This is a genomic window from Flavobacterium potami (assembly GCF_020026915.1).
GTDB lineage: Bacteria > Bacteroidota > Bacteroidia > Flavobacteriales > Flavobacteriaceae > Flavobacterium > Flavobacterium potami.
Map to the genome: position 1 here is coordinate 403,700 of NZ_JAINUY010000004.1, position 57,671 is coordinate 461,370.

55 protein-coding genes, 3 tRNA genes and 1 pseudogene (2 of these 59 running past the window's edge) are annotated in these 57,671 nt (G+C 32.9%); 41 read left to right on the plus strand and 18 right to left on the minus strand.

The features are described from left to right. From K6T82_RS14040 to K6T82_RS14060, 5 genes are all read left to right on the plus strand, one after another. Positions 1-803, plus strand: the 3' portion of a protein-coding gene (locus K6T82_RS14040; RefSeq protein WP_223706750.1) for a ribulokinase. Its footprint begins 889 nt before the window's first position; the window shows 803 of its 1,692 coding nt (coding positions 890-1,692); its start codon lies beyond the left edge, outside the window; the stop codon is at positions 801-803. Next, entirely contained in the window at positions 787-1,488 is a 702-nt protein-coding gene (locus K6T82_RS14045) for an L-ribulose-5-phosphate 4-epimerase (RefSeq protein ID WP_184158607.1), read from the plus strand. The genes K6T82_RS14040 and K6T82_RS14045 overlap by 17 nt, the downstream gene beginning before the upstream one ends. A gap of 149 nt (positions 1,489-1,637) precedes the next feature. Continuing rightward, positions 1,638-3,146, plus strand: coding sequence for an L-arabinose isomerase (araA, locus tag K6T82_RS14050; RefSeq protein ID WP_223706752.1), 1,509 nt, complete (start codon positions 1,638-1,640; stop codon positions 3,144-3,146). Between the two features lie 140 nt (positions 3,147-3,286). Then, positions 3,287-4,471 (plus strand): aldose epimerase family protein, encoded by a 1,185-nt coding sequence (locus tag K6T82_RS14055; RefSeq protein WP_223706754.1) that lies wholly within the window; start codon positions 3,287-3,289, stop codon positions 4,469-4,471. Positions 4,472-4,674: 203 nt separating this feature from the next. Further along, positions 4,675-5,136, plus strand: a complete 462-nt coding sequence (locus K6T82_RS14060; protein ID WP_223706755.1) for an OsmC family protein — start codon at positions 4,675-4,677, stop codon at positions 5,134-5,136. 37 nt (positions 5,137-5,173) lie between these two features. On the opposite strand, the gene K6T82_RS14065 is transcribed toward K6T82_RS14060, so the two are convergent. After that, a tRNA-Leu gene (locus K6T82_RS14065) sits at positions 5,174-5,253 on the minus strand. A gap of 288 nt (positions 5,254-5,541) precedes the next feature. On the opposite strand from K6T82_RS14065, the gene K6T82_RS14070 reads away from it, so the two are divergent. From K6T82_RS14070 to K6T82_RS14085, 4 genes are all read left to right on the plus strand, one after another. Next, a complete protein-coding gene (locus K6T82_RS14070) occupies positions 5,542-6,483 on the plus strand; it encodes a ribose-phosphate pyrophosphokinase (RefSeq protein ID WP_223706757.1) in 942 nt (313 codons plus the stop codon). A 122-nt stretch (positions 6,484-6,605) separates the two neighbouring features. After that, the gene (locus K6T82_RS14075) at positions 6,606-7,217 is read left to right on the plus strand and encodes a 50S ribosomal protein L25/general stress protein Ctc (RefSeq protein WP_223706759.1); all 612 of its coding nucleotides are present in this window, start codon (positions 6,606-6,608) and stop codon (positions 7,215-7,217) included. A gap of 285 nt (positions 7,218-7,502) precedes the next feature. After that, positions 7,503-8,132 carry an aminoacyl-tRNA hydrolase gene (gene pth, locus K6T82_RS14080; RefSeq protein WP_223706761.1) on the plus strand — a complete coding sequence of 210 codons (630 nt, stop codon included), beginning with the start codon at positions 7,503-7,505 and terminating at the stop codon, positions 8,130-8,132. 139 nt (positions 8,133-8,271) lie between these two features. Continuing rightward, positions 8,272-8,883 carry a superoxide dismutase gene (locus K6T82_RS14085; RefSeq protein WP_223706763.1) on the plus strand — a complete coding sequence of 204 codons (612 nt, stop codon included), beginning with the start codon at positions 8,272-8,274 and terminating at the stop codon, positions 8,881-8,883. A 1,317-nt stretch (positions 8,884-10,200) separates the two neighbouring features. Here the strand turns inward: K6T82_RS14085 and K6T82_RS14090 are convergent. From K6T82_RS14090 to K6T82_RS14105, 4 genes are all read right to left on the minus strand, one after another. Continuing rightward, positions 10,201-12,099, minus strand: coding sequence for an amidophosphoribosyltransferase (locus K6T82_RS14090; protein WP_223706765.1), 1,899 nt, complete (start codon positions 12,097-12,099; stop codon positions 10,201-10,203). A gap of 82 nt (positions 12,100-12,181) precedes the next feature. Next, a complete protein-coding gene (locus K6T82_RS14095; protein WP_223706767.1) occupies positions 12,182-13,105 on the minus strand; it encodes a PfkB family carbohydrate kinase in 924 nt (307 codons plus the stop codon). A 205-nt stretch (positions 13,106-13,310) separates the two neighbouring features. After that, positions 13,311-13,715: a hypothetical protein gene (locus K6T82_RS14100; RefSeq protein ID WP_223706770.1), complete on the minus strand. Its 405-nt coding sequence runs from the start codon at positions 13,713-13,715 to the stop codon at positions 13,311-13,313. Then, positions 13,699-14,286, minus strand: coding sequence for an RNA polymerase sigma factor (locus K6T82_RS14105; protein ID WP_223706774.1), 588 nt, complete (start codon positions 14,284-14,286; stop codon positions 13,699-13,701). The genes K6T82_RS14100 and K6T82_RS14105 overlap by 17 nt, the downstream gene beginning before the upstream one ends. Before the next feature lie 359 nt (positions 14,287-14,645). Between K6T82_RS14105 and K6T82_RS14110 the strand changes: the two genes are divergently transcribed. Next, positions 14,646-14,993, plus strand: coding sequence for a DUF6249 domain-containing protein (locus K6T82_RS14110; RefSeq protein WP_223706776.1), 348 nt, complete (start codon positions 14,646-14,648; stop codon positions 14,991-14,993). Positions 14,994-15,045: 52 nt separating this feature from the next. Here the strand turns inward: K6T82_RS14110 and rnhA are convergent, their stop codons facing one another. After that, positions 15,046-15,522: a ribonuclease HI gene (gene rnhA / locus K6T82_RS14115; RefSeq protein ID WP_223706781.1), complete on the minus strand. Its 477-nt coding sequence runs from the start codon at positions 15,520-15,522 to the stop codon at positions 15,046-15,048. Between the two features lie 96 nt (positions 15,523-15,618). After that, the gene (purN, locus tag K6T82_RS14120) at positions 15,619-16,182 is read right to left on the minus strand and encodes a phosphoribosylglycinamide formyltransferase (RefSeq protein ID WP_223706783.1); all 564 of its coding nucleotides are present in this window, start codon (positions 16,180-16,182) and stop codon (positions 15,619-15,621) included. A 175-nt stretch (positions 16,183-16,357) separates the two neighbouring features. Here purN and K6T82_RS14125 point away from each other — a divergent pair, with 175 nt between their 5' ends. The 14 genes from K6T82_RS14125 to K6T82_RS14190 all read left to right on the plus strand — a co-directional run bounded on the left by K6T82_RS14125 (position 16,358) and on the right by K6T82_RS14190 (position 33,911). Further along, complete coding sequence (locus K6T82_RS14125; protein WP_007137004.1) at positions 16,358-16,594, plus strand: acyl carrier protein; 237 nt, start codon at positions 16,358-16,360, stop codon at positions 16,592-16,594. Between the two features lie 238 nt (positions 16,595-16,832). Continuing rightward, on the plus strand, positions 16,833-18,086 hold the full coding sequence (fabF, locus tag K6T82_RS14130; protein ID WP_223706785.1) for a beta-ketoacyl-ACP synthase II: 1,254 nt from the start codon (positions 16,833-16,835) through the stop codon (positions 18,084-18,086). A gap of 9 nt (positions 18,087-18,095) precedes the next feature. Next, complete coding sequence (gene rnc / locus K6T82_RS14135; RefSeq protein ID WP_223706788.1) at positions 18,096-18,836, plus strand: ribonuclease III; 741 nt, start codon at positions 18,096-18,098, stop codon at positions 18,834-18,836. Positions 18,837-18,961: 125 nt separating this feature from the next. Beyond that, entirely contained in the window at positions 18,962-19,450 is a 489-nt protein-coding gene (locus K6T82_RS14140; protein ID WP_223706790.1) for an IPExxxVDY family protein, read from the plus strand. 5 nt (positions 19,451-19,455) lie between these two features. Next, positions 19,456-20,892, plus strand: coding sequence for a pyruvate kinase (gene pyk / locus K6T82_RS14145; RefSeq protein WP_223706792.1), 1,437 nt, complete (start codon positions 19,456-19,458; stop codon positions 20,890-20,892). A 598-nt stretch (positions 20,893-21,490) separates the two neighbouring features. Beyond that, on the plus strand, positions 21,491-23,173 hold the full coding sequence (locus K6T82_RS14150) for an arylsulfatase (protein ID WP_223706793.1): 1,683 nt from the start codon (positions 21,491-21,493) through the stop codon (positions 23,171-23,173). A gap of 151 nt (positions 23,174-23,324) precedes the next feature. Then, positions 23,325-23,801 carry a hypothetical protein gene (locus K6T82_RS14155; RefSeq protein WP_223706794.1) on the plus strand — a complete coding sequence of 159 codons (477 nt, stop codon included), beginning with the start codon at positions 23,325-23,327 and terminating at the stop codon, positions 23,799-23,801. A gap of 345 nt (positions 23,802-24,146) precedes the next feature. After that, entirely contained in the window at positions 24,147-25,547 is a 1,401-nt protein-coding gene (locus tag K6T82_RS14160; protein ID WP_223706795.1) for a DUF2252 domain-containing protein, read from the plus strand. 344 nt (positions 25,548-25,891) lie between these two features. Further along, positions 25,892-26,470: a DUF4136 domain-containing protein gene (locus K6T82_RS14165; protein ID WP_223706796.1), complete on the plus strand. Its 579-nt coding sequence runs from the start codon at positions 25,892-25,894 to the stop codon at positions 26,468-26,470. Between the two features lie 124 nt (positions 26,471-26,594). Further along, the gene (locus K6T82_RS14170; RefSeq protein ID WP_223706797.1) at positions 26,595-27,767 is read left to right on the plus strand and encodes a helix-turn-helix domain-containing protein; all 1,173 of its coding nucleotides are present in this window, start codon (positions 26,595-26,597) and stop codon (positions 27,765-27,767) included. A gap of 72 nt (positions 27,768-27,839) precedes the next feature. After that, entirely contained in the window at positions 27,840-28,805 is a 966-nt protein-coding gene (locus K6T82_RS14175) for a SphA family protein (protein WP_223706798.1), read from the plus strand. Between the two features lie 66 nt (positions 28,806-28,871). Then, on the plus strand, positions 28,872-30,032 hold the full coding sequence (locus K6T82_RS14180; RefSeq protein WP_223706800.1) for a BamA/TamA family outer membrane protein: 1,161 nt from the start codon (positions 28,872-28,874) through the stop codon (positions 30,030-30,032). Positions 30,033-30,241: 209 nt separating this feature from the next. After that, positions 30,242-31,438 (plus strand): C1 family peptidase, encoded by a 1,197-nt coding sequence (locus K6T82_RS14185; protein ID WP_223706802.1) that lies wholly within the window; start codon positions 30,242-30,244, stop codon positions 31,436-31,438. Positions 31,439-31,559: 121 nt separating this feature from the next. Then, entirely contained in the window at positions 31,560-33,911 is a 2,352-nt protein-coding gene (locus K6T82_RS14190; protein WP_223706804.1) for a hypothetical protein, read from the plus strand. A 75-nt stretch (positions 33,912-33,986) separates the two neighbouring features. Here K6T82_RS14190 and K6T82_RS14195 read toward each other — a convergent pair. Then, positions 33,987-34,070: pseudogene (locus tag K6T82_RS14195) on the minus strand (transcriptional regulator); the annotation flags it as partial. A gap of 217 nt (positions 34,071-34,287) precedes the next feature. Between K6T82_RS14195 and K6T82_RS14200 the strand changes: the two are divergent. Beyond that, on the plus strand, positions 34,288-34,959 hold the full coding sequence (locus tag K6T82_RS14200; RefSeq protein WP_223706807.1) for a hypothetical protein: 672 nt from the start codon (positions 34,288-34,290) through the stop codon (positions 34,957-34,959). Positions 34,960-35,231: 272 nt separating this feature from the next. On the opposite strand, the gene K6T82_RS14205 is transcribed toward K6T82_RS14200, so the two are convergent. The 3 genes from K6T82_RS14205 to rseP form a co-directional block, all read right to left on the minus strand. Continuing rightward, a tRNA-Asn gene (locus K6T82_RS14205) sits at positions 35,232-35,305 on the minus strand. Positions 35,306-35,343: 38 nt separating this feature from the next. Continuing rightward, positions 35,344-35,417: transfer RNA gene (locus K6T82_RS14210), tRNA-Asn, on the minus strand. An 83-nt stretch (positions 35,418-35,500) separates the two neighbouring features. Next, the gene (gene rseP, locus K6T82_RS14215; protein WP_223706809.1) at positions 35,501-36,844 is read right to left on the minus strand and encodes an RIP metalloprotease RseP; all 1,344 of its coding nucleotides are present in this window, start codon (positions 36,842-36,844) and stop codon (positions 35,501-35,503) included. 197 nt (positions 36,845-37,041) lie between these two features. On the opposite strand from rseP, the gene K6T82_RS14220 reads away from it, so the two are divergent. The 12 genes from K6T82_RS14220 (at position 37,042) to K6T82_RS14275 (ending at position 48,993) form a co-directional block, all read left to right on the plus strand. Beyond that, positions 37,042-37,950, plus strand: a complete 909-nt coding sequence (locus tag K6T82_RS14220) for a hypothetical protein (protein ID WP_223706811.1) — start codon at positions 37,042-37,044, stop codon at positions 37,948-37,950. Further along, positions 37,937-38,569, plus strand: a complete 633-nt coding sequence (locus tag K6T82_RS14225; RefSeq protein ID WP_223706814.1) for an ATP-binding cassette domain-containing protein — start codon at positions 37,937-37,939, stop codon at positions 38,567-38,569. The genes K6T82_RS14220 and K6T82_RS14225 overlap by 14 nt, the downstream gene beginning before the upstream one ends. A gap of 139 nt (positions 38,570-38,708) precedes the next feature. Next, positions 38,709-39,779 (plus strand): NADPH dehydrogenase NamA, encoded by a 1,071-nt coding sequence (gene namA / locus K6T82_RS14230; RefSeq protein WP_223706816.1) that lies wholly within the window; start codon positions 38,709-38,711, stop codon positions 39,777-39,779. Between the two features lie 124 nt (positions 39,780-39,903). Then, the gene (locus K6T82_RS14235; protein WP_223706820.1) at positions 39,904-40,944 is read left to right on the plus strand and encodes a Gfo/Idh/MocA family oxidoreductase; all 1,041 of its coding nucleotides are present in this window, start codon (positions 39,904-39,906) and stop codon (positions 40,942-40,944) included. 205 nt (positions 40,945-41,149) lie between these two features. Continuing rightward, on the plus strand, positions 41,150-42,370 hold the full coding sequence (locus K6T82_RS14240; RefSeq protein ID WP_223706823.1) for an MFS transporter: 1,221 nt from the start codon (positions 41,150-41,152) through the stop codon (positions 42,368-42,370). A gap of 204 nt (positions 42,371-42,574) precedes the next feature. Then, entirely contained in the window at positions 42,575-43,216 is a 642-nt protein-coding gene (locus K6T82_RS14245) for a carboxypeptidase-like regulatory domain-containing protein (protein WP_223706825.1), read from the plus strand. 241 nt (positions 43,217-43,457) lie between these two features. Then, entirely contained in the window at positions 43,458-44,618 is a 1,161-nt protein-coding gene (locus tag K6T82_RS14250) for an IS3 family transposase (protein WP_223706827.1), read from the plus strand. A 133-nt stretch (positions 44,619-44,751) separates the two neighbouring features. Continuing rightward, positions 44,752-45,336, plus strand: a complete 585-nt coding sequence (locus K6T82_RS14255) for an IS3 family transposase (protein WP_223706829.1) — start codon at positions 44,752-44,754, stop codon at positions 45,334-45,336. 623 nt (positions 45,337-45,959) lie between these two features. Further along, positions 45,960-46,820, plus strand: a complete 861-nt coding sequence (locus K6T82_RS14260) for a hypothetical protein (RefSeq protein ID WP_223706831.1) — start codon at positions 45,960-45,962, stop codon at positions 46,818-46,820. A 167-nt stretch (positions 46,821-46,987) separates the two neighbouring features. Next, positions 46,988-48,220, plus strand: a complete 1,233-nt coding sequence (hflX, locus tag K6T82_RS14265) for a GTPase HflX (RefSeq protein ID WP_223706835.1) — start codon at positions 46,988-46,990, stop codon at positions 48,218-48,220. A 115-nt stretch (positions 48,221-48,335) separates the two neighbouring features. Next, positions 48,336-48,851 carry an ATPase gene (locus K6T82_RS14270; RefSeq protein WP_223706837.1) on the plus strand — a complete coding sequence of 172 codons (516 nt, stop codon included), beginning with the start codon at positions 48,336-48,338 and terminating at the stop codon, positions 48,849-48,851. Beyond that, positions 48,838-48,993 carry a hypothetical protein gene (locus K6T82_RS14275; protein ID WP_223706839.1) on the plus strand — a complete coding sequence of 52 codons (156 nt, stop codon included), beginning with the start codon at positions 48,838-48,840 and terminating at the stop codon, positions 48,991-48,993. The genes K6T82_RS14270 and K6T82_RS14275 overlap by 14 nt, the downstream gene beginning before the upstream one ends. Positions 48,994-49,169: 176 nt before the next feature. Here K6T82_RS14275 and K6T82_RS14280 read toward each other — a convergent pair whose 3' ends face one another. The 6 genes from K6T82_RS14280 to K6T82_RS14305 form a co-directional block, all read right to left on the minus strand. Beyond that, positions 49,170-50,120 carry a DUF3078 domain-containing protein gene (locus K6T82_RS14280; RefSeq protein ID WP_223706841.1) on the minus strand — a complete coding sequence of 317 codons (951 nt, stop codon included), beginning with the start codon at positions 50,118-50,120 and terminating at the stop codon, positions 49,170-49,172. A 77-nt stretch (positions 50,121-50,197) separates the two neighbouring features. Continuing rightward, positions 50,198-50,707: a DUF2480 family protein gene (locus K6T82_RS14285; RefSeq protein WP_223706844.1), complete on the minus strand. Its 510-nt coding sequence runs from the start codon at positions 50,705-50,707 to the stop codon at positions 50,198-50,200. An 81-nt stretch (positions 50,708-50,788) separates the two neighbouring features. Further along, entirely contained in the window at positions 50,789-51,112 is a 324-nt protein-coding gene (locus K6T82_RS14290) for an SUF system Fe-S cluster assembly protein (protein ID WP_012023258.1), read from the minus strand. Positions 51,113-51,241: 129 nt separating this feature from the next. Continuing rightward, entirely contained in the window at positions 51,242-51,667 is a 426-nt protein-coding gene (locus K6T82_RS14295) for a SufE family protein (protein WP_223706846.1), read from the minus strand. 2 nt (positions 51,668-51,669) lie between these two features. After that, positions 51,670-52,023 (minus strand): hypothetical protein, encoded by a 354-nt coding sequence (locus K6T82_RS14300; RefSeq protein ID WP_223706849.1) that lies wholly within the window; start codon positions 52,021-52,023, stop codon positions 51,670-51,672. Between the two features lie 87 nt (positions 52,024-52,110). Continuing rightward, positions 52,111-53,325, minus strand: coding sequence for an aminotransferase class V-fold PLP-dependent enzyme (locus K6T82_RS14305; protein ID WP_223706851.1), 1,215 nt, complete (start codon positions 53,323-53,325; stop codon positions 52,111-52,113). Between the two features lie 219 nt (positions 53,326-53,544). Here K6T82_RS14305 and K6T82_RS14310 point away from each other — a divergent pair, with 219 nt between their 5' ends. Genes K6T82_RS14310 through K6T82_RS14325 form a run of 4 tightly spaced genes read left to right on the plus strand, consistent with a single transcriptional unit; the run spans position 53,545 to position 57,366 of the window. Continuing rightward, positions 53,545-54,894: a serine hydrolase domain-containing protein gene (locus K6T82_RS14310; RefSeq protein ID WP_223706854.1), complete on the plus strand. Its 1,350-nt coding sequence runs from the start codon at positions 53,545-53,547 to the stop codon at positions 54,892-54,894. Between the two features lie 46 nt (positions 54,895-54,940). Next, positions 54,941-55,741 carry a serine/threonine-protein kinase gene (locus tag K6T82_RS14315; protein ID WP_223706857.1) on the plus strand — a complete coding sequence of 267 codons (801 nt, stop codon included), beginning with the start codon at positions 54,941-54,943 and terminating at the stop codon, positions 55,739-55,741. Beyond that, a complete protein-coding gene (locus K6T82_RS14320; protein WP_223706859.1) occupies positions 55,742-56,902 on the plus strand; it encodes a hypothetical protein in 1,161 nt (386 codons plus the stop codon). A 5-nt stretch (positions 56,903-56,907) separates the two neighbouring features. Then, positions 56,908-57,366 (plus strand): hypothetical protein, encoded by a 459-nt coding sequence (locus K6T82_RS14325; RefSeq protein ID WP_223706861.1) that lies wholly within the window; start codon positions 56,908-56,910, stop codon positions 57,364-57,366. Positions 57,367-57,438: 72 nt separating this feature from the next. On the opposite strand, the gene sufD is transcribed toward K6T82_RS14325, so the two are convergent. Continuing rightward, on the minus strand, positions 57,439-57,671 hold the final stretch of the coding sequence (gene sufD / locus K6T82_RS14330; protein ID WP_223706863.1) for a Fe-S cluster assembly protein SufD. The gene runs 1,084 nt beyond the window's last position; the window shows 233 of its 1,317 coding nt (coding positions 1,085-1,317); the start codon falls outside the window, past its right edge; the stop codon is at positions 57,439-57,441.

Sequence of the window (57,671 nt, forward strand, 5' to 3'; positions counted from 1 at the left end):
GTGATATTCTGGTTGGTTCTTATGATGAGGTTGGTACAAAAACCGTTCGCGGAATCTGCGGTCAAGTTGACGGATCTGTAATTCCAGGATTTATCGGTCTGGAAGCAGGACAATCGGCTTTTGGTGATTTATTGGCTTGGTACAAAGAATTATTAATGTGGCCGACAGAACATTTATTAGCTTCTTCATCAACTTTAAATGATGCTCAAAAAGAACAATTAAGAGAAGAATTCAGCGATAAATTAATTGTTGAATTAACGAAAGAAGCAGAGAAAATTCCAGTTTCTGAAAGTCTTCCAATTGCTTTAGATTGGATTAATGGTAGAAGAACTCCAGATGCAAATCAGGAAGTGAAAAGTGCGATTTCAAATTTATCATTAGGAACAAAAGCACCACATATTTTCAAAGCTTTGGTAAACGCAATTTGTTTTGGAGCGAAGAAAATTGTAGATCGTTTTGAAGAAGAAGGTGTAAAAATCGACAGCGTTATCGGAATTGGTGGTGTTGCTCGTAAATCGCCTTTCATTATGCAGACTTTGGCTAACGTTTTAAACAAGCCAATTAAAGTTGCAGCTTCAGATCAAACTCCTGCTTTAGGTGCGGCAATTTATGCAGCGGTTGCAGCCGGAATTTATCCAAACGTAATCGAAGCAAGCCAAAAAATCGGAAGTGATTTTGACGGAGAATATTTCCCTCAATTAGATAAAGTAGCAGCTTATAACAAGTTGCTGATTGCATACGAACAATTAAGTGCTTTTGCAGATCCAACTATTAAAATTTCTCAAAATGAGTTCTCTTTATAAAGATTTAAAACAAGAATGTTACGAAGCCAATATGCAGTTGAATGCATTGAATTTGGTTGTCTATACTTTCGGAAACGTAAGCGCCGTGGACAGAAAAAATGGTGTTTTTGCTATTAAACCAAGCGGGGTTCCTTACGAAGATTTAAAGCCTGAAGATATCGTTATTGTCGATTTTGACAACAATGTTATCGAAGGAAATTTGCGTCCGTCTTCAGACACAAAAACACATGCTTATTTGTACAAACACTGGCCAAATATTGGCGGAGTGGCGCATACCCACGCAACATATTCTGTGGCTTGGGCACAATCGCAGCAAGATATTCCGATTTTCGGAACAACACACGCCGATCACTTAACAGCTGATATTCCGTGTGCGCCGCCAATGGCAGATCATCTAATTGAAGGAAACTATGAACACAATACCGGAATTCAGATTTTGGATTGCTTCAAAGAAAAAAATCTTTCTTATGAAGAAGTAGAAATGATTTTAATTGGAAATCACGGTCCTTTTGCATGGGGAAAAAATGCTGCAAAAGCGGTTTACAACAGTAAAGTTTTAGAAGTTGTGGCAGAAATGGCATACTTGACTTTACAAATAAATCCAAACGCACCAAGATTAAAAGATTCATTAATAAAGAAACATTACAACCGTAAACACGGAAAAGATTCATACTACGGACAGTAGTTTAGTTTCAAGTTTTCTTTGTTTCAAGTTTCAAGTTGTTGGAACGTGAAACCTGGAACGTGAAACAAACAAAAATAATAACATAACAATTCAAGTTTATAGATTCCAGCAACCTGAAACCTGAAACTTGAAACAAAATAAACAAAAAAATGATAGACATTTCTCAAAAAGAAGTATGGTTTGTAGTAGGAAGCCAAGAATTATACGGTGAAGAAACACTTAGAAAAGTAGCAGAACATTCTCAGATAATGGCAAAAGGATTAGACGCTTCATCTTCAATTCCAGTAAAAGTGGTTTATAAAGATGTAGTAAAATCTCCATCGCAAATTTTAGATGTATGTTTGGCTGCGAATTCTGAGAAAAACTGTATTGGAATTATCGCTTGGATGCATACTTTTTCTCCAGCAAAAATGTGGATTGGCGGATTAAGTATCCTTAAAAAACCATTATGTCATTTACATACACAATACAACGCTGAAATTCCGTGGGGAAGCATCGATATGGATTTCATGAACTTGAACCAATCGGCGCACGGAGATCGTGAATTTGGTTTCATGATGTCTAGATTACGTAAAAAACGTAAAGTTGTAGTTGGACACTGGGAAGACCAAAGAGTTCAAAAACAATTAGGAATCTGGTCAAGAGTTGTACTTGGATGGGACGAACTTCAAAACTTAAAAGTAGCTCGTATTGGAGACAATATGCGTGAAGTTGCCGTTACAGAAGGTGATAAAGTTGAGGCTCAAATTCGTTTCGGAATGTCAGTAAACGGATACGATTCTTCAGACGTTACCAAACATATCGAGAAAGTAACAGACAAACAATTAGCTGATTTATTAGCAGTTTATGAGTCTTCTTATACCTTAACTGATTCTTTAAAAGAAGGCGGAACGCAAAGAAGTTCATTAGTCGAAGCAGCAAAAATCGAATTAGGATTAAGAGCTTTCCTTGAAGAAGGAGGATTTGGCGCTTTTACAGATACATTTGAAAACCTTGGAGTTTGGAAACAATTACCAGGAATCGCAACACAAAGATTAATGGCCGATGGTTATGGTTTTGGTGGAGAAGGAGATTGGAAAACCGCTGCAATGGTAAGGGCATTAAAAGTAATGTGTGTTGGTTTGGAAGGTGGAACTTCTTTCATGGAAGATTACACGTACCACTTTACACCACAAAAATCTTATGTTTTAGGATCTCACATGTTAGAAATCTGCCCATCTATCGCTGACGGAAAACCTTCTTGCGAAGTGCATCCATTAGGAATTGGCGGAAAAGAAGATCCAGCTCGTTTGGTGTTCAATTCTCCTGCAGGTGACGCAATCAATGTTTCTTTGGTGGATATGGGAACTCGTTTCCGTTTGATCGTGAATGAAGTTGAAGCAGTAAAACCAATGGCAGAATTACCAAAACTTCCAGTTGCGAGAGTTCTTTGGGATTGTAAACCAAATTTGGAAGTGGCAGCAACAGCTTGGATTTTAGCTGGTGGAGCACACCACACGGTTTACAGCCAATCAATCACAACAGAATATATGGAAGATTTCGCAGATATCGCAGGAATCGAATTATTGGTTATTGATGAGAAAACAACGGTAAGAGAGTTTAAAGATAAAATCAATGCTAACGAAGCATACTTCCACCTATTCCAACACGGACTATAAGGCAGTAAAATGTAATTTGTTAGATGTGAAATGTGAAAAAAAATAAAAAGGTGATTTTTACATTTATAAAATGATTAAATTTCACATCTGACATTTTATATCTAACATCTAACTTTTTACAAACCAAAAAAATATCATTTATGAATGTATTAAAACGCTCTCTTTTCATACTAAGTATGCTTGGTCTTGCTATAGTTTCAGTTCAATGTAAAGGCGATAAAAAAACCGATACAGAAAAAGTTGCAACTGATGAAAAAGCTTTAGTTACAATTGGCAAATCGGAATACGGAACTACTGCGAAAGGTGAAAAAGTAGAAAGCTACAAACTGAAAAACCAAAATGGGATGGAAGTAGACATCATCACTTTTGGAGGAAGAATTACAGATTTAAAAGTGCCTAATAAAGCGGGTGTTTCCGAAAATGTAGTAATCGGATTCAGTAATTTGGCGCAATACGAAAAAGAAAATCCATTTTTTGGAGCTTTAATCGGAAGATACGGAAACCGAATTGCAAAAGGTAAATTTTCGCTTGACGAAAAAGAATATCAATTAGCAATTAACAACGCACCAAATGCTTTACATGGAGGTCCACAAGGATATTTCAACGTAGTTTGGAAAGCCGATGAGGTAAAATCTGGCGAAACAGCTTCTTTAAAATTATCTTATTTAAGTAAAGATATGGAAGAAGGTTATCCAGGAAACTTAAAGGTTATTGTAACCTATACATTGACAAATGACAATCAGTTGGAAGTGCTTTACGAAGCAACTACAGACAAAAAAACGGTTGTTAACTTGACACAGCATTCATACTTCAATTTATCTGGTGATTTTACAAAAACAATCCTAGATCACGAATTGACTTTAAATGCAGATAAATTAGTTCCAGTTGATGCGACTTTAATTCCGACAGGAAAATTAGATGATGTTGCTGGTACTCCTTTCGATTTCAGAACGCCAAAATTAATTGGAAAAGATATCGCTGCTAAAAACGAACAGTTAGAAAGAGGAAAAGGTTACGACCACTGTTGGGTATTGAACAATGCTGAAAAAGGAAAAACAATTATTGCAAAAGTATACCACGCAGCAAGCGGAAGAGTTATGGAAATGACAACAGACGAACCTGGAATTCAGTTCTACTCTGGAAATTTCCTTGACGGAACATTGCCAATGCCAAACGGAGGAACTTACGCGCACAGAACGGGATTATGCCTAGAAACAGAACATTATCCAGATTCTCCAAACCAGAAAAATTTCCCAACAACGGTTTTAAACCCAGGTGAAAATTATAAAACTAAAACTACCTTCAAATTCTCGGTGAAGAAATAGTTTTAGAATCTGTTAATTAGTTTAGTAATTCTTTAAAAACCTCGGAAGTTATGGCTTTCGAGGTTTTTTGTTTTAAGCATTTAAATCAAAAATTGTTTTAATCTTGCAAAGTCACGAAGGCGCCAAGAAAATAAAAACTTTGCGTCTCTGCGACTTTGCGAGATTAATTTATTCCAAGAATAGAAAAACCTTAACTTAGCGAAATGAAACACTTATTCAAAACACAGCTAAACTGGACTTCAAAAAATATAGTAGATTCTTCTAAAAGATTCTACAGCAAAACCCATCAAATAGATATTGAAGGAAAGCCAATTTTAGATATTTCAGCTGCAAAAGCTTTCAAAGGCGATCCAGAATTATACAACCCAGAAGATTTATTGTTAAGCAGTTTAGTTTCCTGCCATATGATGTCATACTTATATGTCTGTTCTCAAAACGGAATAGAAGTTTTAAGTTATTCAGATAATGCAGAAGCGACCTTAGAAGTAAATCCAGATGGAAGCGGACGTTTTACAGAAGTTCGATTAAATCCAAAAGTTACAATTGTAAATTCAGATAAAGTCGATTTGGCTTTAGAACTGCATCAAAAAGCAAATCAATTGTGTTTTATTGCTAATTCATGCAATTTTCCGGTTGTGCATAATGCGAGTTGTGAGGTAGCATAAAAAGAAAAAACCTCTTCCGTTAAGAAGAGGTTTTAAGTACCCGGAGCCGGAGTCGAACCGGCACGGTTTCCCACAGGTGTTTGAGACCAGCGCGTCTACCAATTCCGCCATCCGGGCTTAGCAGACGAAAAAATAATCAAAAGCGATTGTTTTAACGCAATAGAATGAAGTCATAAATGGCGTCATTCCTTTAACACGGTGCAAATGTAAAAAATAAATTTAAACCAACTACTAAAAATACTTAAATTTTTGCTTTCAGTGTCCAATAATTTTTATAAATTTGCACCTCGTTAAAACGAAGCACACACAACTAACTACACCCGAGGCATTTATAAGGTTTTTTCTTTGTCCGAAATGATAATGTTAAAATTGAACTAAACGCAACGGAGCAAAAACAACAATATAATGTCGCACCTAGAACCAGAAGCTAAAATTTTTGCTTGTTCACAAAGTGTTTATCTTGCAGAAAAAATTGCAAAAGAGTACGGAATTCCGTTAGGAAAAGTAACGATGTCAACGTATAGCGATGGAGAATTTCAGCCATCTTACGAAGAGTCAATTAGAGGTTTACGAGTATTCATCGTATGTTCAACTTTTCCAAGTGCAGATAATCTGATGGAATTGTTGTTGATGATTGATGCAGCAAAACGTGCATCAGCAAGACACATTACAGCTGTTATGCCTTATTTTGGTTGGGCAAGACAAGATAGAAAAGACAAACCAAGAGTTCCGATTGGAGCAAAGTTAGTAGCAAACCTATTAACAGCTGCAGGAGCAACAAGAATCATGACAATGGATTTGCACGCAGATCAGATTCAAGGATTCTTTGAAAAACCAGTAGATCATTTATTTGCATCTACTATCTTTTTACCATACGTAGAAAGTTTAAAATTAGAAAATCTGACAATTGCATCTCCAGATATGGGAGGTTCAAAAAGAGCATATGCTTACTCTAAGTTTTTAGAATCAGATGTAGTAATCTGTTATAAACAAAGAAAAGCAGCCAACGTTATCGATACTATGGAGCTAATTGGTGAAGTAAAAGGACGTAACGTAATCTTAGTAGACGACATGATCGATACAGGGGGAACTTTAGCGAAAGCGGCAGACCTAATGATCGAAAAAGGAGCGCTAAGCGTAAGAGCAATTTGTACACACGCTATTTTATCTGGCGGTGCGTATGAAAAAATTGAGAACTCGAAACTAACAGAATTAATCGTAACCGATTCTATTCCGTTAAAGAGAGAATCAAACAAAATAAAAGTGGTAAGCTGTGCACCTCTGTTTGCTGAGGTTATGCAGATGGTTCATCACAACAATTCCATCAGTGGAAAATTCATAATGTAGAAAGCAATACGCTTTAGGCTTTAAGCCATAAGCCTGTTTCTCATTAAGTAAAAGCCTAAAGCATATTGCTTAAAGCTTACAGCAAAATAGAATATTTATATTAATAACTATATTTTTTTACAATGAAATCGATTACAATTAAAGGATCAGAAAGAGAAAGCGTGGGCAAAGTGTCAACTAAAGCCTTACGTAATGCTGGAGCGGTTCCTTGCGTGTTATACGGAGGAAATCAAGCAGTACACTTCTCAGCAGACGCTGCAGCGTTCAAAAACTTGGTTTACACTCCAAATGCACACACAGTTGTGATTGAGCTTGGAAAAGGAAAATCATTCAATGCAATTTTGCAAGATATCCAAGTTCACCCAGTATCTGACAAAATTTTACACATTGACTTCTTCCAATTATTTGATGATAAAGAAATCACAATGGAAGTTCCTGTGAAAATCGTTGGTACATCTAAAGGTGTTCTTGCAGGAGGTGTTTTACGTTTGAACCAACGTAAATTAAAAGTTAAAGCTTTACCAGGAAACCTTCCTGATTTTGTTGAAGCTGACATTACTCCACTTGAAATGGGTAACAAATTATATGTTACTAAAGTTGGTGCTCCAGAATACAAAATTATGCACCCAGACAACACAGTTGTTGCTCAAGTAAGAATCTCTCGTGCTGCTATGAAAGCTGCTCAAGAAGCTGCAAAAGCTGCAAAAGCTCCTGCAAAAGGAAAGAAAAAATAATTTTTTTCAACTCTATACAAAAAGCCTCAATCTTACGATTGGGGCTTTTTTTTTAAGATTCTAAGTTTCTAAGTTGCTGAGTTTCTGAGATATTTTTATTTGGCAGGCAAGCTATGTCTAAATCCAGCTTTGCGAACTTTCAGTCTAAAGGATTTCTCCAATTAGAAATAAAAACTTTGTGTTCTCTGCGTAAACCTTTGCGAACTTTGCGGTTAAATAGTAACCAGCAGGAAATTATCTAATTGACACATTTTCTAATTCCCTAATTAACCTTACTTTTGCCAAATGATAAAATGGATAACAAAACTGTTTTCATCAACACAAAAAGAAGAGAACGCAGAAGACATTATGAAAAAATACTTAATCGTAGGTTTAGGAAATATCGGAGCCGAATATGTAAACACAAGACATAACATTGGGTTTAAAATACTCGATTTTTTAGCCAAAAAAGAAAGTCTTTCATTCGAAACGGTAAAACTAGGATCAATGGCAGAATATAAATTTAAAGGAAGAACTTTTTTTCTTTTAAAGCCAAATACTTATATGAATCTTAGTGGTAAAGCAGTAAAATATTGGATGGATAAAGAAAACATTCCGTTAGAGAATATTTTAGTTATTACTGACGATTTAAATCTTTCATTTGGAACTATTAGAATCAAGCCAAAAGGTAGTGATGGAGGACATAACGGACTTAAGAATATTAATTTGGTTTTAAATACGCAAAATTATACCCGTTATAGATTTGGTATCAGTGATCAGTTCAAAAAAGGACAACAGGTAGATTACGTTTTAGGAGAATGGAATGCTGAAGAAGAGGCAAAACTACCAGAACGTTTTGAGATCTCGGCAGAAATAATTAGAACTTTTGGAACTGCTGGTTTAGAAAATACAATGACGACTTTTAATGGAAAATAAAGATTTTCAGTTATTTATGTAATAAAAACGTAAATTATCAGTTAATTAAATTCAATTATAACGAAATAGTATTTTCAATTCCAAAGTTAAATGTCTAAATTTGGAATAAATTATTATAAACCATAAAAATCCTAATACCATGGCTTTTGAATTACCACAATTACCTTATGCATACGATGCATTAGAACCACATATTGATGCGCGTACAATGGAAATCCACCATACAAAGCATCACAATGCATACACTACAAATCTTAACGCAGCAATCGCTGGAACAGATTTAGAAGGAAAAACTATCGAAAATATCTTAATCAACTTAGATAAATCAAACGCAGCAGTTCGTAACAATGGTGGAGGTTTCTACAACCACAATTTATTCTGGACTGTAATGTCTCCAAACGGAGGAGGTTTGCCAACAGGTGAATTATTAGCTGCAATTGAGGCTTCTTTTGGATCATTTGAAGAGTTTAAAGCAAAATTTGCTAAAGCTGGTGCTACACAATTCGGTTCTGGATGGGCTTGGTTAACAGTTCAAAAAGGAGGAAAATTAGAAGTTGTAGGTACTCCAAATCAAGATAATCCATTAATGCCAGAAGTTGCTGGTAACGGTGGAACTCCAATCTTAGGAATGGATGTTTGGGAGCACGCTTACTACTTAAACTACCAAAACAGAAGACCAGATTATATTGAAGCTTTCTTCAGTGTAATTAACTGGACAGAAGTTGCAAGAAGATTTGCTTTAGACAAATAAGAAAATAGAGTAAAGAACATAGAAAAAAGACGAGTACCGAAAGGTGTTCGTCTTTTTTTTTATTTTATTTTTAGAATTTGTCTATTTTCTTTCGTCTATTTTCTTTGCTCTAAAAAAGAGAAAATAAAAAAGGTGGTACCTCTACCACCTTTTTTGCCCCAAATCTACCATAAACTTAACCTACTAATGTTATGGTTTAGTAAAAGTAATGCAGGATGTTTTGAGATGAAAATAATTCAGATGAAAAGTAAGTATATCCGATGAGAAGATTATAATTTATTGTCTTGTCCTTTTAAAGGAAAAAATGTTAAGGAAATGCTTTACAACGTGCAGAATCGAGATTGTCAAATAAGAAAAATAGAGAATAGAAAATAGAGGAAAGAGGAGTTAGGAAGATACAGGTGTTTTTTTTGTTTTTGGAGTTTATCTATTTTCTTTGATCTATATTCTTTCTTCTAAAAAAAGAAAATAAAAAAGGTGGAACTTCTTCCACCTTTTTTGCCCCAAATCTACCATAAACTTAACCTACTAATGTTATGGTTTAGTAAAAGTAATGCAGGATGTTTCGAGATAAAAATAATTCAGATGAAAAGCCAGTATATCCGATAAGAGGATTATAATTTAATGTCTTGTCCTTTTAAAGGAAAAAATGTTAAGGAAATGCTTTACAGGGGGTTGAGTCGAGATTATGAAATAAGAAAATAGAGAATAGAGAATAGAGAAAAGAGGAGTTAGAGAGATGCAAGTGTTTTTTGTTTTTAGAATTTGTCTATTTTCTTTCGTCTATATTCTTTGCTCTAAAAAAAAGAAAATAAAAAAGGTGGAACTTCTTCCACCTTTTTTGCCCCAAATCTACCATAAACTTAACCTACTAATGTTATGGTTTAGTAAAAGTAATGCAGGATATTTTGAGATAAAAATAATTCAGATGAAAAGTACGGATATCCGATAAGAGGATTATAATTTGCTGCCTTGTCCTTTTAAAGGAAAAAATGTTCAGGAAATGCTTTTACAGCGTGTAGAATAGAGGTTGTCAAAAAAAAGGAAAAAGAAAAAAAGAGGAGTTAGAAAGAGGAAAGTATTTTTTGTTTTGGAATTTGTCTATTTTCTTTCGTCTATATTCTTTGTTCTAAAAAAGTAGAAAATAAAAAAGGTGGAATTTCTTCCACCCTTTTTGCCCCAAATCTACCATAAACTTAACCTACTAATGTTATGGTATTTCAAAAGTATCATAGCTTTTCAATTTCACCAAAGAAATAGGATGAACGGCAAAAAAAACCGATGAAATGCACAAATTAACCTTTTATTAATACTTTTTTAATAAGCTCTAGCATCTTTTCCTTCGTAAAAATTCATAAAGGCACGATTTACGACACGATTTCCACCTGGAGTAGGGTAGTCTCCAGTGAAGTACCAATCGCCTAAATTTTTAGGGCAGGCAACGTGTAGGTCATCTACAGTTTGGAAGATGATTTTTACTTCAGCTTTGATTTCTGGTGAGCTTAACATTTCTGCTATTTTATCTGAAATTTCGTCTTGAGTAAACTGGCTGTAAATTTCTGTTACATAATTTACAACATCTTTATCAGCGAAATTTTCCTGTGCTTTACATTTAGCATAAACTTCGTCTACAATATGGTATAGATTTCTTTCTTTTAATAACTCAAGTGCAGCTCTAAAAGCAACTAAACCTTCTAATTTTGCCATATCAATTCCGTAACAATCAGGATAACGAATTTGTGGTGCTGATGAAACAATTACAATACGTTTTGGATTTAGACGATCCATCATTTTAATGATACTCATTTTCAATGTTGTACCACGTACGATACTATCATCAATAATGACCAAATTATCCTCTGGTTTAATTACGCCATAGGTAACATCATATACGTGAGCCACTAAATCATCACGGCTGCTGTCTTCTGTGATAAAAGTTCTAAGTTTAGCATCTTTAATGGCTACTTTTTCTGTGCGTATTTTTACAGCTAAAAGTTCCTGAAGCGTTTCAGCAGTTAATGTATTTCTGTTTTCTAAAATATAATTGTTTTTTCTCTGATTTAAGAAATCCTGAGCGGCTTCAACTAAACCATAAAATGAAGTTTCAGCTGTATTTGGGATATAAGAGAAAACAGTATTATCGGTATCGCTGTCAATAGCTTTAAGAACAGCAGGTAAAATTAATTTTCCTAAATCTTTACGCTCTTGATAGATTTCAGCGTCACTTCCTCTTGAGAAATAAATTCTTTCGAATGAACACGCTTTTTTAATAGTTGGTTCTAAGATCTGTTTCATAGAAACATTTCCATTCTTCTTGATAATCAAAGCATTTCCTGGATCAATTTCTTGAACGCTTTCAAAAGGAACATTGAATACAGTTTGAATAACTGGTCTTTCAGAAGCTACAACTACAACTTCATCATCTTGATAAAAGTAAGCTGGACGAATTCCGGCAGGGTCTCTAAAAACAAAAGCATCTCCATGACCTAATAATCCGGCCATTGCGTAACCGCCATCTAGGTTTTTAGCAGAACGAGCTAAGATTTTAGCAATATCCAAACGTTCTGCAATTACTGGAGAAGCATCTCTTTTTGAGTAACCTTCAGCTTTACAATCTTGGTATAATTGCATTACTTCTTTGTCTAAGAAGTGACCAATTTTTTCCATTACGGTAACAGTATCAGCCATTTCTTTTGGATGCTGACCTAACTCAACCAGATTTTCGAAAAGTTCCTTAACATTGGTCATGTTAAAGTTTCCTGCCAAAATAAGGTTACGATGCATCCAGTTACTTTGACGTAAAAATGGGTGAACGCTTTCGATGCTGTTTTTTCCGAAAGTTCCGTAACGAACGTGACCTAAAAATAATTCGCCAACATACGGAATCTCAGATTTTATTTTCTGAATATCGTCGCCAATTTCTGGATTAGCTTTTAATTCTTCGCTGATTCTCTCATTGATTTGTTTAAAAACGTCTTGTATTGGCTGTGAATGATTCGAACGAACTCTGCTGATGTATCGTTGTCCAGGTTCAACATCTAATTTTATGCTTGCAAAACCAGCTCCGTCTTGTCCACGGTTGTGCTGTTTTTCCATCATTAGATACATTTTCTGAATTCCGTAAAATGCAGTTCCGTATTTTTCTTTATAATATTCAAGCGGTTTAAGTAGTCTAACTAAAGCTATCCCACATTCGTGTTTTAAAGCGTCGCTCATTGTTTTTGTTTTTTGTGTGTGTTGTGTAAGTTGTGTGTATTAACGTAATAAAAAAGCCCCGTTTTATCGAGGCTTTTGCGCATTATATTTCTATGTCAAACTGAGTTAACGACTTAAATTGCTGTAATCGAATCGCTACTTCGGCTTTGCTTAATGTTTCCATTCTTTCTGTTCCAAATTTTTCTACGCAGAACGAAGCTAAATTTGAACCGTAAATAATTGCATTTTTCATGTTGCCAAACGAAATGTTTTCGCTTTGCGCAATAAATCCAGAGAAACCACCCGCAAAAGTGTCTCCCGCTCCAGTTGGATCAAAAACATCTTCTAATGGTAAAGCTGGTGCAAAGAATACTTCTCTATTGTGGAATAAAAGTGCTCCGTGTTCTCCTTTTTTGATCACCACATATTTTGGTCCCATGTCTTGGATTTTCGCAGCCGCTTTTACTAATGAATATTCACCTGATAATTGTCTTGCTTCTTCATCATTGATTGTAATAACATCTACACGTTTAATAACGTCTAATAATTCAGGAAGAGCGCAGTCCATCCAAAAGTTCATTGTATCTAAAACAACTAATTTTGGTTTTTTTTCTAATTGATCTAAAACACTGCTTTGTACTAGTGGGTGTAAGTTTCCTAACATTACCACATCAGCATCTTTGTAGTTTTGAGGAACTTTTGGCTGAAAATCTGCCAATACGTTCAATTCAGTAACTAAAGTGTCTCTAGAATTTAAGTCGTTGTGGTATAAACCGCTCCAGAAAAAGGTTTTTCCGCCTTTTACAATTTCGATACCAGAGATATCGATATTTTTTGAAGTCAATAAATCTAAATGTTCTTGAGGAAAATCGTCTCCAACTACAGAAACAATAGCCGATTGCAAGTTAAAAAATGACGCTGATAATCCGATGTAGGTTGCAGCACCACCTAATATTTTATCTGTTTTTCCGAAAGGAGTTTCAATCGCGTCGAAAGCAACTGTTCCAACAATCAATAGTTTATTCATTTTATGAATTTCGAATTAGGGTGCAAAGATACTTCATAAGTTACAATCTTGCAATGGTTTAGGTTCTCAAATTTTTTTTAAAAAAATGACAACGTTTTCGAAGTAAAATTCCTGTAAATGAATTGATTAAAATCGATTTGTTTGAAAGCTTAAAATATGTTTTTGGATTTAAAATGCAAATTTTTTGAAAAGAAATGCGATTATTTTACAACTGATACTTCTTATCAAAATAATTCTTCAAAACGCCAATCTGAATCAAAATCATAATCGGCAAAATTAAAATTGCGTACAAAATATTTTTAGAAAAATGAATTCCTGAGAAAGTTGCCGTCATTTTATCTGAATATATTTTTCCAATTTCATCAATTTTAAGATCATTATCTGAAACTGAAAAAAGAGAAACATAAATTACCAATAATGCCACAGCAATTCCGATAGAAATCCAGATCGATTTAGAAATCAAAGGTTTGTAAGCCTTTAGTTTTTTCTCTTCTAAAACCTGAATATTCGCCATAATTTTTGAAGTGAAATCTATTGATGGTGACTGCAGTTTTTCTTCAGCCATCATTTTCTCAATAAGTTGTTCTATATTTTTATCGCTCTCTGTCATAACATTCTATTATTTCTGGTTCTAACTGCTTTCTCAAAATTACGGCTAATTTCTGTCGGCTCCTAAATAATTTTACTTTGGCATTGTTGGCCGATATATTCATGATTTTTCCAATTTCTTCTAAATTCTGATCATCAAAATAAAATAAGGTTAAAAGGAAATTTTCATCGCTTGGTAATAAATTCAAACATTTCTGAATAGTCTGTTTTCGTTCTTTTTCTTCTAAAGCACTCAATGCATTGTCCATTGTTTTAATTAAATGAGAAGAAAACTCATCAATCGAAATATTTAAATCTTCTTTTTTACTTTTCTTTAAACGATCCAAACATGTATTATAAGCAATTTTATAAATCCATGTTGAAAATTTAGATTCTCCTTTAAATTTAGTCAGCGAATTGTAAATCTTTATAAAGGTGTCTTGCGCAACTTCTTCTGCTTCTTCTCGGTTTTTAACCATTTTTAGAGCCAAAGTAAAAATCATATCCTTATAACGATCCACAAGAACGGCAAACGCATTGGTCTCGCCTTGTAGAATTTTATCGATATAATGTTGATCGTTTATTGCACTCATATTATATAGGACGACAAGTTGTTTGTTTAGGTTACAATGATTTTTAAAAAAATTAGAAAATTAGAAAATTAGAAAATACTAACTTTAAAATTCCTTTATGATTCAAATCCAATTTTCTCCCTTCGATCGAAATAATATATGGTAAAGAAATGGGATTCAACTTTGAAAAAGTTTTAAACTTTATCAAAGCTAGCGAGTATGTAAAAAAATATTGTCAAAATTAATTGATTATCAGTGGTTTTATGATCGTCTAATTGGCAAATTTTCTAATTTTCTAATTTTTTTCACCATAGCCTGTAACCTCAATTTAAAAACCGTCGTCATATGGGGTATATCAATCAATTAAAAACGTAAATATCATGGATGACAAAATTTTAATTCCAATTAGCTTTTTCTTAATGATCTTCGGGATCGTTTATTTAATTTATTCAACAAGAAACAGAGAGCGTCTTGCTCTTATAGAAAAAGGTGTAGATGCGAGTATTTTTGTTCAAGGAAAAGGAAATGGAGTTCCGACATGGAAAATTCTTGTAGTAAATCTAGCATTCTTGTTAATAGGAATCGGAGTGGGTATTTTAGTTGCCTTAATAATTACAACTTATACCACACTAAATGATGGTGCTGTTTATCCTTCAATTATTTTTATAATGGCAGGTATCGGACTCTTAACCGGATTTAAAACAGCTAAAGATTTAGATAAAGAATAAGTGCAAAATTTAAGTAACTACAAAAAACGCATCAATTATTTGATGCGTTTTTTTATTCTTTAGAGCCAATGGTTTCGTAATACTCGTCTACAGAAAGTTTCGGCTGCAGGGATGCCATAACGGCCAATTGATCACATCTTTCATTTTGTGGATGGTTGTTGTGCCCTTTAATCCATTTAAAATCGACTTGATGTTTTCGGTATGTAATTAAAAAGCGTTTCCATAAATCCGGATTTTTTTTGTCTTTATAGCCTTTTTTCTCCCAGCCAAAAACCCATTTCTTTTCAACAGAATCTACAACATATTTAGAATCAGAAATGACTAAAACTTTCATGTTCGGTTTTTTTAGTTTTTCTAAACCGACAATCACAGCTAGTAATTCCATTCTATTATTGGTTGTAAGACGAAAACCTTCGTAGAATTCTTTTTTATGAGGTGTTCCTACCAATTCCATTACGACTCCGTAACCGCCATTTCCTGGATTGCCTTTTGCAGCGCCGTCTGTATATATATGTACTTCGTGAGACATTTAATTATTTTAGATTGTAGATTTCAGATTTGAGATTGCTCAACTAATCTAAGATTGATTTTTTTTGTAATTGAAATTGATTTTTGAATTTGATATTCATTCTCCCAATAATTTATGTATAATCTCAGGAAAATGTTTTTGTTCCAATTCATGAATTTTCTCCGCAACTGTTTCTGGAGTATCTTCATCGGTTAATGCAACATTTGCCTGAAAGATAATTCCGCCTTCATCATAATGTTCATTTACATAATGAATGGAAATTCCGGTTTCTTTTTCCTTATTATTTACAATAGCTCTATGTATGTGCATTCCGTACATTCCTTTGCCTCCATAGTTAGGTAAAAGTGCCGGATGAATGTTTATTATTTTGTTTGGATAGTGTTCAATTATGTTCTCCGGAAATTTTAGAAGGAAACCGGCAAGAACTATCAAATCTGGGTCGATTTCCTGTATTTTTTGTAAGACATTACGTTCTAAAAGTTCGTTTTTTGAGAAGATTTCGACCGGAATTTGATGATTTTTTGCTCTTTCAATCACTTTTGCTGAAGCATTATTTGTAAAAACAGAAACCACCTTTGCAATTTCGGTGTTCGAAAAATATTTAATAATGTTTTCTGCGTTAGTTCCTGATCCTGAGGCAAAAACGATAATTTTTTTCATAAAGTTGTGTGTTTTGAGACTGCAAAAAACGGAATAAAAATCGAAAATAAATAGCTTTAAAAGACCTTTCTTGAAATTAATTTTATAAATTAGTGTTACATTTATAAACTAAATAGTTGTTTTAAAATAAAGTTTTTTATTTTTGCCAACAAATTAAATTCTAAAATTAAAGATTATGTCAGACATTGCATCAAGAGTAAAAGCGATTATCGTAGACAAATTAGGTGTTGACGAAAACGAAGTTGTAACAGAAGCAAGCTTCACTAATGATTTGGGAGCTGACTCATTAGACACTGTTGAGCTTATTATGGAATTCGAAAAAGAATTTGATATTCAAATTCCAGACGATCAAGCAGAAAACATTGCTACTGTTGGTCAAGCTATTTCTTATATCGAGGAAGCTAAAAAATAATAATACCACACCCGATTTCTAAAAATCCCAATTTTTGAAATTCCGAACTCCAATTTTGGAATTTGTTTTTTTGAATTTGTAATTTTTAAGGATCGGGTGTTATTATTTTTTTAAAATTTAAATTTCGATTGATTTTCAATCAAAAAGATATATTTATATTGTAATTCCCATGGCTCTTACGTAACAATCAGTTAAGAAAGCGTGGGTTTTATTTGTTTAAAGTACAAAATACATATTTATGGCATTAAGGCGAGTTGTTGTAACAGGATTAGGTGCACTTACTCCTATCGGGAATAATATCCAGGAATATTGGGATGCACTTGTGAATGGGGTTAGCGGAGCGGCTCCTATAACATATTATGATACAGAAAAGCATAAAACGAAATTTGCCTGCGAAGTGAAAAACTTCAATATTGAAGATTACATGGATCGTAAGGAATCTCGTCGATTAGATAAATTTGCACAATACGCTGTTGCAGCCAGTGATGAAGCTATTAAAGATGCGGGAATTACAAATGATAACGTAAACAAACAAAGAGTTGGTGTTATCTGGGGTGCAGGAATTGGAGGTTTAGAGACTTTCCAAGATGAAGTATTGTACTATGCAAAAGGCGATGGAACTCCAAAGTTCAATCCGTTCTTTATTCCTAAAATGATTGCTGATATTGCTCCTGCGCATATTTCTATGCGTAATGGTTATATGGGACCAAATTATACTACGGTTTCTGCTTGTGCATCTTCTGCAAATGCATTAATCGATGCTTTCAATTACATCCGTTTAGGAATGTGTGACGTAATTGTTTCTGGTGGTTCTGAAGCTGCTGTTACAATTGCTGGTATGGGAGGATTTAGTTCGATGCATGCTTTATCTACAAGAAATGAAAGCCCTGAAACAGCTTCAAGACCTTTTGATGCAACCAGAGATGGTTTCGTTTTAGGAGAAGGAGCAGGAGCTTTGGTTCTTGAAGATTACGAACACGCTAAAGCAAGAGGTGCAAAAATCTATTGCGAAATTGGCGGTGGAGGTATGTCTTCTGATGCTTACCACTTAACTGCACCACATCCGGAAGGAATTGGAGTTATCGCAGTAATGGAAAACACTTTGAGAGATGCTGGAATGAGCCCTGATCAAGTGGATCATATCAATACTCACGGAACTTCTACTCCATTAGGAGACGTTGCTGAGCTAAAAGCAATCAGTGCTGTTTTTGGAGATCATGCTAAAAACATCAACATTAACTCAACAAAATCGATGACAGGACATTTACTTGGTGCTGCTGGAGCTATTGAAGCAATTGCTTCTATTCTGGCAATGAAACATGGTATTGTGCCTCCAACGATTAACCATACAGTAGTTGACGAAAATATTGATCCATCTTTGAACCTTACTTTAAACAAACCTCAGAAAAGAGAGGTAAATGTTGCTATGAGTAATACATTTGGTTTTGGTGGACACAATGCTTGTGTATTGTTTAAAAAATTAGTTGACTAATTTCTGTATATGAATATTATCAAAAAAATATTTTCTAAATCCCGTTCTCTAGAAGACGGGATTTTTTTTGACACTATTCAGAAAATTCTTGGTTTTCAGCCGTCTGATATCGATTTTTATAAAAGAGCTTTTACACATCGCTCGTCTAATAAATTGGATCAGAATGGCCAACCTATAAATTACGAACGATTAGAATTTTTGGGAGATGCTATGTTAAGTGCTGTTATTGCAGCACATTTGTTTAACAAAGCACCTAATGGCGATGAAGGGTATTTAACCAAAATGCGTTCAAAAATTGTAAGTCGTGAGCATTTAAACGAACTGGGTAAGGATTTGAATTTAGTGCAATTTGTAGAAAGTAAAGTGCCTATTCAGCATTTTGGAGAAAACATTCATGGTAATATTTTTGAATCTTTAATTGGAGCTATTTATCTAGATAAAGGCTATACTTTCTGCGAGAAATTTATCGAGAAAAGAGTGGTTACACCTTATGTAGATATTGCCCGATTAGAAGGAAAAGTTATAAGTTATAAAAGTTTGGTTATCGAATGGTGTCAGAAAGAAAAAAGAGTTTTTCATTATGATATTTTTGAAGATAACGGAATTGACGGACAACGCTTGTTTGGCGTAAAGCTTAGTATTGACGATAAAGTTGTGGCAAGAGCGCGCGCAACCTCCAAAAAGAAAGCAGAAGAAAAAGCATCGCAAAGGGCTTATTTTGCATTTCAGGAGAAAATTGACAAGAAATAGTTACAAAAATGTTGTAACTATCACAAGGCTACATCGTTTTCGTTTATAATTTAACAAAACAAGAACGTCATAACTGTTGATGCTCCGTTTAGAAATAGTATATTTACAACTTGATTTTTCAAGACATGGCTATTCATAAATTGGATTTAGACGAATTTGACGAAATTGATTATTATTTAATGGCAATACATACTTCATTAGAAGATTATAGATTAGCCTATTTTATTAATAAAAACCTTCCGATTAACTTAAGTAAGAGCAAAAACGAGATCCATGCTCAAACTAAGGAAGGAGAAGCAAATTTTTCGAGATTCTATTATTATGATGAAGAAAAAGCTGTTTCCTGGAATTTAATTCAGAATAAAAATGAAATCATTTCTGTGAGTACAAATGATTTCCAGAATTTGTTTTCTAATGAAACAAGTGAGGTTTCGACAACAATTCATTTACTTCCTGAATTTAAAAAAGTCGATTTTTTCCTGAAGATTGATAATAGCGAAGAGGCGCTTAATTTTTCAGAAATTCAACAAAAATTAAACACAATAGAAAGTATTGCAGCTATTTATGCTGTAGATACAGACAAAATAAAATCAAAAAACAATCTAATTTTTTAAAAAAAATGCTAACAAACAAGAAAACCAAAATTGTTGCTACACTTGGTCCCGCATGTAGTACAAGAGAGATTATCAAAGATATGATCGATGCTGGGGTGAATGTGTTTAGAATCAATTTTTCGCATGCAGATTACGAAGGAGTAAAAGAAAAAATCAACATCATTAGAGGCCTAAACGAAGAGTTTGGTTACACTACAGCAATTTTAGGAGATTTGCAAGGACCAAAACTTAGAGTTGGTGTAATGGAAGAAGGAACAGTAGTTCACGATGGTGATGAAATCACTTTTACAACTGCAGAAGATATTGTAGGGAATGCTAAAAAAGCATTCATGAAATATCAAAATTTCCCTAATGATGTAAATGTTGGAGAGCGTATTTTGCTTGATGATGGTAAACTTATTTTTGAAATAGTTTCAACAGATAAAAAAACAGAAGTTGTTGCTAAAGTTATTCAGGGAGGAGAATTAAAATCTAAAAAAGGAGTTAATCTTCCAAATACAAAAATCTCTTTACCAGCTTTAACTGAAAAAGATATTGCTGATGCGATTTTCGCAATCGAGCAAAAAGTAGACTGGATCGCACTTTCATTCGTGAAAACACCACGCGATTTACAAGATTTACAAGAATTAATCGCTAAACATTCAGACGTTAAAATTCCAATCGTTGCTAAAATCGAAATGCCGGAAGCTCTTGAGAACATGGACAAAATTGTAGCATATTGTGATGGTTTAATGGTTGCTCGTGGAGATCTTGGTGTTGAGCTTCCTGCTCACGAAGTACCATTGGTTCAAAAAGACTTAATCCGCAGAGCTAAAACGGCTAGAATTCCAGTTATCGTTGCTACACAAATGATGGAAACAATGATTACAAGTTTAACGCCAACAAGAGCAGAAGTAAACGACGTTGCAAACTCAGTAATGGACGGTGCAGATGCTGTAATGCTTTCTGGAGAAACAGCTACAGGAAATTACCCAGTACAAGTTATCCAAAGAATGGCGCAAATTTGTGAGGCTGTTGAGAACTCTCCACTTATTCAGGTTCCTCAAAATACACCACAAATTAAAACGAAACGTTTTGTTACTAAAACTGTTTGTCACCAGGCAGCTTTATTGGCAAATGAAATCGAAGCTAAAGCGATTTGTACTTTAACAAACAGTGGTTATACAGCTTTCCAAATTTCAGCTTGGAGACCATCTACAGCTCATATTTTAGTATTTACTTCAAACAGAAGAATCTTAACACAATTGAATTTATTATGGGGAGTTAAATCTTTCTATTATGATAATGAAGAAAGTACAGACGATACTGTAACAGATGTAAATCAGATTGCAGTTGAAAAAGGATACGCTCAAAAAGGAGATTACTTAATCAATCTTGCTGCAATGCCAATCAAAGAAAAAGGAATGGTTAATACGATGAGAGTTTCTCAAATCGAAGAATAACATTTTCTATTATAATGTAAAAAAGCCGCTTAGTTATAAGCGGCTTTTTTCATTTTTATAAGCTATATTTTTTCTTCCCATTATCGGTGTTTTTGTCTTTTAGGGGAATTTTTTAGAATTAATTTTCTGCTGATTTTCAACTGAAATGATTCAAAAGGAGATTTTTTTTGTTTCATTTTCCTTCTTTTTTTAAATTTTGAATCTGAATAACCTATTTATTTAGATTTTCCTTCGCGATTTAGTTTCTGTATAGAAAAACCACAACCACTTAATTTTCTTACGTTTTTAAGCGTTCCATTTTGCAAATTGAAACATGTTGTTGCAAATTCCTAAATTTTGTTGTTTCATATTATAATATGAAACAAGCTCAACGCCTTTAAATACGATTGTTAGCTTATTTATTAGTTAATTTTGAGATACTTAAATAAAAGTTAAAACCATTTTGTTTCAAATTTTTATATAAGTGTGAATTTGAAACATTTTAAAAAAGTGAAACCAAATTTTAAATAAGTTCTTGTTGCCATTCTAATTTTCCTTCATTTATTTTTTTGAATTAATAGACTCATACATAACAGAATTATTAACGAATTTTTTTATCATGAAACAAATCAAATCAAAATGTGGATTTAATAATGTGATTGTGGTATTTGCATTATTATTTTTTTCTGGAGTTTCTCTTATAGCTCAGAGCAAAAAGCAACCTAATATCTTAGTACTTTGGGGCGACGATATCGGAATCACTAACATCAGTGCGTATAGTGATGGTTTAATGGGTTATACAACACCCAACATTGATCGTTTAGCCAATGAAGGGGTTCGATTTTTACATTATTATGGAGAACAAAGTTGTACAGCAGGACGTGCTGCGTTTTTAACCGGACAACACGGAATTCGTACTGGACTTACAAAAGTAGGTTTTCCTGGTGCACCTATGGGTATGAGTCAACTGGATCCTTCTATTGGAGGAATAATGAAAAGTTTAGGATATTCTACTGGACAATTTGGTAAAAACCACGTTGGTGACCGTAATGAGAGTTTGCCAACCGTAAATGGATTTGATGAATTTTTTGGAAATCTGTATCACTTAAATGCTGAGGAAGAGCCAGAATTGCCAGATTATCCAAAAGATCCGCAATATGTGAAAAAATTTGGACCAAGAGGTGTATTAAGATGTACCGCAACAAATGTTGATGATGCGACAACAGACCCACGTTTTGGACGAGTAGGAAAACAAAAAATTGAAGATACTGGAGCGCTTACCAAAAAAAGAATGGAAACGGTAGATGATGAAACTTCTGCAGCAGCTATTGATTTTATTAAAAGACAAAGTGCTTCTGGAAAACCATTTTTCTGTTGGTTCAATGCTACTCGTATGCACCTTCGCACGCACGTAAGAGCAGAACATAGAGGAAGATATACGCATGGAAACAGCGAATATATCGACGGTATGATTGAGCACGATGAAACTATTGGAAGCATCCTGAAAGCTTTAGACGATCTAGGAATTGCAGATAATACTATTGTGGTTTATTCTACAGATAATGGCCCACACATGAACACGTGGCCAGATGGCGCAATGACCTCATTCCGTTCAGAAAAAAATACAAACTGGGAAGGAGCTTTCCGTGTCCCTTGTATTGTAAGATGGCCAGGACATATTAAACCAGGTACTATAACTACAGAATTAATGAGCCATAATGACTGGATTCCAACTTTTGCAGCTGCTGCAGGAGAACCTGATATCGTCAATAAATTATTAAAAGGTTACAATGCAAATGGTAAAACGTACAAAGTACATTTAGACGGTTTTGATCAGACAGATTTACTAAAAGGTGGAAAAAGTCATAGAGATAAATTCTTCTATTCTGATGATGATGGTTTATTGGTCGGATTGCGTCAGGGAGATTATAAATATGTTTTTGCAGAACAACGTTTAGCTGGAACTATGGGGGTTTGGGCAGAGCCTTTTACAGAACTTCGTTTGCAAAAAATATTCAACTTATATCAAGATCCATATGAGCGTGCTGATTTTACATCTAATACGTATTGGGATTGGTTAATAGATCACGTAGGATCAGTGTATGGTGCGATGAATGATGTCTTTGTTTTTGCAGAATCATTTAAAGAATATCCACCACGTTCATTCCCGCCAAGTTTTAATCCAACTACAATACTTAATCAAACATTGCAAAGTATTAAAACACAGCAATATGTAGAGAAAAATATTTTGCCTAAAGTAGAACAGGAAGCAGCAGCTGCAGCAGCAAAAAAGAAAAAATAAATAATTAAAGAGATTCAGATTTAGATTCAGGTTGAATTTAAGTATCAGGAAAAAGACTAGAAAAAAGTCTTTGCAGATTGGTCACAATGCAGATTTTTTAGATTGAAAATTGTAGGGTTAGATTATTTTTTAATGATTAAAATTAATTAGTATGAAACATTTTTTGCTCACGTTAGTCTTTTTATTTTCCATTCATTTTTCGATTCATGCACAAGAAACAAATGAAAAACCAGGAAACAGCGCGCAGGAATTAGCAGATAAATTGGCGAATCCTGTGGCAAGTTTAATTAGCGTGCCACTACAAAATAATCTGAATTACGGAATCGGACCTTATAATGGCGTAAAATATACGATTAATATTCAGCCTGTTATTCCTTTTAAATTATCTGATAATCTCAATTTAATTACAAGATATATTCTTCCCGTTGTAGATCAGCGAAATATAACGGGACTCAACACGCACGAATTTGGTTTAAGCGATGCGACCGTTACCGCTTTTTTTGCTCCTAAAAGTAAAAAATTAATCTACGGAATTGGTCCCGCGTTTTTGGTTCCAACCGCCACAGAAAAGTTTTTGGGAACAGAAAAATTTGGAGTAGGTCCAAGTGTTTTAGTCATGCATCAATGAAAAGGACTTTCTGTAGGTTTCATTGCCAATCAAATTTGGTCTGTTGCAGGAGCCGAAGAACGAGCAGATTTTAATAGTTTTTATACACAGATATTTCTGTCTCATAGTTATAAAAGTGGCGCGTCTTGGGGGGTAAATGCAGAAATCACTCAAAATTGGGAAGGCAATACAACGTTAATTTCTTTAAATCCTTCCTTAGGAGGTATTACCAAGTTTGGAGATCAGGTGGTTCAGTTTTCTGTACAGCCTCTAATTCCAATTGTTGGGCATGAATCTATAAGACCAGATTGGGGATTACGAGCGGTTATAGCATTTGTGTTTCCAGGATCTTAAAATAGCAAGATAATGGCTGAGGAAATTAAACATGTAAAAGAAACAAGATTTGATCCCATAGCGTCAAAAGCAGAACGTTATGAGAAAGGAGCTTCAATCAGAAAAAAAACACCTCTCTCTGAGCACAAGGAATGGAGTTCTTTTAAAAATAGGAAGGATCCGGTAGCTATTTTAATTCAGACCAGTATCGGACGAGTAGAGAGCTTAATTCCAATCCGTTACAGCAGAATGATGGAATCGCCATTTTCATTCTTTAGAGGTGCCGCCGCAATTATGGCGGCAGATTTGGCTCATACTCCCGTTTCAGGAATAAATCTTCAGCTTTGTGGAGATTGTCATTTAATGAATTTTGGAGGATTTGCAACTCCTGAACGAAAGTTGGTTTTTGATATTAATGATTTTGATGAAACTTTTCCAGGTCCGTGGGAATGGGATATTAAGCGATTAGCGGCCAGTTTTGTTATTGCAGGAAGATGGCGCAAGTTTTCGAATAAAAACTGTAAAGAATTTGCTTGGCATGTTGCAGATAGCTACAAACGCCATATGTTGGATTATAGTAAACTTTCTGCCCTTCAAATTTGGTACGCTGACATTGATTTGGCAGAATTAATTGAATTGGGACATGATAAAGATATCAAAGAATTTAACCAAAAAAGAATAAAGAAAGCTTCGGAATATACTGCACACGAAAAAGAGTTTGCAAAGATGACCTATTTTGACGGAGCAAGAGCTCGTATAAAAGATGAGCCACCATTGATATTTCATCCTAGTGGAGATTTAGAAAAAATGATTGCCAATGAAGGCGAAATTATTCATAATAGATATTTAGAATCATTGTCAGACGATAAACAAGTTTTGTTAAGTAGGTATATGTTGCATGATCTGGCGATAAAAGTAGTAGGCGTAGGAAGTGTTGGAACACTTTGCGGAATTAGTTTATTAATGTCTGCAACTGGCGAACCTATTTTTTTGCAATTTAAAGAAGCCAGAAAAAGCGTGCTCGAAGAAAATGTAAAAATAAAAGGAAAATACAGTCATCAAGGCGAACGCATTGTAATGGGACAAAAACTAATGCAGTCTGCTTCTGATATGTTTTTGGGCTGGACCAACGATAGTAAAGATAAGTTCTTTTACATACGCCAGCTTAGAGATGCAAAAGTAAAACCCGTTCTCGAAATTATGAAACCCAAAAATATGGCAGAATATGCCAAAGCTTGCGGATGGGCACTTGCAAGGGCTCATGCTCGTTCGGGTGATCCATCTTTATTGTCGGGCTATATAGGAGAAACAAATGAGTTCGCAAATGCTATTTCTGAATTTGCTCTTTTATATGCTGATCAGAATGAAGAGGATTATAATAAAATGCTGAAGGCGATAAAGCAGCAAAGGTTGCCTATTGCGTCTGAAATCTAGTTTTTTATTACTAAAAGAGCATTTCGAACAATGATTACTTTTTAGATTCATAAATCATAATAATGGAAAAGGGTTGAAAATATCAAACAAAGTTAAAGGCATATAAAGTTTAAAATTGAATTTAATTGATCTGATTGATAGAATGTTTAGGTAAGATTTTATTTATTTAATAGTGTTAATTAAATAAAATGATTTACCTTTGAGATGTTGACAAGTTGCTGTTTAAGAGCGTTTTATGTTGCTTAAACAATTGTTAATGAATATTCGCCCCCGTTCATCAAGATTTTTTAGATTTTAATAGATTCGAGTTACACTGATTTAATTATTAATTTAAATACTAGAACATGAATATTAAAAGAACAAATCTTCGCCTTATCCCAATCTTGTTTTTGGGTCTAATTTACGGTTGCTCTCCAACTGTAAAAGTTACAAGTGATTATGACCATTCTGCCAATTTTAGTCAATATAAAACCTTTGCGGTTTATGATTTAAAAGCACAAGAAGGTCAGGTTAATCAATTAAATGTTGATCGTGTATCGAAAGCAATTCGAAGCGAAATGCTTGCAAAAGGTTTTACAGAATCTGATAATCCGGATTTAAAAGTAAACGCAGTCTCTATCTTAAAAAATAAAACTTCGGTTAGTGCCAATACAAACTTTTACGGATATGGCGGAATGTATCGTCCATACGGTTATTGGGGAGGTGGCGCCATGATGGGTGGTGCTAATACCACATTTGATAGTTATGATTATGTTGACGGTTCGTTGGTAATAGATGTTGTCTCTACCAAAACTCAGAAACTGCTTTGGCAGGGAATCGGAAATGCCGAAATAGACAGTAAGCCAGATAATCCAGAAGAATTTATTAATGGTGCGATAAAAAAAATCTTAGCCAATTTTCCTCCAGGAACAGAGAAGAAATAATCTCATAGCATTAAAAAAGCAAATGTGCTTGGTCTAATCAGCCTATAAGCACATTTGTTTATACCAGAAATCCCTCATTTCGAAACTCTTTTTAAGAAGTATAACAAACAAATCAACCTTAAAAATGATCGATATTTTACTCTCGTTATTCTTTTTCATAGCCATAATTGCCGGTTTTGCAACTGCATTAATGGTTCTTTTTTCCAAAAAAAACTATTCGAAAAGTTTTTTCTTGGGCATGTTTTTATTGAGTTTGGCGGTAGTAAGTATTTATAACTTTTATCTGTCAGCCAATATATTTAAGAACTTTCCAGACTTGCTGACGATTACAAAAGCATTTATTTTTTTAACCGCTCCGTGTTCTTTTTTATATGTTAGAAATATTCTGTCTCTTAATAAAAGTTTTAGAAAATACGATTGGTTACATTTTGTGCCATTCTTAATCTATTTTGTTTTAACTTTAATTGTATACGTTGGTGGTTTTACCAACATAGAAATAATCGACTATCTTGCAGGAGTAATCAAAAATCCATTTTCTATTTTAACATTGACAATTTGGTTGTGCTATGTTTTTTTTCAAACCATGTTGGTTTTAAACTATGATTTGAAAAAATTCAAAGGAAACCAATTTCACAGAAGTAAAGTAATCAATTGGATCAAGGTTTATAACCTCATGATTTTATTCTTGTTCTCGGCACTTTTTGTGCATCATTTTCTACTTAAAAAAATGGAGACCGTAGATCTTTCGTGTTATATTCTAATTTCTTCCGTTTTATTTTTTACGGTTGGCTGGCTTTATTTTAGACCGACTATTTTTCATGATGAAGAAGAAACATTCGATTTTGTTGTTGATAATACAATGCTTTTAAAATCTAAAGAAACAAAAAACAATTTTCCGATAGCAGAACTGGCTTCTGAAAAAAGAGAAGATTATCTGGAAAAACTAGATTATGTTCTCAATTCTAAAAACCTCTTTCTAAAAAAAGATTTTGTAATTAGAGATTTGTCAGATGAAACAGGAATTTCGGTTCATCATCTTTCCAGCTTAATTAATTCAGAATTTGGTCTTCATTTTCAGGATTATGTTAATCTCAAAAGGATCGAATATTTTAAAGACAAAATAAACGATCCAGAATGGAAAGATTTATCATTAGAAGGAATGGCATGGGGTTCTGGTTTTAAATCCCGAACAACTTGTTTTAGAGCATTTATAAAGCATACAGGAAAATCGCCTTCAGAATATTTTAAAACGATTAGAATAAGTCCGGATCGTCAAGGTTCTTATTATTTTAAATAAACGTTTTTTACCTATAAATCATTGTACGATATGCAGTTGTAAAAGTCTTAATTCATTTTAAAACATTTCAGCATGAGAGTAAAAATTAATAATTCAAAAGAGGTATTGCAATCAATCTTAGTAACCACGTTATTATTGATTTCTTTCTACAGTAATGCACAATTAAAAGGCGGACATATTTTAGGTGGAATGGGGCTTCAATCTGGAACTCAGGCACCAGAAAATACCTTGAGTGTTTATATTCCCGGATATATTTATACCGCATCTTCAATGAGAAATGCAGATGGAGATAAAATAGGAAACCCCGATTTTTCCATGTTTATAACAGGAGCCGGAGCTTCTTATGTTAGCGATTTTAAAATTTTAGGAGCCAATTACGGAGCCACAATTTTACTTGCGTTTGCAACCAATACCATTCAAGGAAATTTTGTAGATACCAAAAGTGATTTTGCGTTTACAGATATGTTTATACAACCTTTGCAGTTAGGGTGGCACAACAAACGAGCCGATTTTATATTCAGTTATTCATTATATCTGCCTACTGGAAAATATGAACTTGGCGCCAGCAACAATAGCGGTTTAGGAATGTTTATGAATGAATTCTCAGCAGGAACAACCCTTTTCTTCAATGATAAAAAAACATTTCATTTTTCAGCTTTGGCGGCTTATGAAATTAATGGAAAGAAAAAAGATACTGATATAAAAACAGGTGATATTTTGAGTATTGAAGGAGGTTTAGGAAAAACATTCTATTGTATGAATGCCGAAAAAACAGCACCAAAAGGAATCTTAAATGCAGGACTGATTTACTACTTACAATATAAAATTTCAGAGGATAAAATTCCTCTAGGAAGTCTTGTTATAGAACCAGACAAAGATCGTGTCGCTGGACTTGGCGCTGAGGTGAATTATTTTCATATTGGCAGTAGGACCAATGCTGGTTTGAGATGGATTGCTGAGGTAAATGCTATAAACAGATTTCAGGGAAATACATTTTTTATCACCCTAGCGCATGTTTTCAGTACCAAGAAAAAGTAATTCTTAGGCTTAAAATTTCGGCAGAATTGAGTTAGACTTTTAAATATAAACGATTCAAATTCTTTTATGAAAAGTAAAAAATCAATATCAAAAATTATCTTATTATCGATTTGGATAATAGTTTCATTTAATGGATTAAATGCACAGAAATATAAAATTAGTCTTAGAGATTCTTTAGATCATGCTGTCGATTTAAGTGATTATTTGATTTATGCACATGGTTTTATAGTTGTTCCCACAATCATTACAGAACCCGCTTTAGGTGGAATTGGAGGTGCAGTTGTACCTGTTTTTCTAAAAAAACACGCACCCGTTATTGATGAAAATGGTAAAAAACGATTTATAAATCCGGACATAACAGGAGGAATGGGAATGTATACCGGAAATAAGAGTTGGATGGTTGGCGCATTTCGTTCCTCAACTTTGATAAAACCTAGAATATTGTATCGCGTAGCAGCAGGTTATGGAGATGTGAATTTGTCTTTTTATGAAAATAATCTACCAAATTTACCTGATCAGGAATTTAAGCTCAATTTTAGATCTACGATTTTTTATACCCAGTGGTTAAAACAGTTTAGAAATGCAAAATGGAGCGCTGGACCACAATATTTGTTTTTAAATTCAAAAATAAACCTGCCAGATTTTAATCTACCACCGCCATTTGTAAAACCAAGCGATGTAAAAAGTACGGTAAGTCAGTTCGGAGCAGCCATTCAGTTTGATGGTCGCGACAATATATTTACACCAGATAAAGGAATCCGAATTCAATCTGATTTCTTTTGGTCAGATAACGCAATAGGAAGCGACTACGATGCCTGGCGCGTTAATTTATCAGCAATCGGGTATTATCCGTTAGCGAAGACATTAATTGGCGGACTGAGGGTAGAAGGAGAGCAGGCGTTTGGGAGTCCGCCTTTTTATTTAAGACCAGGAATAAATTTAAGAGGAATTCCCGCGGCGCGTTATCAAGGAAAAACGAGCATTGTAACCGAAGCCGAATTGCGATGGGATGTGTACAAAAGATGGAGTGTAATGGGCTTTGGTGGTCTTGCAAGTGCGTTTAACGATTGGGACAAAGCTTTTGCAAAACCAGTGGTCTACAGTTACGGAACAGGTTTTAGATATCTTGTGGCAAGAAAATTTAAACTCCGAATGGGAGTAGACGTTGCAAGAGGGCCAGAAGATTGGGCTTACTATATCGTTTTTGGAAGTAACTGGATGAGATAGAAAAAGTTGTAAGAAGTTGATTTATAAAAAAATAATTTTAAAAAGCCTCAATATAACGTTATCGGGGCTTTTTGTCTTAAATAACCTAATAATTTAATCCGTTAAGAAAATATTAACAAAATTACAGTCTGAAATTGTATAATATTTAATTGTTTTGTAACAAATTAGAAACATTAGCGACTAATTTTGTTAAATCTTAAACATAAATTATGAATACATTTTCATTCAAATCAGTGTTTGCAGCTTCAGTATTTTTGGCTGGAACGGCAGGCTGTTTTGCGCAAGACGTATTAGTTAATTCATTAAAACTAAACGCTAGCGACAAAAGCAAAGAGAACTTTAAATTTACAGAAGTAATTAACTTAGGAACAACCTCAGTAAAAACTCAGGGTTCGTCAGGAACTTGTTGGAGCTACTCGACAAATTCATTCTTAGAATCAGAAATGATTCGTTTAGGAAAACAGCCGGTTGAATTATCTCAAATTTATTCTGCAAGAAATGTATACGTTGACAAAGGTGTAAACTACGTTCGTATGCACGGAGCTATTACTTTAGGTGACGGTGGAGCTTTGCACGATGTAATCAATATGTATAAAAAATACGGAACTGTTCCTAGAGAAGTTTATACAGGTTTGAACTACGGAACAGACAAAAATAAATTTGGTGAAATGGCAGCTCTTATCGAAGGAGTATTGGCAGCTGTTGTTAAAAATCCAAACGGAGAATTGACACCAAACTGGCAAAAAGCATACACAGCAGTTATTGATTCTTACTTAGGAAAAGTGCCAGAAAACTTTAACTACAAAGGAAAAAACTATACACCACAATCTTTCGCTAAAGAAGTAGTAGGAATTAATCCTGATGAGTATGTAGAAATGTCATCTTTCACCACTTCTCCATACTACCAAAAAACAACTATGATGGTACCAGACAACTGGTCGTTAGATCAAGTTTACAATGTAAAAGTAAACGATATGACAGATGTTATCGACAATGCTTTGAAAAAAGGATATACAGTAGCTTGGGCAACAGATGTTAGCGAGAAAAGCTTTAGCTGGAAAAATGGTGTAGCTTACGTTCCGAACAAAAAGTTTGAAGATATGACTGCAGAAGAAAAAGCAGACATGTTTAACGGACCAAAAGCAGAACCAGAAATTACTCCAGAAATGCGTCAGACTGCGTTTGATAACTACACTACAACAGACGACCACGGAATGCACATTATTGGTTTAGCAAAAGACCAAACTGGAAAAGAATATTATATCGTAAAAAATTCTTGGGGAGAAACAAACGACTACAAAGGTTTCTTGTTCGTAACTAAGAACTTCGTAAAATATAAAACTACTGCATTACTAGTAAACAAAGGAGGAATTCCTGCGGAGATTGCTAAGAAATTAGGGGTTTAATAAACCTGAGAGTTTTAAGAATAGAAAAGCGCTACAATGTTGAATTGTGGCGCTTTTTTATTGAAAAATGACTATGGTATTATTCTAAAGTACTATATCTTTAAAAATAATTTTTTATGTTATGGAGGTTAATATTAATCATGATTTAAGTCCTATAAAATTTTTAGTTCTAATAAAATTAGAAGAGGATAGTAAAAAAGTACTAGATGTCTTTAAAAGTTTAAGCTCTATTTGGGCGGGAATATATTGTCCGATAATTATTTACCATGAAAAGTTCCCGCTTAATTTTCTAAAAAGATATAATATTGAAATAAATGAGGAAGAATATTATAGAAATGTAATAAAAAATTTTGATCCTGATGTATTAATTTATGACAATCAAATAGACTCAAAAGTAGTTCAAAACTTTGCAGATGGGAGAAAATTAATTGCTTTAAGTGAGTTTTTTGATAGGGTACAGAAAAACAGACTTAATTATAGTATTGGGATAGATGTTTTAATAGAAAACGTTTATGAAGAAGAATTTAAATATAAAAGAAATGATGAATTAAAATTTTCAATCCCTAAAATTATTAACGACGATTTATTGTTAAGTGCTTGGATTGGAAACGTTACTGAGGAAATACATGTGAATTTGATTCAAGAACATCTTGAGCCAATGAATTGGTATCAAAAATTCGAATTGGATTATAATAATTTAGGGGAATTTTTAAATCAAAATTTGTTTTTTACAATCCCCTTAATTCGAGAAAAAATTGATCATGTTTATGATGATTATTTAGATCAGAGCAATCTGTGTTATGTGATAGATAGAAAGGAGCAATTAGATGTAATAGATTTTTGGAATCTCCGTGCCATTGGAATAAAAGTGCTTCCAATACCATTTGATAAAATACATAAAGAGCCATTTTTAGAAAGATTATTAGATTTATTCAAGTTGAAACAAAAATCTAAACTAAGTTTTAAGTATTTAGATTTTTTAACTTCACCGAACGTAAATTCAGACGAAATTTTTAAAGAAATTAATTCTATTAAGTCAATCAATAATTTTGATAATATTGTAACTGCGATTAAATGGTTTCCCAGATATTGGCATAGTAGTAAAGAAATTTTAAAATATGATTCTGTTCTTTGTCCACGATATATTTTTGGTTACGAAAGTAAAGACACAAAAATTGAAGAGGATAATATGGTTAAAGTTGAATTGCCATTTTTACCATTTAAAACAAAGAATTCAAATGATGGTTTATTTAAGAGTTATGTTTCTTTTAATTTTTGGAATGATGAGGGAAAGTATGCAGGTGTTGTTTCAGAAATTACTACCGAAGATTTAAAAAAAATAACTAATCCCTACAGTTTTTCAAATGACTGGAGAGTGTCTAATGATAGTATTATAAAATATATTTCTTATAACGGAGAGAGAGAGCATTATTACATTCCAAAATCATTTGATTTTTTTTCAAAATATTTTAGCCGAAAAGGTTTGGCAATATCAGAAACATCATCAACAAAACTTGGAAAAGAGGTGTTGAGAAATATTGGAGGAATAAATGGAATTAATATTTTTTCTACCCAAAATGCAATTAAAATAATTGAGCTTTTTGAAGGAGGAAAATCAATTTCTTTTGAAGATTTAATTGGGAAAATAAAACAGTTAAAGCCATTTCCAGAAATTAAATCACCCAATGAAATTATAGATTTACTTTTAGAGAAGAAAATAATTGAATTTGGTGTGAATGTTAAATGTCTCATTTGTGAACAAAAATCATTCTATCTGATTAATGAATTAAGTGATAAAATGCAGTGTTCAATTTGCAGAAATCAATTTGTTCTTCCGAAAAATGATCCTAAGGTCACTTTTAAATATGCTTATCGAGGATTAGGTTCTTTTACAAGAAATAATAAAGTAGATGGATTACTTTGTGTTTTTTTGACTTTACGACTTTTTAATTTAGAACTAGCAGATAGTAATAGAGAGTTATCTTTTTTGATGGATTTTAATATCAAAAAAGGAAAAGATGAGTATGAAGTTGATTTAGCAATAATAGCTAAACATTACAGAAACAAATGGAAGCCAAATAGTTTTGTATGTGAATGTAAAACATTTAAATCATTCACTAAAGTTGATTTAGATAGGTTGAAATTCCTCGGAGCACATTTGCCTAATGTGACTTTAGTGGTGTCAACTTTAAAAGAAGAATTTGATGATGATGAGAAACTACTACTAACTGATTTGGTTAATCATTTTAGAGATTTAAATAAACTAATTTCGACAAATCCAGTTCTTCTCTTAACTGCAAAAGAATTAATACCAGAAAGACGTTTTTCAAATCTTCAAGAGTTTGAAAAAGAAATACCTAAACATGATCATGTTGATTATATACAGTATTTGTCGGATTTGACATGTCAAAAACATTTAGGGCTTAAAACTATTTCAGAGCTTATTTCTGATCATTTGACAAAAAGAAAATAAAATTTAAAAACATATAAAAAGAGGCGCAATGGTAAATTGCGCCTCTTTTTATTTTGTATTAAAAAAAACAAGAAATTACTTCCCTTTCATTAACCTCTCCAAATACTCCACTTTATCCTTTTTAGCCTGAACCAAACGCTCATAAAGTTTCACAAATTTTAAACTAAGAAAAGTAAAACTTTGCGAACTTAGCGCCTCCTTTGCGTCTTCGCGGTTAAAAAAAAGGAACCTTTTTCCCTAATCAGGAAGCCTCAGAGAGAAAATGGCATTTAAACGTTTTTTCAAGTTAGTTGCAGAGAATATATAATCATAAAAGTGTGAATGCGATATTTTTGATAAAATTTTAAGATAAACCTTTAATTTTATCGAATTGTTTATGAAAAAGTACGAAGCACTTTGGAGCACGTTTTTATTGCTTATTTCTCTTAATTGTTTTGCTCAACGTGCGGCTACTTCTGCTACTTCTGCAAAAGGGCAAACCATATTGTTAACCGACACGCAATCAGACAGCGATTTGGTGATCAAGTCATATTATGTCGAAGAAAGAATCAATAAACTTTTTGGTGGAAGAATTATTACTTACGAAGTTTCTAAACTCGATATGGTTGATACTTACGATTTAGGGCCGAACAACGTTCGAACGATAATTCCGAGATATGTAAAGAGAAAACAAAAAGTTACTGCCGTTGTCGAGACAAAACCACAAACTGCCAATTTAATGGCTTCAGTACAACCAGTTAAAATAGACATTAAAACTCCTGTAAAGGAACGAGAATATAAAAGCGTAGATGTAACAGGAACATACGAAAAAGTCTTAGAGAAAGGCTATAAATCGCCAGAAATGCTTCAAAAAGTAGCCGACCGACTTTATTTTGATGGAAAACTCAATACGGCGGCGGGTTATTATGAACAATTGTTCAATTTAGTTAAAGATCCGGATGTGATTTATTATTACAGATATGCGCAGTCTTTAAAATCAATCAATCAAATCGAAAAAGCCGAAATTTTAATGAAAAGGTTTAAGAGCGAGACTTTGGTTGTGAAGTAAGTTTTTTTTTTAACCGCAAAGACACTAAGGAGGCGCAAAGTTCGCAAAGGTTTATTTTTAGGCTTTGCAAACTTTGCGTTTTAAATAAATTTAATTTTTATTTTCTAAAGACATAGTCTTGTCATTTCGACCGAAGGGAGAAATCACACTCGTAAATCGGCATAGATTGGAGAAATACTTTGTCGAGTTTCTAGTGTGATTTCTCCCTTCGGTCGAAATGACAAAATAGGGCAAAAAAAAAAGACGATCAATTTTGATCGTCTTTTTTTAAGCTCCCCCTCTTGGGCTCGAACCAAGGACCCTCTGATTAACAGTCAGATGCTCTAACCAACTGAGCTAAGGAGGAATCACCTTAAAGGTAAATATGTTTGCTAAAAAAAGTTGCTCCCCCTCTTGGGCTCGAACCAAGGACCCTCTGATTAACAGTCAGATGCTCTAACCAACTGAGCTAAGGAGGAAGTTGTTGCTCTTTTTAGCGAGTGCAAATATAAAACTATTTTTAGTTTCTCAAAAACATTTTCACTCTTTTTTTGACTTTTTTTTACTTGCCTACAATCGCCTTGTAAATGTCGTTACCATTAGCAAACAGTAGTAGTGAAATAAGTAAAACAAAACCAACCATTTGCGCATTCTCTAGGAATTTGTCGCTTGGTTTTTTGCCGCTAATAATTTCATACAATAAAAACATTACGTGTCCACCATCAAGTGCTGGAATCGGCAATAAATTCATAACTCCAAGCATAATCGACAATAAAGCTGTGATCGACCAGAAAACTTCCCAGCTCCAAGAAGTAGGGAAAATATTGAAAATCGCAGCAAAACCACCAACTTGTTTGTACGCTTTGGTTTCTGGATTAAAAATCATTTTCAATTGTTTTCCGTAACCAACCAATTGATCTTTTCCTTTTTCAAGACCAACCGGAATAGATTCGAAGAAACCGTATTCTTTTGTACTGATTTTATAGTAACCAAGTTTTTCTAATGATTTCATGTCTAAACCTCCAGGAGCAACACCTAGTTTTCCTTCATTACTAATTTTTAAAGTAAGTGGAGTTTCTTTTAAATCACGTAAAACAACTGCAGAAATTGATTTTCCTTTGTTTGCTTCTAAAATAGTTTTAGCTTCATCAAAATATTTAATTTTTTGTCCGTTAAGAGAAAGGATCAAATCTTTTGGTTTCAAATTTTGATTTGGAGAATCTTCAGCAACTTGTCCAATGGCAAAAGGTCGACGTATACCAATAAGAAGCCCTTTTTCTGTTTTAGAAAGCTGGTCTACAAAATCAGTTGGCATTTTGATTGTTTGCTGTTGTCCGTTTCTTTCAATCAGAACTTCTTTTGCCATGATCACATTCATGTTCATGTCGCTGTCAAAATTCTCTACAGTTTTTCCATCAATAGAAATAATTTTATCACCCGTTTTAAAACCAGCTTTACTCATAGCCGGATTTTCAATCAGAACACCGTCTTTTAAATCTGCATTGGCAATGTAAGTATCTCCGTAAGCAAACGCCATACCGATGTAAATAATAAAAGCCAAAATAAAGTTTACCGTAACACCGCCAAGCATAATAATTAAACGCTGCCAAGCTGGTTTCGTACGAAATTCCCAAGGCTGAGGAGGCAGAGCCATTTGCTCTTTGTCCATACTTTCATCGATCATTCCAGAAATTTTCACATAACCACCAAGTGGCAACCATCCGATACCGTATTCTGTTTCTCCGATTTTCTTTTTGAAAAGTGAATATTTAACATCAAAAAACAAATAAAATTTTTCGACTCTTGTTTTAAACAATTTTGCAGGGATAAAATGCCCTAATTCATGAAGAATAATAAGTAAAGATAAACTCAATAGAAATTGAGAGAGTTTGATAACTATATCCATTTTTTATTTTTAATTCGTATTTAACGCACAAAAGTAGCGTTTTCTAATTTAATTTGAGGTGCAAGATAGTGTTTAAGCTTTTAAATGTTTGTTAATAATTGCTGTTACTTTTAATAATTTAAATAAAGCTTATTTTATTAGTAACGAATTGCATAAATATGTTATAAACACTCTATAACGATTCATACAATAAAATATTGATTACAATTTTAGAATATCTGTTTATTGTTCGTTTTAGAAAATTAGTTTCTAAAGGAGATAGTCTTGCCATTCTTTTGGTTGTGCTGCTTTATTTGGTGGCCGCATTTTTAGTTTTTAAAAATTACGAGCACTTTCGAAACTACATTTTTCTCTTTTTTCTTGATGTTGTGGGCTATCATTTGCAAAGATCAGATATTGAGATTTTAAGGTTGAGAAAAGATTATAAGATCATATTGTTCTTAGAATATCTTATCTATTCACTGCCTTTTCATCTGGTCTTACTATTTAAAGAGGAGTACTTATATATTGTAGCAGTTTTGGTTTTTAATATCTTTTTAATTAACCTTCCAAAATCAAATTTCAAGACGATAAAATATCCTTTTAATTTGTTTAATGTTTATTGGCACATCAATTTTAGAAAATACAAACTGATTTACCTCTTTCCATTTTTAGCAGTATTAATCTACGTTGCTACTGAATATAAAAATCAAAATCTAATTTATTTTGTATTACTGGTTTTGTCTTTACTGGCTTGTATGACATCTTTTGAAAGGGAGCAAACAGAAGAAATTAGGCGAAACCCTTTTTCAGCAGAAAAATATTTGAGATATCAATTAAAAAACACACTTGTTAATACTTTTTACATCACCATTCCGATTGTTATTGTACTTTGTTTTTTGGGGAGATGGGAAGAATTGATGCTAATTGGAATTGTATTTATTCTGCCTCTGGCAAATGTTGTTTTAAAATATATGTACTTTAAAAATAGCTTAATACATCAGATTGTTTTTGTGCTGTATACTTCTTCAATTATTACGCTGTTTGGAGTGCCATTAATCGTAATGCCTTTTATGTATAAAAAAGCAGTTAAAAATTTAAATACCATTAAATATGCTGAAGATTAAAATTGATCAAAAAAAATACAGCGATAAATTGGTTTTAGAAGACATTAAAATCGATATTGAAAAGCCTGGAATTTATGGTGTTATTGGTAAAAACGGACATGGAAAAACAACACTTTTTAAATGCATTTTGGGTCTTGAAAGTTATAAAGGAAGTTCTTTTCTAAATCAAGAAAAATTGTTATTGCAGAATGCGGGATGGGTTCCTACAGAACCTGCAATTTACGATGAACTCACAGCGGCTGAATTTTATGATTTTTATGCTCATTTACTAGATTTGAAAACATTTGTTTTTAATGAAATTTTTGATGTTCCAGAAAACCAGTTAATTCGTGAATTCTCGACAGGAATGAAAAAGAAAACGTATTTAAATGCGGTCTTCCAAAAAGAATTTCCTGTCTATATTTTAGACGAGCCTTTTAACGGATTAGATTTGGAATCGAATTATTTATTAATGAATTACATTCGTGAACTTGCTAAAAAAAGTATCATTTTTATTTCTTCGCATATCTTAGAAATCCTCTATAAAGACTGCGATAAAATTTTTCTCTTGAAAGATAAAAACGTACAGGAGTTTGAAAAAAATGACTTTTCAGAAATAGAGAAAAAACTTTTTAGTTGATTTTTAAAATAGAATTTGATTTAAATGTTTGTTAATTAATAAACATTTCGATTTCTCTTTTTACGAAGATACCGTAACTTTACTTTTTATAAAATTTTGCTCATTTCGAGCATTAAAATCCACTAAAAGTCACAAGTCTATGGCAACGAAATTATTTTCACCCTTCACCATAAAAAAAATCACTTTAAAAAATAGAATTGTTATCTCGCCAATGTGCCAATACTCGTCAGTTGACGGATTTGCAAACGATTGGCATTTGGTTCATTTAGGAAGTCGTGCCACTGGCGGAGCTGGATTAATTATTCAGGAGGCAACTGCGGTTTCTCCAGAAGCTAGAATTTCTCCTTCCGATCTTGGAATTTGGAAAGACGAACACATCGAAAAACTAAAACAAATCAACGCTTTTATTGTTTCTCAGAATTCTATTCCTGGAGTTCAATTGGCTCATGCTGGTCGAAAAGCAAGTGTTTCGGCTCCTTGGTTGGGAAATAAAAAATTAGATTTCGCTCAAGGCGGATGGCAGACGGTTGCTCCAAGTGCGATTCCGTATCATGATGATGAGCCATTTCTTCCAGAAGCTTTAGACAAAAACGGAATCCAGAAAGTAATTTCCGATTTTAAATCTGCAACCAAAAGAGTAGTTGAAGCAGGATATCAGGTTGTAGAAGTTCACGCAGCACATGGTTATTTATTGCATCAATTTTTATCGCCTTTAACGAATGTGAGAACAGATGAATATGGAGGAAGTTTTGAAAATAGAATCCGTTTTACGTTAGAAGTTGTAGAAGCGGTTCAGTCAGAATGGCCTTCAGATTTACCTTTATTTGTTAGAATTTCAGCAACAGATTGGGCAGAAAACGGTTGGAATCCAGAAGAATCTGTGCAACTTTCTAAAATATTAAAAGAAAAAGGAGTAGATTTAATCGATGTTTCGTCAGGCGGATTGGTTTCACATCAAAAAATAACATTAGGTCCAGGTTATCAGGTTCCTTTTGCAGAAAAAGTAAAACAAGAAGCCAGCATTGCAACAGGTGCTGTCGGATTAATTACAGAAGCCAAACAAGCCGAAGAAATTTTAAATAAAAATCAAGCCGATTTAATTTTATTCGCCAGAGAATCTCTAAGAAACCCAAACTTGCCTCTGGATTTCGCAAAGGAATTAAACGACGATATTCAATGGCCAAAACAATACGAAAGAGCTAAACTTTAAAAAACAAAACATTAAATGTTTTTAGTTTGAACCATTAAGAAATTAAGTTCATAAAGCAGGGAACTTAATTTTCTTTATGTCTTAATGGTTGGAAAAAATAACTTTATTGTAAAAATATTCAAAAATGCAAAAGATAAAAACAGCATTATTATCATACGGAATGTCGGGGAAAGTTTTTCACGCTCCGTTTTTAGATCTTCACGAAGGATTTGAATTATTAGGTTCTTGGGAAAGAAGCAAAAAACTAATTCAAGAAGATTATCCATACGTAAAAAGTTACGCTTCACTCGATGAATTATTAAACGATGATGTCGATTTGGTAATCGTAAATACACCAGTCGGAACACATTACGAATATGCTAAAAAAGTACTTTTGGCAGGAAAACATGCCGTTGTAGAAAAAGCATTTACAACGACAGTTGCCGAAGCAAAAGAATTGGCTGCAATTGCAAAAGAAAAAGGTTTGAAACTGGCCGTTTTTCAAAACAGAAGATGGGACAGTGATTTCAAAACCATTAAAAAAGTAATTGAAGAAGGTGTTTTGGACGATTTAGTCGAAGCCGAATTTCATTTTGACAGATACAATCCAGTATTGAGTCCGAAGGTGCACAAAGAAACAGCAAACGATGGAGCAGGAGTTTTAAAAGATTTAGGTCCGCATATTATTGATCAGGCAATTAGTTTATTCGGGTGTCCAAAGGCGGTTTTTGGAGACATTCGTGTAACCAGAGAAAACTCAGTTGTAGACGATTGGATCGATTTAACCTTATTTTATTCTAACTTCAGAGTCCGTTTGAAAGCAGGATTTTTTGTGAGAGAAGCACATCCGGCTTATACAATTCATGGAAAAAAAGGGTCTTTCTTAAAACCACGAGGCGATGTTCAGGAAGATGATTTAAAAGTGGGTAAAAAACCAAACTTAGATTCTTGGGGAACAGAAGATGAAAGTTTACAAGGACTTTTACATACAGAGATTGATGGCAAAGTGGTGAGAGAGAAAATACCAACACTTCAAGGCAATTATTTTAGTTTCTTCGACGGCGTTTACGATTCAATAGCAAACAACAAAAAAGAACCCGTTACTGCAGATGAAGGCGTAAAAGTAATGCAGGTTATAGAAGCAGCAATTTCAAGTGATGCACAGCAGAAAGTAATCATCATATAATAGTAGAGACGCACAATAGTGCGTCTTTTTTTTGTCTTCATTTTTTTAAAGTAAAGTCGAAATGTTGTAATTTTAATAAGATGAATTCAATTGAAAACCTTTGAATTTATAAACAATAACGTTGTATATTGTGTATAACCTTAGGCATTATACACTTTACTACACGTTTTTAGTATTTTTGATCAATATTCAATAAAAATTCAATATGCTGATAAATTTTAACCCGTTAGCGCTTTTTCAAACCAAAGGAAAAATCAAGAAAGTATTTAGAGAAGCAAAAGCTTCTTATTTAAACCGAATTCGATTTGCCGTTGGAATGTTTTATTTCGGAATGGGTTTAAGTTTTGCCACATGGGCCAGTAGAATTCCAGATATTAAAACCGCTTTACATTTAACGGAAGGTGATTTAGGTTCTATACTTTTCGCACTTCCCGTGGGACAATTGATTGTTATGCCGTTTTCCGGAAAAATGGTAACCAAATTCGGAAGTCATCGTATCTTGATTTTTTCTCTTATAATGTATGTTTTATGCCTGATTAATTTAGGTTTGGCCACAACATCATTACAATTGTCTCTTGGATTGTTTTTGTTCGGCGTGTTCGGAAATCTTGCCAATATCGCTGTAAATACGCAAGGGGTTTACACCGAAGTATTGTTCAAAAAAACAATCATGTCTTCTTTTCACGGAATGTGGAGTTTCGCAGGATTTACCGGTGCATTAGTCGGTTTAGGAATGCTGGCTTTAAATTTGAGTCCCCTGCATCATTTTATGATTGTGGCTGGAATTGTTCTGATTATGGTTGTGCTAAATTTCAAATTTTTGGTAAGAGCCAAAGAAAAAGCAAAAGCCAAACCAGAAGGAAAAAAATTATTTACAAAACCAGATTCAGCATTGCTTTGGCTGGGCGTTATCGGATTTTGCAGTATGGCGAGTGAAGGGGTAATGTTCGATTGGAGCGGAGTTTATTTTAAAGATATCGTAAAAGCACCTGGTCCTTTGGTAGTTTTAGGGTATACATCTTTTATGATTATGATGGCGAGTGGAAGATTTTTAGGCGACGGATTAATCAATAAATTTGGACGCGAACGCGTGATGCAGATTAGCGGCGTTATGATTTCGGCAGGACTTTTTACTGCTGTTTTTCTTCCTTATATCGTTCCGTGTACGATTGCATTTATGTTTGTAGGTTTGGGCGTTGCCACAATCGTTCCGACCGTTTATAGTATTGCAGGTAAAAATCCAACAGTGCCTGCGGGAGAAGCCTTAACGATTGTTTCCAGCGTAAGTTTCCTTGGTTTTTTAATGGGACCACCAGTTATTGGACATATCGCGCAAAGTTTCGGATTGCAGTTTTCTTTTGCCTTTATCGGAATTTTTGGTGTTTTAATTGCTTTTATGGTTTCTAAAATTAGAACATCAGCCTAATTCTAAACGAAATTAATTTCATTAAAATTTACTAAAATCACGGTTAATTTGTAAGGATTTATTTAATTTTAAATATTTTGTATATATTTGAATTTAAATGGATACCGCTTATCTATTTAAAAACTCTTTCCAAAAACCAATTTTATCTTTCGAAGTAAGGATTTTGATCCTAAAAATATTTTTAAAGTAAATTGGATTTTTTTAATGGTTAAGAAATACATAGTCTTCTTTATTGCATGCTTTTTTAATGCTATCACAGCACAACAGCAAATTACAATTACAGGAATTGCTATTGATGCCCGAACGCAAAATCCGCTGGAAAATGTAGTTGTCACCATACAAAATCCTGCAGTAACACAGCTCACATCGGAAACTGGGAAATTTGAGCTTCATATATTTCCTAAGGAAGAACAATTACTTTTATTGAGAAGCCAAGGATATAAAGATCTCCTTTTAAAAGTGCCATCTAATTTATCAGAAAACATAAATCTTGGAGTTTTACAATTAGAAGATACTTATTCAGATGAAGTTCCTGCAGCATTGATTGCGCTTTCAGACAGTGACTTTTCTGAAGATAATAGTTCGTCTGAAATGACATCGGGACTTCTGCAATCATCAAAAGATGCTTTTATGCAGGCATCTGCATTCAATTGGGGACAAGCGAGATTTCGGGTGCGCGGCTTAGACAGCGAAAACGGAACCATGATGCTCAACGGAATGACGATGAACAAAATCTACGACGGCAGACCGCAATGGAGCAATTGGGGCGGTTTAAATAATGTGCTTCGAAATCAGGAATTCTCAATAGGAACCGCCGCTTCTAATTATACTTTCGCAAGAATTTAAGAAAAAAACATTTTTTTCAATTATAAAGTATCTCAAAAGAAATCGTTCGTACGGGAGAAGTTTGAATCAATTTTACAATCTTAAATTCCTTTTTTATAAACCTGCTATCTATTGTTAGCACAAAGTTTTATGATTTTTAAAAGAATAACAGTTTTATAAAATAATCTTAAAATTAAAAAAAATGATAATAAATAAAAAGTTATTAAATTGGTTTTTAAATAGTTATGTTGATTTTTGAGCCATGAAAGGAAAACAAAGAAAATATTCTGATCTTTTTAAAGAGAATGCAGTACAATTGAGTTATAAAAAAAGTAATCTTTCAGAGTTTGCTAGAGAACTTGGGATATCTTCTTCTAAATTATCAATTTGGCGTAAAACATATAAAGAATTTGGCATCGGAGGTTTTCCGGGAAGTGGCGGTATAAAAATGAGGGTCGAAAATCGGAAAATTTTTGAACTTGAAAAGAGAGTAAAACAATCAGAACAAAATTTTGAAATTTTTGAAAAAGGAACTAAATATCTTTTAATGGTTAATCCAATGATTTACTTGTTTATTAGGGAAAATGAAAAGAAATATTCAATAAAAAGAATGTGTTGGGTTTTCGGAATACACAGGCGTGTTTATGATAACTGGAAAAATGGGATTGTTTCAGAAAGAAAAAAAGAAATAAATAAATTAAAAGAAGAAGTAGCTTCATTGTATTATTTGTTTAATAAACAATATGGGTCCAGTAAAATAACAAGAGAACTTGAGAAAAAAGGTTATAAAAAATCACGTAATCAAGTCGCATTATATATGAGAAAAATGAACTTATATAGGAAACTAAAAAGAAAGTTTAAATTAACTACTGATTCAAAGCACAATTTTTATACATGTCCTAATGTATTAAATAGGGAATTTTATAGAGATGCTCCATCTAAACTTTGGGCTTCTGATATTACATATATAAATACAAGAGTAGGATTTATCTATTTAACAATTATAATAGATGCATATGATAGAAAAATAATCGGGTGGGCTCTGAGTGATGATTTATCAACCAAAAACACAACATTACCAGCTTTTGAAATGGCTATTTCTAGACGTGAAATTTCAAATCATTTAATATTTCACTCAGATAGGGGATTGCAATATGCAAATAAAGTTTTTGCAGATAAATTGAACTCGTATCCATGTATAACACGAAGTATGAGTCGTAAAGGAGATTTTACTGATAATGCATTGGCGGAAAGTTTTTTCGGTACTTTAAAAAGAGAATTAATATATAGACAGACGAAGCTTCTGTCTAAAAAGAAAATGAAAGCAGAAATATTCGATTTTATAGAAAATTGGTATAATAGAGAAAGAATACATTCTTCTTTGAACCTAAAAACAATAGAAGAATTTAATGCTGGTAATTAAGTCCACAGATATTTGTATAAATCAAAAAGGGAATAAATATTCAAAGCAATATAAAATAGTTAAGTAAAAAATAACTTTTAACCGATAAATAAATGAATTTTTTAACGTTAAAAAATGAAATATGTTTTCCAAGATGAATAAAATATATGATCGTGATTTCAAAGTAAACGCAGTACTTTTGAGCTATAAAAAAGGAAATAAAGCTGAAGTTGGAAGAGAACTTAATATTGATTCTTCTTTACTTACTAGATGGCAACAGGATTACGAACAATATGGAACTGAAAGTTTTCCAGGAACTGGTTTTTTAAAATTAAATTCTACAGAAAAGATAGTCTTCGCGCTTGAAAAGAGAATTAAAGAGGCTGATTTGAAATTTGAAATTTTAAAAAAAGGAAACAATCTTCTCCATCAAGGTAAATTCGAAATTTTTAGATTTATACAGGCTAACGAAAAAAAATATTCGATCAGAATAATGTGTAAAGTTCTAAATGTTAGTACACGTACATACAGTACGTGGAAGAGTCAGAATTTATCAGAAACGAAGCAGAAAAAAATTTTGATAAAGAAAGAAATAATATATTTTTTTTTCAAATTCAAGCAGCGATATGGCGCACAAAGAATCGCAAAAATACTTCAAAATCGCGGACATAAAATATCAAGTACAACGGCAGGGAGATATATGAAAGAATTAGGTTTGTCTTCTAAAATTTCTAAATAAAGAAGAAATTATAAACTCATTTTGCTTTTGTAATAATTAATTGTCTTATTCTAATATTTTTAAACCTTATAAGGGAACTTTTAAAATTTCTAAAATTATACTTTTAATAATATTTAAATTGACGCTTATATTTTGTATGTCAATAACTTAATGTCAGTATTAAACTAAGTAAAGAAATGAAATCACAAGAAACAAGAAAGTTATTAGAAATGTTGATTAATACTCTTTTTGAAAACACAAAAACTGAGATAAATTCTAATAACAATTATCCTTATCCTTACAATGGTAATATAAATATTATAAATAGGAAAGATAAATTTAAATTGTTATTTGGTGTAGTTGTACTTGTAATATTGATTTGTTCCTTTATTTTACTACTATTTATTGCATAGAGAAATTTTCAAAAATGACATATATTTAGTAATGTATGCTAGAGAAGTTTAGATTTATCTTTTAATTCAGAATAAATAAATTTGGAGAAAAGTAAAGTATAGTTTTTAAAATGTAAATTAATCTGTTGGTTTTTATGATTTTATTGAAAAGTTTGTAGTTTTTGTACTTCAAATTCCCAAAATCTAATTGAATTTTGTATTTTGGTCGTCCCAAATCAATACAAATATCACATGAAAACCTACTTTCTTGCCATCTTAATGATGGTTTTTCCATGCGTAATACACAGTCAGGACGCACCAGTTCGACTTAAGCAAATCAACATTGTAAAGACCAATTACCAAAATTCTAAAGACGGCGAAATTGTAAATAAAACGCTAGTTTTTAAAGAAGGTAAAGTTCAAAGTATTACAACTTCTGATGTTGTGCAGCATTTCTTCTACAACAAAAACGGTTTGCTGGATATGACCGTAAAAGACAAAGTAGGAAGCGACTGGAAAGAGGTTGTAAATTATACTTACAATGCAGATAATAACATTACAAAATTTGTAAAAAAGTATCAGGAAGGCCCAAATTATATTACCAAAACAGTTTCATTTATGTATGAAGGTGCGCGTGTAAAAGTAACGACTAAAAAAAGCACCAATCACCAAAATTTAGTAGATGATATCGAATATTTGGTTGAAAACGGAATTATTGTAAGACGTACTTCGCGAGATAGAAACAAAGCTATTATTGGAAAATTAGAATATGTTTATGTAAATGATAATGTATCTAAACATAAAGGATTAGTTGGAGATAAAATCTCTAAATCATTTACTTATGATGATAAAAAATCGGTAGATCAATTAATTGTTCAAAGTCTTTTTGGAGATAATTATAAAGTAATTGTTCCAATGATTTCTTACCATGAAGAAGAATTTCCGTTCGAATCTATTTCATATAATAACGAAATGAATTTCAGTCCGTCTTCTACAGCATTGGTAGCGGTAAGCAGAAAATACAAATACAATAAACTGAATTTTCCAATTTCTTGTTCTCAGATTGAAGAAAATGGAATTGTAAAAACAGAAAAAACATTTATCTACGAATAAATTTTTTTAAAATAAGACCATTCAGAGGTGGAATTTTGTTGAGGTAACTTGACAGAGTTCCATTTTTTTGTGTTGGTTTAGAATGAAGTTTAGATATAAATTTAAAAACCAAATTGTGTAATTGATTGTAGCCGACAAATGATTAAATTTGCAACTTATTCAAGACTATGTTAGAAAAAGAAGTTATAAATTTTGAGAGAACAGTTATTGTTGGAATTGTTACTCAAAGTCAAAGTGAAGAAAAGCTAAATGAATATTTAGACGAATTGGAGTTTTTGACTTTTACCGCTGGTGGTGAAGTGATAAAACGCTTTTCGCAAAAAATGGAACGCCCGAATCCGAAGACTTTTGTGGGAACGGGAAAAATAGACGACATCAATCTTTTTGTAAAAGAAAACAAAATATCTACTGTAATATTTGATGATGAGTTAACACCATCTCAACAAAAAAATATTTCCAGAATTATCGATTGTAAAATTCTGGACAGAACCAATTTGATTTTGGATATTTTTGCTCAAAGAGCTGAAACTTCATATGCAAGAACGCAAGTTGAATTGGCGCAATGTCAATATTTATTGCCAAGACTTTCTGGTTTATGGACGCACCTTGAGCGTCAAAAAGGAGGTATTGGTATGCGTGGACCGGGAGAAACGGAGATTGAAACCGATAGACGTATTGTACGTGATCGGATTTCGTTACTAAAAGAGAAAATCAAAACAATCGATAAGCAAATGGGTATTCAGCGAAGCAATCGAGGTGCGATGGTTCGTGTCGCTTTGGTTGGATATACCAATGTTGGTAAATCGACTTTGATGAATGCAATTGGTAAAAGTGATGTTTTTGTTGAAAATAAACTCTTTGCAACTTTGGATACGACAGTTCGAAAAGTGGTGATTAAAAACCTTCCTTTTTTACTTTCGGATACGGTTGGATTTATTAGAAAGTTGCCAACACAATTGGTCGATTCTTTTAAAAGTACGCTAGACGAGGTTCGTGAGGCCGATTTGCTTTTGCACGTTGTTGATATTTCGCATCCTGATTTTGAAGATCATATTGAATCGGTAAACAAGATTTTGCAGGAAATAAAAAGTAACGATAAACCCACTATTATGGTTTTCAATAAAATCGATACTTACAAACACCTGACTATCGATGAAGATGATTTAATTACGGAAAGAACACGTAAACATTATACGCTTGACGAGTGGAAACAGACTTGGATGAGTAATGTTGGAGAAGATAAAGCGTTGTTTATTTCTGCCAGAAACAAAGAAAATTTTGAAGAATTTAGAGAGAGAGTTTATGAAGCGGTTCGTCAGATTCACATAACTCGATTCCCATACAACAATTTCTTGTATCCGGATTATAAGGATGCAGTTGAAAAAGATGAAGAAGAATAAAATAAAAACGGCTTTTGAATTATCAAAAGCCGTTTTTATTTTAAATATTTTAGAAGCTTTTATTTTATATCTTTGATGTAATGGTGCTGGTAAAACAACTGCTTCATTCACGATATTGCCCCAAATTTTAGATTGTAAGGAATTTGTAAATGCTGATGAAATTGCAAAAGGTTTATCTCCGTTTCAACCCGAAAAAGTTGCTTTTGAAGCAGGTAGAATTATGCTTCGCCGTATTGATGAATTGTTGTTAAACGATGAGGTATTTGCTTTTGAAACTACTCTTGCTACTAAAAGTTATAAATCTAAAGTTAAAATAGCACAAGAAAAAAAATATAAAGTTGTACTTCTTTTTTTTTGGTTGCAAGATGTTGATCTAGCAATAGAAAGAGTGAAAACTAGGATTAAAGAAGGTGGTCATAATATTGAAATAGATGTTATTAGACGTAGATATGTTAATGGGATAAAAAACTTATTTGATATATATTTGCCAATTGTAGATGAGGTAATGATTTTTGATAATTCATTTGGTAAACCTGAGTTGCTTGCGCAGAAAATGTTTGATACGGAAATAGATATAATCAACGAATTGAAATATAATAGATTTAAAAATAATTATAATGAAAACATATAAAAGATCAGAAACACAAACTAAAATTTTGGAGGCAATGGATCTAGTTTATGAAAGGTTAATTGAATTCAAAAAGAAATCGAACAGCGAATTAGTTATTATGAAAGATGATAAAATTGTTCGCATAAAAGCTAAGTCATTATAAAACAATAAACCCTCTAAATTTTTATTAGAGGGTTTGTTTTTTAAAAGAAGCCAATTGTTTGTATCTAGCCCCGATGGAGGCGGTATCCTTGCTGGCCCGATGTCGGGCAACAGCGAGATATAGCCGAGAGCGGGAAACCATGTTTGCTAAAATGCCTTTTGCATTGCTTCTGATTATTAGAATCCGAAGTTTACTCCCAAACCAAATACTTCACGGGTTTGAAGACCTTTGAAAGCGTTATCATCATAAATAGCCTGGAAAGCTAAGTTTGCAGATAGAAATTTGTTAATCTTCATGACAATATTCAAAGAGTAATTGATGTCTACGTTTTGTGGATCTTCTAAATAATTGGAATAAAGATTTAAGGCGTTTTCTGCTGTTACGTTGGTCATAATGGCTAATTTGTAATATACAGAAGCGTAGAAACCGAGTTCGTAACGCATCGATTTATTGGCATCTACACCAAAATATGCGCCGTCAACGTAAGGCAATCCGGTGTTTTGATCTATACCCGTAGTATATGCGTTGTCAACAAAAGTGAATTTTGAAGTTAGTGGTGCAAAGTTTATTTTAAGATTTTCATCTTTAGACCAATAAATACCAGGACCTGTTGTTAAATATCCTGGAGACATAAATTTGGTGTTTTCTGTTCTAATTTCTTTTCCGTTTGCATCTTGGCCGTAAATGTAACCTGTTGTAAACTGCGTTCTAAAATTCAGAAAGAAAGAGTAGTACCATTCTCCAAATGCTCGTTTACCAAGTATCGAGTTGAATTCTAAACGGTCGTCGGTTTTTTTGCTGAAATCGGTGTTTTTAGTTTGCAGTAAACCATAAGACGCCAGAACTTTATTGTCCCAAGTTACGTCATCTTTTTTGTAATTGAAATCGTAGTTGATTCCGAGTGTTCCTGAGAAACTGTCTTCTCCACCTGCAATCCAGTTGTTAAAACTCGATTGATTTAATAAAAGCGATACGGTTCCTTTTGCTTTCCAACCTTCTTTTTCAATGGTGTCATTGATTTTTTTTACGGCTTTTTCGGTATTTTGGGCTAGCTCTTTTTCAGTATTTTGGGCTTGAACGAAAGTAAGATTTGCTAAAACGAAGAGTAATAAGAGGATCTTTCTCATGGTGTTTAGTTTAAGTGTGTTATCAAATATACTAAAACCAACGGAAAACCAAGGGATAAATTGTCTGTAATTGCAGGTTATTTCTTAGATTCTTTGTACAAAGGAACAGCAGAACATGCCTCCCCATACATGATACTTCTCGCAAACGGCTGTAAGTAGTTTGTTGCCAAAATGTAAGCACGCATTGGAACTGGTTTTCTAGAACAACCTTTCACAATCACAGGTTTACCTTGATAAGCAGTATAATCGATTTTACTCAAAATTTCTTCGTAAAGGCTTGCGTCTAAATCTTCAATACTTCCGTTGACTACTTTTTTTGCAAAAGGAGCCAAATGAACGCTAACTAAGATTAAAGCCCAAGCAGGAATAATGGCATCGGTACTGCAATGTACAGCCACATACTGATCTTGATATTGTGACCAATCGTGATTTTTAAGATGCTCTCTAAAGTCCTTTTCTTTCAATAAAAATCCTTCCAAAAGCCATTGCGAAATGTCAATTTGCACACGCATTCCTTTTGGATAATAATCCTCAAGATCAAAAACTTCTAAAGCACTATTGGCAACTTTATTGATGATTTCTTCCATAATGAAAATGGTTTCAAGTTTGAGGTTTCACGTTTCAAGTTGTCTAACCTGAAACGTGAAACTTTAAACCTGAAATAAATATTAAAGCATTCCTAATTCTAATTTCGCTTCTTCGCTCATTAAATCTTTGCTCCAAGGTGGATCAAAAGTAATTTCAACGTCAACATCTTTGATGTTTTCAATTGTTTTTACTTTTTCTTCTACTTCTCTTGGCAAACTTTCAGCAACTGGGCAGTTTGGAGAGGTAAGGGTCATTAAGATTTTTACCTCGTAATCTGTGTTTACCATTACGTCGTAAATTAATCCTAATTCGTAAATATCTACAGGAATCTCAGGATCGTAAATGCCTTTTAAAACTCTTACGATTGATTCTCCTAATTCGTTTGTATCAATTTCTTGTTCCATTTTTGTATTTAGTTTTTTACCATTAAGAGATTAAGAAAATAAAGTTTTACTCTTACTAAACTTAATTCTCTTAAGAAAAATTAAGCGCAAAGCTTTATGCATCTTAATGCCTTAATGGTTTATTTTTTTTTAATTTTTGTTTTTAGCATCAAAAGCCAAAGCGTACATTTTTATGTTTTTGATCATCGAAACCAAACCGTTGGCACGTGTTGCAGATAAATGTTCTTTTAATCCGATTTCGTCAATAAAATCTGTGTCAGCTTCCAGAATATCTTTTGCTTTTTGATTCGAGAAAGCACGAATTAAAATCGCAATAATTCCTTTTGTCAAAATAGCATCACTATCTGCCGTGAAAACAATTTTATCATCATTTTGTTCACCTTGCAGCCAAACTTTTGACTGACAACCTTTGATTAAATTCTCGTCGGTTTTGTATTCTTCTTTGATTAACGGAAGACTTTTTCCTAGTTCGATGATGTATTCATAACGTTGCATCCAATCATCAAACATTGAAAATTCGTCTATTATTTCGTCTTGTATTTCTTTTATCGTCATAATTATTCTTTAGAAAAATCAACTAATAAATTTACTAGTTCTTCGATTTCTTTTGGTGGAAAACCATTGTCGAAACCAGGAGTTTCATATGTTTTTCCGTCTTTTACTATTTTTAAATTTCCTATTGCAGCGCCATCATAAGTTCGTTTATTGGTCGGCGCCTTTAATGTAGAAAGACCTTCCAAATTCACTTTTGAAAATGCGGAAACAATTTTATTCCATCTCGCATCATCGATATTGTTTTTAACCGCCTCAGCGTTACGTTCTTTAGTAACAGAAACCGTTTTATCTTGTACTGTTATTACTTTATAATAACCTCTAGAAAGTGCAGAATATTCAATTTGTGTAGATTTCATATCGGTCTTTTTTTGACTGCAACATCCAGTTGCAATAAAAAGAGTTAAAAGCAATAATGATAATATTCTCATACTTTCGTTTTTTTTTTAGCTTAACATGGTTTGCGCTTTTTTCACAGCATCTACCATTGCATCAATTTCTTCTTTTGTGTTGTAAAAAGAAAAAGAAGCACGAATTGTTCCCGGAATACAGAAGAAATTCATGATGGGTTGCGCGCAATGATGTCCAGTTCTAACCGCGATTCCTAATTTATCAATAATAGAACCAACATCATACGGGTGGATTCCATCAATATTAAACGAAACTACAGAAGCTTTATTTTTTCCGGTTCCGTAGATTCTAATGCCTTCAATTTCAGATAAACGTTTTGTAGCATGTTCTAAAAGTTCGTGCTCGTATGACTGAATATTATCAAAACCAATTTCGTTTAAATAATCAATTGCAGTTCCTAATACGATTCCACCCGCAATATTTGGAGTTCCAGCTTCGAATTTATGCGGAAGATCAGCGTAAGTGGTTTTCTCAAAAGTAACTTCTTTGATCATTTCGCCGCCACCTTGGTAAGGAGGAAGTTTGTTTAACCAATCTTCTTTTCCGTAAAGAATTCCAGTTCCAGTTGGACCGCACATTTTATGACCAGAAAAAGCATAAAAATCGCAATCTAATTCCTGAACATCTGGTTTTAAATGCGGAACAGCCTGCGCACCGTCAATCAAAACTGCAGAACCGACAGCATGCGCTTTGTCAATGATATATTTGATTGGGTTAATGATTCCCAATGCATTTGAAATATGGTTTACCGTAACGATTTTTGTTTTGTCTGAAAGCAATTTGTCAAATTCTTCCATGATCAATTCTCCATTGTCATTGATTGGAATAACTTTTAAAATCGCTCCAGTTTTTTCGCATAACATCTGCCAAGGCACAATGTTACTGTGGTGTTCCAAAGAAGAAACAACGACTTCATCACCAGGTTTTAAGATAGAAGCAAAACCGTTTGCAACTAAGTTAATTCCGTGTGTAGTTCCTGATGTAAAAAGCACTTCGTGAGTATGTTTTGCGTTGATGTGCTCTTTTACCTTTCCACGCGCAACCTCGTAAGCGTCAGTTGCTAATTGGCTTAAAGTGTGAACGCCACGGTGAATATTGGCGTTGATTTCTTGATAATATTTTACTTCAGCATCAATTACAACTTGTGGTTTTTGCGAAGTAGCTCCGTTGTCGAAATATACTAATGGCTTTCCGTTTACAGTTTGAGAAAGTATCGGGAAATCAGCTCTTATTTTTTGAATATCTAGCATGTCTTATTTAGAAAAAATCTATTTACAAAAGTACTAAAACTAAATTTGTTTATACAGAAATTCTATAATTTCCTTTTATGGCGCCATTGATTGAGGGCGTAAATGCTGATTCTGTAAAAATCAATTCGGTTTTCTGAATTATCTGAAACAGTTTTCTAATTTGATGCTTAAAATCGTGAACATAAATTATTTATATTGCAGTAAAAATATCTAATCATTATGAAAAAAATTCTCAAAGTATTCCTTCTTGTTTTGGTTCTTGCTTTTTTGTACTTCGGTTTTACGACGTATCCGAAGCTCGATTTGATTTCTGGTTTTTCGGCAAAAAGTGTCGCTTCGGGACATTTTATAGATAATCGTTCGTTAGATTTAATTCAGAAAACAGACAATGATATCAATTTGGTTGATTTGGCCAAAAACTCAATTGATGATGCTGGGAAGTTTGCGATTTCATCTGTTTATGGATTGAAAGAAAGAAAAGCCATTTATCGTGAAGGTCTCGGAGCCACTTTGATTAATGATGATTTTGATATTACAAAACCATATTTGCTTCCAAAAAGAACGAAATTAGAAAATAATCTTTCTTTTCCGTACGGAAATAATGAGCCAAAAGATACTTCATTTTCAAATGTTGATTATTCAAAATTGAAAAAAGCAGTTGATAATGCTTTTGACAAAACAGGTGCAAGAATTAAAAGAACTCGCGCAGTTGTAGTTTTGTATAAAGATCATTTGATTGCCGAAGAATACGATACGGGATTCAATAAAGACAGTAAAATTTTAGGTTGGTCAATGACGAAAAGTATCACAAGTTCAGCTTTTGGAGTTTTGGCAAAACAAGAAAAAATTGATATTTATAAACCTGCTCCGGTTGCAGAATGGAAAAATGATGAACGCAAAAATATTACGCTAAACGATTTGCTTCACATGAATTCTGGTTTAGAATGGGAAGAGAATTACAGCACGATCTGCGATGCTACAAAAATGCTTTTTCAGGCCGAGGATATGGGAAAAGTACAATTGGATAAACCAGCACAATTCAAGCCCAACACACATTGGAATTATTCGTCTGGAACTACCAATTTATTGTCTCTTATTTTAAGAAGACAATTTAAAACACAGCAAGAATATCTTGATTTTTGGTACAGCGCCGTAATCGACAAAATTGGAATGAATTCGATGATCGTCGAACAAGACATGAGCGGGACTTTCGTTGGTTCATCATATGGATGGGCAACGCCACGCGACTGGTCAAAATTTGGATTATTATATCTGCACAAAGGAAACTGGAACGGCGAACAAATCCTTGACGAAAGTTGGGTAAAATATACTGCAACTCCGACAAATACTTCTGAAGGAAAATATGGCGCTCAGTTTTGGTTAAACGCAGGCGGAAAATTCCCAGATGTTCCTCGTGATATGTTTTATTGCAGTGGTTACCAAGGTCAAATGGTAGCGATTATTCCATCAAAAGATATGGTGATTGTGAGAATGGGAGTGAGAGAAGAAGAACCTGGATTTGATTTTAATGGGTTTTTGAAGGAGGTTATTGATAGTGTGAAGAAGTAATAATTTGGCTTATTTTTCTTATATTCGTTATTAAATTTAATGAAATATGATTACTGAATGTACATCAATTAAAGAATTTGCACAAGGAGGTCAAAAAAAGGTTTTTTTAGCTGAGCATCCTAAATTTGGTAAAGTTGTTATAAAAAAAGGATTAATAAAAAGTTTTACATCCTTAGAACGGATTAAACGGGAGGTAAAATTATTAGATGAATTAGATTCGGAATATTATCCTAAACAATATCATTTTAATATAGATTTTAAAACAAACGAATTTGAAATTGTAGAAGAGTATATTGAAGGATCAACGCTTAGAGATAATTTGCATATTTTTTATAACAATCCTTCTGAAATTTTTTCCTTATTGGATTTGTTGATTGATGGATTGTCATTAATTTGGGATAAAAATGTTGTTCATAGAGATTTGAAGCCTGAGAATATTATTTTAAGGCCAAATATGAAGCCTTGTATAATTGATTTAGGGATAGCCCGATTTTTAGATTTAGAGTCATTGACGAAGACAATCTCGCCAGTTGGTCCATGTACGCCAATTTATGCATCATCAGAACAATTGACAAATAACAAAAATTCTATTGATCTAAGAACTGATTTTTTTGCTTTAGTTGTAATAGCATTGGAGTTGTATCTTGGACAGCATCCATTTAATGAATCTGGAAGTAAATATTCAATAATGGAAAACATTTTGAGAAATAATTATATTGTTGAAAATGAAAATGTAAACCAAAATAAACAGATGTCAGAATTAGCTTTAAAAGTATTACATACTCAACCTTATATGAGATTTAGAAATTATTCGCTATTTAAAGAATTTTTAAAAACATATTTATAGATGAAAATTTATCACCAAACTGGATTTAGATATAATTGGAATATAGAAAGTTTTGAAAAAGGTGTTGGAGATGGTTTGATTTTTTCTCCAATAAATATTGATTCAGATAAACTTATTTCTTTTAAAGAAAAAATGAAGCAAGTAAGTTTTTTAGATCCTCAACTTTATTTATTAAATGAAGCAAAGGGGAGTCTAGATACTTATCCATATTTTCCAGGAAATTTAAAACCAGATTTTAGCACGCCAGATTTGGATAATTCTCAAGATGAATTAGCAAAGTTATGCGTTGATTATCAAATAGAAAATGATTTTGAATATTTAGTAATCCCTACAAGGTATCACGCTGATAATCCAACAAATTATTTTCTAGATTCTACGGATTTTTTTGTAGACCCATTTTGTGAATATTTAAAAGAGATTAAAAATTCTAAAAAAGTCTTGCTGTCAGCAATTATTAAAACAGTTATGTTGACAGATGATGAAAAGAAAAATGAAGTTTTAAATTGGATTACTGGTCATCAAAATATAGATGGAGTATATATAATATTTGAGAACAATTTTACTTCAAAACAAATTAAAGATTTTGATTATTTACTAAATGTTTTAAGATTTATTAAAATTTTAAAAATGAATCAGCTAGAGGTTCATATTGGTTATTGTAATACTGAAGCGTTATTGTATTCAATTGCAATGCCTGACTCGGTAACTATAGGTTCATATGAAAATCTACGTTCTTTTGGGATAAAAAGATTTCAAGATTTAGAAAATGCACCAATGAGAGGTCCTAATGCTAGATTGTATAGTAGTTTTCTCCTTCAATGGGTTGATTATGTGTATATACAGGCAATGGAAAAACTTATAACGAACTATGAAGATTTTTTTGATGATTCAGAATTTAAACCTTTAATGTTTAAACCTGATTTCAAATGGCACTTTGCAAAAGCGGAGCCATACAAACATTATTTTTTTGTTTTCGATAAACAAATTAAACAGTTGCCTGAATTACAGTCGGATAGGATTTTTTATGTAAAACAAACCATTAAAGAAGCATTAAATTTGTTTAAAATCATTGAAAACAATGTACTTTTGGACAATGATAGCGATGGGTCACACTTGTCGACTTGGTTTAATGTTATAAATGCTTTTGAAAAAGAAATTTAACTCTTATGTTTAATAGTGAGCAAGAAATGTCTGTTGTTTTTGAGAAATTTTTGAAAGAAAATTTCGGGAATAGTTATATGAAAGAATGTAAGGGATTATTCGGAATCCCTGATTTTGTATACTATGATAAAAATGATGATAAAATCGAATTAATAGCTTTTGAGTTAAAATTAAAAGATTGGAAACAGGCGATGAAACAAGCGTTTAGGTATAAAAGTTTTTCGAATATATCTTATGTGGTTATTCCTTCTGTAGGAGTTAATGTGGCATTAAAAAATATTGAATTATTTAAAAAATATAATATAGGTTTAGCGGGTTTTAATTCTTTAAGAGAGTTTGAAATTTTATTTAAGCCTAAAAGTGAGTTGCCTTATTCAGATAATCTCAAAGATAAAATGCTTCAATCTTTTAAATATTCGAGAAAAAGATCAAAAGGTACAAAAATTTTAGTGTCTCAAGAATGAGATAATTAGTTTTCATAAAAAAACCGATAAGCTTTAAAACTTATCGGTTTTTTTATTTTTAAATAGAATTTATTACAAATCAAATCCTAAATTCACGCCTAATTTGTTGGCAATAATTTTAGTAATTCTTTGTTTTAATTCTGGTATTTTAATGCTTTCGATTACGGCATTTGAGAATGCGTACATCAATAAAGCTTTAGCTTCTTTTTTCGGGATTCCGCGAGATTGCATGTAGAACATAGCTGTTTCATCAAGCTGTCCAACAGTACATCCGTGAGAACATTTTACGTCATCTGCAAAAATTT

Coding starts and splice junctions, on each gene's coding strand:
- K6T82_RS14280 (WP_223706841.1), bottom strand. CDS start 50,120: ATGAGAAAGATCCTCTTATTACTCTTCGTTTTAGCAAATCTTACTTTC.
- pyk (WP_223706792.1), top strand. CDS start 19,456: ATGCTAACAAACAAGAAAACCAAAATTGTTGCTACACTTGGTCCCGCA.
- K6T82_RS14085 (WP_223706763.1), top strand. CDS start 8,272: ATGGCTTTTGAATTACCACAATTACCTTATGCATACGATGCATTAGAA.
- K6T82_RS14295 (WP_223706846.1), bottom strand. CDS start 51,667: ATGACGATAAAAGAAATACAAGACGAAATAATAGACGAATTTTCAATG.
- K6T82_RS14060 (WP_223706755.1), top strand. CDS start 4,675: ATGAAACACTTATTCAAAACACAGCTAAACTGGACTTCAAAAAATATA.
- K6T82_RS14235 (WP_223706820.1), top strand. CDS start 39,904: ATGCAAAAGATAAAAACAGCATTATTATCATACGGAATGTCGGGGAAA.
- K6T82_RS14310 (WP_223706854.1), top strand. CDS start 53,545: ATGAAAAAAATTCTCAAAGTATTCCTTCTTGTTTTGGTTCTTGCTTTT.
- K6T82_RS14045 (WP_184158607.1), top strand. CDS start 787: ATGAGTTCTCTTTATAAAGATTTAAAACAAGAATGTTACGAAGCCAAT.
- namA (WP_223706816.1), top strand. CDS start 38,709: ATGGCAACGAAATTATTTTCACCCTTCACCATAAAAAAAATCACTTTA.
- K6T82_RS14100 (WP_223706770.1), bottom strand. CDS start 13,715: ATGACAGAGAGCGATAAAAATATAGAACAACTTATTGAGAAAATGATG.
- K6T82_RS14180 (WP_223706800.1), top strand. CDS start 28,872: ATGAAAAGTAAAAAATCAATATCAAAAATTATCTTATTATCGATTTGG.
- K6T82_RS14160 (WP_223706795.1), top strand. CDS start 24,147: ATGGCTGAGGAAATTAAACATGTAAAAGAAACAAGATTTGATCCCATA.
- K6T82_RS14140 (WP_223706790.1), top strand. CDS start 18,962: ATGGCTATTCATAAATTGGATTTAGACGAATTTGACGAAATTGATTAT.
- rnhA (WP_223706781.1), bottom strand. CDS start 15,522: ATGTCTCACGAAGTACATATATATACAGACGGCGCTGCAAAAGGCAAT.
- K6T82_RS14175 (WP_223706798.1), top strand. CDS start 27,840: ATGAGAGTAAAAATTAATAATTCAAAAGAGGTATTGCAATCAATCTTA.
- K6T82_RS14075 (WP_223706759.1), top strand. CDS start 6,606: ATGAAATCGATTACAATTAAAGGATCAGAAAGAGAAAGCGTGGGCAAA.
- K6T82_RS14260 (WP_223706831.1), top strand. CDS start 45,960: ATGAAAACCTACTTTCTTGCCATCTTAATGATGGTTTTTCCATGCGTA.
- pth (WP_223706761.1), top strand. CDS start 7,503: ATGATAAAATGGATAACAAAACTGTTTTCATCAACACAAAAAGAAGAG.
- K6T82_RS14110 (WP_223706776.1), top strand. CDS start 14,646: ATGGATGACAAAATTTTAATTCCAATTAGCTTTTTCTTAATGATCTTC.
- rnc (WP_223706788.1), top strand. CDS start 18,096: ATGAATATTATCAAAAAAATATTTTCTAAATCCCGTTCTCTAGAAGAC.
- K6T82_RS14055 (WP_223706754.1), top strand. CDS start 3,287: ATGAATGTATTAAAACGCTCTCTTTTCATACTAAGTATGCTTGGTCTT.
- K6T82_RS14275 (WP_223706839.1), top strand. CDS start 48,838: ATGAAAACATATAAAAGATCAGAAACACAAACTAAAATTTTGGAGGCA.
- K6T82_RS14250 (WP_223706827.1), top strand. CDS start 43,458: ATGAAAGGAAAACAAAGAAAATATTCTGATCTTTTTAAAGAGAATGCA.
- K6T82_RS14325 (WP_223706861.1), top strand. CDS start 56,908: ATGTTTAATAGTGAGCAAGAAATGTCTGTTGTTTTTGAGAAATTTTTG.
- K6T82_RS14185 (WP_223706802.1), top strand. CDS start 30,242: ATGAATACATTTTCATTCAAATCAGTGTTTGCAGCTTCAGTATTTTTG.
- rseP (WP_223706809.1), bottom strand. CDS start 36,844: ATGGATATAGTTATCAAACTCTCTCAATTTCTATTGAGTTTATCTTTA.
- K6T82_RS14285 (WP_223706844.1), bottom strand. CDS start 50,707: ATGGAAGAAATCATCAATAAAGTTGCCAATAGTGCTTTAGAAGTTTTT.
- K6T82_RS14190 (WP_223706804.1), top strand. CDS start 31,560: ATGGAGGTTAATATTAATCATGATTTAAGTCCTATAAAATTTTTAGTT.
- K6T82_RS14255 (WP_223706829.1), top strand. CDS start 44,752: ATGAATAAAATATATGATCGTGATTTCAAAGTAAACGCAGTACTTTTG.
- K6T82_RS14150 (WP_223706793.1), top strand. CDS start 21,491: ATGAAACAAATCAAATCAAAATGTGGATTTAATAATGTGATTGTGGTA.
- K6T82_RS14155 (WP_223706794.1), top strand. CDS start 23,325: ATGAAACATTTTTTGCTCACGTTAGTCTTTTTATTTTCCATTCATTTT.
- K6T82_RS14200 (WP_223706807.1), top strand. CDS start 34,288: ATGAAAAAGTACGAAGCACTTTGGAGCACGTTTTTATTGCTTATTTCT.
- K6T82_RS14225 (WP_223706814.1), top strand. CDS start 37,937: ATGCTGAAGATTAAAATTGATCAAAAAAAATACAGCGATAAATTGGTT.
- K6T82_RS14170 (WP_223706797.1), top strand. CDS start 26,595: ATGATCGATATTTTACTCTCGTTATTCTTTTTCATAGCCATAATTGCC.
- K6T82_RS14305 (WP_223706851.1), bottom strand. CDS start 53,325: ATGCTAGATATTCAAAAAATAAGAGCTGATTTCCCGATACTTTCTCAA.
- K6T82_RS14090 (WP_223706765.1), bottom strand. CDS start 12,099: ATGAGCGACGCTTTAAAACACGAATGTGGGATAGCTTTAGTTAGACTA.
- purN (WP_223706783.1), bottom strand. CDS start 16,182: ATGAAAAAAATTATCGTTTTTGCCTCAGGATCAGGAACTAACGCAGAA.
- K6T82_RS14315 (WP_223706857.1), top strand. CDS start 54,941: ATGATTACTGAATGTACATCAATTAAAGAATTTGCACAAGGAGGTCAA.
- K6T82_RS14245 (WP_223706825.1), top strand. CDS start 42,575: ATGGTTAAGAAATACATAGTCTTCTTTATTGCATGCTTTTTTAATGCT.
- K6T82_RS14240 (WP_223706823.1), top strand. CDS start 41,150: ATGCTGATAAATTTTAACCCGTTAGCGCTTTTTCAAACCAAAGGAAAA.
- fabF (WP_223706785.1), top strand. CDS start 16,833: ATGGCATTAAGGCGAGTTGTTGTAACAGGATTAGGTGCACTTACTCCT.
- K6T82_RS14320 (WP_223706859.1), top strand. CDS start 55,742: ATGAAAATTTATCACCAAACTGGATTTAGATATAATTGGAATATAGAA.
- araA (WP_223706752.1), top strand. CDS start 1,638: ATGATAGACATTTCTCAAAAAGAAGTATGGTTTGTAGTAGGAAGCCAA.
- K6T82_RS14125 (WP_007137004.1), top strand. CDS start 16,358: ATGTCAGACATTGCATCAAGAGTAAAAGCGATTATCGTAGACAAATTA.
- hflX (WP_223706835.1), top strand. CDS start 46,988: ATGTTAGAAAAAGAAGTTATAAATTTTGAGAGAACAGTTATTGTTGGA.
- K6T82_RS14070 (WP_223706757.1), top strand. CDS start 5,542: ATGTCGCACCTAGAACCAGAAGCTAAAATTTTTGCTTGTTCACAAAGT.
- K6T82_RS14300 (WP_223706849.1), bottom strand. CDS start 52,023: ATGAAATCTACACAAATTGAATATTCTGCACTTTCTAGAGGTTATTAT.
- K6T82_RS14165 (WP_223706796.1), top strand. CDS start 25,892: ATGAATATTAAAAGAACAAATCTTCGCCTTATCCCAATCTTGTTTTTG.
- K6T82_RS14095 (WP_223706767.1), bottom strand. CDS start 13,105: ATGAATAAACTATTGATTGTTGGAACAGTTGCTTTCGACGCGATTGAA.
- K6T82_RS14290 (WP_012023258.1), bottom strand. CDS start 51,112: ATGGAACAAGAAATTGATACAAACGAATTAGGAGAATCAATCGTAAGA.
- K6T82_RS14105 (WP_223706774.1), bottom strand. CDS start 14,286: ATGAGTGCAATAAACGATCAACATTATATCGATAAAATTCTACAAGGC.